The organism is Rubrivirga litoralis, from assembly GCF_031846415.1.
Classification (GTDB): domain Bacteria; phylum Bacteroidota; class Rhodothermia; order Rhodothermales; family Rubricoccaceae; genus Rubrivirga; species Rubrivirga litoralis.
The window spans coordinates 1-56,834 of record NZ_JAVRHT010000020.1; the positions used below are offsets into that span (position 1 = coordinate 1).

The window sequence follows — 56,834 nt, forward strand, 5'->3', positions numbered from 1 at the left end:
GGGACAAACGGGAGCGCCCCGAGTACGAGCCGCCCCGCCCCCGCCCGCCACCCCGCCCGCCGCATGTCCCCTAGCCGCCGCCTCCGCGTCTACTGGGAGCGCTACGCCGCCCCCACCCGGACCGAGCGCGACGCCGGGTTCCGGGCCGTCCTCGACGCGGCGACCGGCCGCGGGCTCCGCGTGGCCGGCCTGTTCGGGGTCGCCGCGCTCGTGGGCGCGGCCGTCGCCGTCGGCGTCACGACGCTCATCGCCGGGGGCGACATGGTCGAGGCGACCGTCGAGGCCACGCTCCAGATCGGGCGCGTGCTGACCGACAAGCTGTTCGTGTTCGCCGCCGCGGCCGTGTTCCTCGCCGTCGCCCGGTTCCGCCCGCGGCTCACCGTCGGGCGGTGGCTCGTGGCGGCCTACGTGCTCGTGGCCGCCGGCTTCCTCACGGCCGACGACGTGGCTCGGGCCGACATCGAGTTTCTGGCCGCCTGGCTCTCGCTGCTCCTCCTGCTGACGGTCGGGACCGTCCCCTTTCAGCCCGTCCAGACGCTGGCCCTGGGCCTCCTCATCACCATCGTCCACACGGGGGCGACGGCCGTGCCGGGGATGGAGGTGTCACTCGACGTGAGCGAGAACGTCCGGCGCATCGCCTACCTCGTCCTCGTGACCTTCCTGTGCACGGTCATGAACGGGGCGCTCTACGCCGGCCGCTACGGACAGTACCGCGTGACCGAGCGGCTGGCCCGGCTCCGCGACCGGCTCGAGCGGCGGAGCCAGCTGCTCGAAACGCGCGGGGCCGAGCTCGAGGCGCAGCAGGCCGAGCTCGAGTCGTCGCTCGGCCGGCTCTCGCGCGCCCAGACGCAGCTCGTGCAGCAGGAGAAGATGGCCTCGCTCGGCCAGCTCACGGCGGGCGTGGCCCACGAGCTGAAAAACCCGCTCAACTTCGTCAACAACTTTGCCCAGCTCTCGGCCGAGCTCCTGGACGACTTCGAGGACGAGCTCCGCGAGGACGACGGGCGCTCCGTCGCCGAGGCGCTCGGCGCCTCGGGCGACCTGCTGGACGACCTCCGCGCGAACGCGGCCAAGATCCGCGAGCACGGGCGCCGAGCCGACGGCATCATCCGGTCCATGCTCGCCCACAGCCGGGCCACGCCCGGCCCCCACCGCCCCGCCCCGCTCAACGGCCTGCTCGAAGAGTACGTGGGGCTCGCCTACCACGGGATGCGGGCCGAGCACACCGGGTTCAACGTCGAGATCGAGAAGAGCCTGGACCCGGCCGTCGGCGACGTCGAGATGGTCCCTGAGGAGATGGGGCGGGTGTTCCTCAACCTGCTCGACAACGCGCTCCAGGCCACGCGCGAGCGGGCCGCCGACGGCGAGCCCGACTACGCCCCCCGGCTCTCCGTCGCCACGCGCCCGCTGCCCCGGGGCGGGGCGGAGGTCCGCGTCTCGGACAACGGGCGGGGCATCCCGGACGACGTGCTCGACCGGATCTTCGAGCCCTTTTTTACGACGAAGCCGACCGGCGAGGGCACCGGCCTGGGCCTCTCGCTGACGTACGAGATCGTCGTCCACGGCCACGGGGGAACGCTCGACGTGGAGACGGCCGAGGGCGAGGGGACCACGTTCGTCGTGTCGCTCCCGGGAGAGGATCCCGCAGCCACGGGCGGGGCGGCAGCGAGCGGGGCGGCAGCGAGCGGGATGGCGTCGGGCGGGATGGCGTCGGGCGGGGCGGCGGGGCGGGGCGGGGAAGCGCAGGACTGAGCCAGAGGCGGGCCGGCGGAGATTGTTCGGCGCGTGTGGAGAGAACGTCACGTTTTTGTGACGGAGCGGACCTAGGTTTGGGGAGCGCGGAGCCCGCTCCGCGTTCCGCTCCGGCATCCACCACTCTCCCTTTATGCGCTTCCCTTACAACGGAGTTCGGCACGGCTTCGTCGTCGCCGCCGCCCTCCTTGCCCTTCCGGCCTCCGCTCAGATCTCGGACGTCCAAGCTGAACCCTCGGCGGACGCCCACCGAGAGGCGGCGGCGCCTGCGCCGGCCTCCCCGTCCCAGACGGACCGCACCGCGCGGCTCGCGGGAGACGGTCCGCTCTCGCGGCTCGACGCGACGCTCCGCAACCTTGTCCGGGGCGGGGCGGCGGCCCGCGGCGGCGACGCCTACGTCCAGGTCGACGTGCTCGCCAAAGGCACGGGCGGAGCCAGCGAGCTGGCGGCCAAGCTGGACGAGCTCGGGCTCGAGCAGACGAGCCGAACGGACTTTGTCGTCTCGGGGCTGCTCCCGGTCCGGTCGATCGAGGCCATGGCTGAGATCCCGTCGCTCCGCTCGGCGATGGCTCCCCACTACCTCGTGCACGGGCCGGACGGCGAGGACACGTACGTGTCGCCGGTCGTGGCGGGCCGCTCGTTCGTCGGCGCCGTGACGGGTCAGGCGAACGAGGCCCTCCGGGCAGACATCGCGCGGGACCAGTTCGGTGTGGCGGGCCGCGGCGTCTGCATCGGCGTGATGTCCGACTCGTACAACTTCCGGAATGGTGCGGCCGCGGGCGTCGCCTCCGGCGACCTCCCCGACGGCATCCGCGTCCTCGACGAGCTCGACACCGGCCGGGAAGGCTCTGACGAGGGCCGGGCTATGATGGAGCTGGCCTACGACGTGGCCCCGGGCGTGGACTTCGCGTTCCACACCGCGTTCAAGGGCTTCGCCAACTTCGCCGGCGGCGTCGTCGACCTGTTCCAGGCGGGGTGCCAGGTGGTGGTCGACGACATCGGGATCTCGACGGACCCCATGTTCCAGGACGGCGCGATCTCGCAGGCCATCGACTACATCGTTTCGCAGGGCGGGGCGTACTTCTCGTCGGCTGGGAACTCCTCGAACGCCTCGTACGAGAGCGACTACCGCGGCACCGGCATCACCGGCCCCGGCGGCGGCTCGTTCCACGACTTCGACCCGAGCTCGGGCGTCGACGCCTTCCAGAACGTCGTGCTCCTGCCGGGCCAGCGCATCCGGTTCGCGTTCCAGTACGACGAGCCGTCGGTGCTCGCCGGCGTTGAGGTCAGCGAGTACCCGTCGCTCTACGGCGGAGCGGAGGGCCAGGCGCCGACGAGCAACTACGACGTCTACATCCTCGACGGGCCGTCGGCCGACGCGGGGATCCTCGCCGTCTCGGACAACGACAACCCGACGTTCGGGGCGCCCTACGAGTTCGTCGACTACACGAACGCGACGGGGGCCGAGCAGACGGTCTACGTCGCGATCGAGCTGGTCGACGGCGCCGAGCGTCGCCTGAAGTACGTCAACTTCGGCGGCACCCGCTCCGTTATCCAGAACGCCGAGTACGCCGGCGCCTCGACCGCGTTCGGGCACTCGAACGCCGAGGGCACCTTCGCGACCGGCGCCGCTCCGTGGTTCAACACGCCGGCGTTCAGCGAGGTCATCCGCGAGAACCCGGAGCTCGTGGGCGGGGCGGCCGTCGAGGCGTTCACGTCGTTCGGCGGCCTCGACATCCGGCTCGACGAGGACGGCAACCGTCTCAGCTCACCCATCGACCGGATGAAGCCGGACGCGGTCGCCTCGGACGGCGACAACAACACGTTCTTCGGCGGCGACATCGTGAGCGACGACGACACGTTCCCGAACTTTTTCGGGACGAGCGCTGCGGCCCCGAACGCCTCGGCCGTCGCCGCGCTCATGCTCGAGGCCACGGGCGGGGCGGCTCCCGCGACGGCCATCTACAGCGCACTCGAGGAGACGGCCGTGGACATCCTCCGCGGCCCCGGCACGTTCAACTTCGGGTCCGCCCCGGGCTTCGACGACCAGAGCGGGTTCGGCTTTATCCGCGCTGACGAGGCGCTCGCCGCGCTCGCCGGTGAGCCCGTGGCGTGCTCGCCGGAGGCGCCCGTGTTCTTCGCCGACTTCGACGCGGACGGCGACGACGCGACGTTCGGCGAGTTCGCGGCGGTCGGCAACGACTCCGACGGCGCGTTCGTGAACCTCACGGGGTGCTCGTTCGCTGCCTTCAATCCGTTCACCGAGCGCGTGACCTACGCGACCTCGGCGGCGGGCGGTGTGGCCGCTGGGGGCGAGTTCGTGCTCGCGACGCAGGAGGGCGACCAGGAGCTGCCGGCGTCGGTGATCCCAGACGGACCGGGCGCGATCGTCCTCGTCGAGGGCACCACGGAGGTCGGCGCGTCGGTCCAGGACGTTCTGGACCGTGTCGTGGCGTCGGTCGTCTACTTCAACGAGGACCAGGTCTTCGGGTCGGCCCGCGGCGGCAACGGCGCGGCGCGGACGTCGACGGACCGGGGCCAGTCGCTGCTCGACGCGCTCGCGGCCGTCCGCAACGAGGCCCCGCTCGCGGCGGGTCCGGTGGACGTGACGCTGGTGGCGTCTCCGAACCCGGTGCGCGGCCGTCTCTCGGTCGGGTTCGGTGCGGCCGAGGCCGGCCCGGTCCGGGCGTCGGTGTACGACGCGCTGGGCCGCGAGGTGGCCGTGTTGGCCGACGGGGCCTTCGAGGCCGGCCGTCACGAGGTGACGCTGGAGGCGGGGTCGTTCCCGTCGGGCGTGTACATCGTGCGGGTGTCGGTGGGCGGCGACGTGCAGACGCAGCAGGTCACGGTGGTGCGGTAGCGTCCGTCTCCACCCAGCCCCCGGGTTCGCTCGGGGCGTGCGCGGCCGGCTCCTTCGGGGGCCGGCCGCGCCGCGTTGGGGCCGCCCCGCCCGTGGCCGCCCCCGTCCAAGCGGCGTCCCGCCCCGCCCTCCACACGGGGGCGGGGCGGGGTGGGTTGGCTCTCCCATGGCTTCGTGCAGGGGCGGGGTGGCGTGCGGAGGGCTCGCGGCCCTTTTCTAACACATGCGACAATTAGTGTTCAGTCAGAGTGTAGGATGTGTTAGGTTTACGTGACGGCGCGGTATAGGTGGAGGTCGGTCCCCTGCTCCGTGCTGCCCACTGTCCACCACCCTCTCTCCTCCGCCCCCATGCGATTCCCTTACCCCCGGTTGCGCTACGGTCTCGTAGCCGCAGCCGCCCTCTTCACCCTCCCTGCCGCGGCTCAAACGTCGCCTCGCACCCCAACCGACGGACTTGAGCCGTCGTCGAGCGGCTATCAAGGCCCCGCCATCGGGAACCAAGCGTTCGGGGCCGCGGGCGCCCGCCAAGCCGGCGTCGTTCGGACGCCCGAGAAGGGCGGCGCGCTTTCCCGGCTCGACGTGACCCTCACCAACCTCGCCGCCGACTACGAGGCCCGCGCTCAAAGCGGCGCGCGCGTCACCAACGACCGCGTCCGCATCAGCGCGCTGGCTCCGGACCCGAGTGCGGCCCGCCAGCTGAAGGCGTCCCTCAACCAGCTCGGCCTCGAGAAGACGGCGGAGACTGACTACGTCGTCTCCGGCCTCCTCCCCGTCAGCGCGCTCGACGAGCTCGCTGCGCTCCCGTCGCTCCGCTCGGCGTTCGCTGACCTCTACGTCCTCCGTGGGCGGGGCGGCGAGGACACGTTCGTGTCCCCGGTCGTCTCGGAGGCCGCGCGCGTCGGGGCCGTCGACGGCGAGGCCAGCCTCGCTCTCCGCGCGGACATCGCGCGCGACCGCTTCGACGTGACGGGCCAGGGCGTCTGCATCGGGATGCTCTCCGACTCGTACAACAGCCTCGGCGGTGCCGCGGGTGGCGTCGCCTCGGGCGACCTCCCCGACGGCATCGACGTGCTCGAGGACCTCGGCGAGGGCGAAGGCTCTGACGAGGGCCGGGCTATGATGGAGCTGGCCTACGACGTAGCCCCGGGCGTGGACTTCGCGTTCCACACCGCGTTCGAGGGGTTCGTCGGGTTCTCTGGCGGGATCGTCCAGCTGTTCCAGAACGGCTGCAACGTGATCGTCGACGACATCGGCTACGCCGGTGACCCGTACTTCCAGGACGGCGTCATCGCCCAGGCCGTCGACTACGTCGCTGAAGAGGGGGCCTCGTACTTCTCGTCGGCTGGCAACTCGGCCGACGCCTCGTACGAGGCGGACTTTGAGGACTCCGGCGTTCCAGGGTTCTTCACGTTCGGGGGCAACCTCCACGACTTCGACCCCGGCCCGGACGTCGACGCCTTCCAGGACGTCCTGATCTTCCCCGGTGAGACCCTCCGGTTCGCGTTCCAGTACGACGAGCCGTCGGTGCTCGCCGGCGTCGAGTTCAGCGAGTTCCCGGACCTCTACGGCGGCGAGGCGGGCCAGGCGCCGACGAGCGACTACGACGTGTTCGTCTTCGACGAGCCCTCGACCGATGGGACCATCCTCGCCATTTCGGCCGACGCCAACTCGACCGCTGGCGCTCCGTTCGAGTTTATCGAATACACCAACACGACGACCAGCATCCAGTTCGTCTACGTCGCCATCCAGAAGTTCGAGGGTGAGGACCGCCGGATGAAGTACGTCAACTTCGGCGGCGACCGGATTCTGATCGAGACGGCCGAGTACGTCGAGCCGGGCACGTCGACCGTGTACGGCCACTCGAACGCAGCCGGGGCCTTTGCGACCGGCGCCGCCGCGTGGTTCAACACGGCCTCCTACAGCGACTTCCTCGACGCGATTGAGTCGTTTACGGGGTCGGCGAGTGTCAACGGCTTCTCGTCATACGGCGGCCTCGCCATCCGGCTCGACGAGGACGGCAACCGGCTAGCCTCGCCCGAGGAGCGGATGAAGCCGGACGCCGTGGCGTCGGACGGCGACAACAACACGTTCTTCGGCGGCGACAGCGGCGTCGACGACGACGACCTCCCGAACTTCTTCGGGACGAGCGCCTCGGCTCCGAACGCCTCGGCCGTCGCCGCGCTCGCCATCGAGGCCGCCGGGAGCGTGTCGCCGGCCGAGCTCTTCGCCGCGCTCGAAGGGACGGCGGACGACATGATCTCCGGTGCCCCCGTCACGACGGTCAACGAAAACGCCACGCCGGGCTTCGACGACCGGACCGGGAACGGGTTCGTCCGCGCCGACTTCGCCATCGCCAGCCTCCTCGGCGTCGAGCCCGTCGCGTGCTCGGCCGAGCTCGCGCTCGCGCTCTCGTTCGACTTCGACGGCGACGGCGACGTCGACGGCGACGACTTCGAGACGGACGGGGCCAATGACCCCGACCAGTTCCTCGGCGACGTGTTCGGCGAGCTCGCCGCGGTCACGAACGCGACGGCCACCGAGTTCGTCGACCTCTCGACGTGCACGTTCGCCGTGTTCAACCCGTTCACGGAGATGGTGACCTACGCGGCCACGCCGGGCGGTGTGATCGGCGCCCGCGAGGAGTTCGTGTTCGCCGGCCAGCGCGGTACGGCGGACCTCCCGTCGGGCACGCTCCCCGACGGCCCCGGCGCGTTCGCGCTCATCGAGGGCGACGTGGCCGTGGGTGCGTCCGTGCAGGACGTGCTTGGATCGGTCGTGGCCTCGGTCGTCTACCTCAACGACGAGACCGTGTTCGGGTCGAAGAGCGGCGGCAACGGCGCGGCGCGGACATCGGGGGACCAGGCGTTCCTCGACGCGCTGGCCCGCGTGCGCGGCGAGGCGCAGGTGGCCTCGGGTCCGGTGGACGTGACGCTGGTGGCGTCTCCGAACCCGGTGCGCGGCCGTCTCTCGGTCGGGTTCGGTGCGGCCGAGGCCGGCCCGGTCCGGGCGTCGGTGTACGACGCGCTGGGGCGTGAGGTGGCCGTGTTGGCCGACGGCGCCTTCGAGGCCGGCCGTCACGAGGTGACGCTGGAGGCGGGGTCGTTCCCGTCGGGCGTGTACATCGTGCGGGTGTCGGTGGGCGGCGACGTGCAGACGCAGCAGGTCACGGTGGTGCGGTAGCGTCCGTCTCCACCCCGCCCCCGGGTTGTCCCGGGGCGTGCGCGGCCGGCTCCTTCGGGGGCCGGCCGCGCCGCGTTGGGGTCGCCCCGCCCGTGGCCGCCCCCGTCCAAGCGGCCGCCCCGCCCCGCCCTCCACACGAGGGCGGGGCGGCTGCGTTAGCCCGCCCCGCCCCGCCCGTGGTGCTGCGCGAGGGCGGGGTGGGAAGGCGTCCTCCGCCCCGCCCGTGGTTCCACCCGGGGCGGGGTGGTGCGGGTGGGGGTGCGGCGCTCGCCTCTGGGCGACCGCCGGTCGCCCCTACTCCTGCGCGCTGAAGCCGAGCGCGACCCCGTTCGTCCACCCGAAGCCGTCCTGGTTCGGGTACTCGCCGCCGCCGGCGGGGCGCGAGAGGTCGGTCACGTCGTACTTCTCGGTCATCTTGCCCGTCGCCTGGTAGACCCGGCGGTTGAGGGCGAGCCATCGGTCGCGGACGGCGTCGGCGAGGTCGGCGCGGCCGTAGCGGCGGGCGCCCTCGGCGCCGAGCCACTGGAGCGGGGGCCATCCGTTGGGGGCGTCCCACTGCTGGCCCGACGCGACGAGCGTGGTCACGAGGCCGCCTGGCCGGAGGAAGTCGCGTTCGATGCGGTCGGCCGTCGCGCGGCCCTGCGCCTCGGTCGCGAGCCCGAAGTAGAGCGGGGCGGCCATCGCCAGCGTCGGCCGGTCCGTCACGCGCTGGCCGGTCCGCCAGCGGACGTCGAAAAAGGCGCCCTCGCTTGGGTCGTAGGCGGCGTCCAGGAGCGCCCGGCAGCGCGCCTCGGCCCGCCCCGCCCACCGCTCGGCCTCGGCGTCGTCGCCCCCGAGCGCGTGGAGCCGGCCGATGGTCTGCTCCTGGTGGTAGAGGAGGCTGTTGAGGTCGACCGGGACGAGGTCGACGGTCTCCAGCGTCCGCAGGTCCGTCGGGTCGCGCATCCAGCGGCTGGAGAAGTCCCACCCGCTCTCGGCCGCCGCCCGGAGGTTCCGGTAGAGGGCGGGGCGGTCGGCCTCGGGGAGCGTCTGGGCCAGCTCGTAGTCCTCGCGGTAGGACTCGGGCCGCGGCTCGGGCCGGTCGTCCCAGTAGCGGTTGAGGACCGCCCCGCCCGCCAGGCGCACGGCGCGGCGGTGCGCCTCGCCCGGCGCGAGGGCCTCGGCGCCGTCCATCCAGAACGCGTGCTCGGCCTCGAGGGCGGGGAGGTAGCGGAGCGCCTCGGCCGAGTCCGTGGCCGCCGCGTAGAGGCCGACCATGGCCGCGAAAAACGGCGGCTGACTCCGGCTGAGGTAGTACGTCCGGTTCCCGTTGGGGACGTGGCCGACGGTCTCGATCTGGTAGGCGAAGTTGTCGAGCACGCTCCGCACGACGTCGAGCCGCCCGCTCTCGACCAGCCCGAGCATGGTGAAGTACGAGTCCCAGTAGTAGACCTCGCGGAAGCGCCCGCCGGGCACGACGTACGGGTTGGGGAGCGGGATGAGCGACGAGACGAGCTCGGGGTCGTCGGCCGGGCGCGTGAGCACGGGCCACAGCGCGCGGACGTGCGCCTCCATCGAGAGCGACGGGTCGGTCTCGTACCCGGCCCCGACCGGCTCGGGGATCTCGAAGTGCCGGTCGACAAACGCGGCCAGGTCGAACGCCGCCCCGCCCGCGCCGTCCGTTTGCGGCCCGCCCCGCTCGGCCTGGTAGCGGGCGGCGATCTCGGCCGGCGGCAGGAGCGGCCGCGCGTCGGCGAACGTCTTGGAGTCGGGGAAGAGGCGGGCCAGCTGGACGTCGTGGAACAGCGGCCCGAGGTCGCGGGCGGGGTGGTACAGCCCGTCGGCCTGGGCGGGCGCGGCCTGGGCGGCGTCCGGCGCGGCGGTCTGGCAGCCGGCGGCGAGGACGACCGCGAGGAGAAGGAGGGCGGGGCGGAGGGGGCGCATCGGGCGGGGCGGGCGTGCGGGGGCGGCCAACCTACCGCCCCGCTCGTCCTGCCCACCCCGCCCGCAGACCGCCCCGCCCGTGAACACGGCGCGGGGCGGGGCGTGCATCGGGCATGGCAACACGAAACGGCACGGCGCGGAAGACGGCAAAGCGGAAGGGGAGCTCGCGAGGCCCGGCCGAGGACCTCTCGTTCCGCGAGCGGCTCGGGGCGCTCTCGAACCTCCCGCCGCTCTTCCGCCTCGTCTGGGCCACGAGCCCCGGGCTCGTCACGGCCAACCTCGCGCTCCGGCTCGTCCGCTCGCTCGTGCCGGTGGCGATGCTCTATGTGGGCAAGCTGGTCGTCGACGAGGTGGTCCGCGTGGCGGCGACGGCGGCGGACCTGGGCGGCCTGTCGGCGTGGGGCGGGGCGCTGGAGGGGCTCGCGTGGCTGCTCGCGGCTGAGCTGGGGCTGGCCGTGCTGAGCGACGTGCTCGGCCGGGCGACGGCGCTCTGCGACTCGCTCCTGGGCGACCTGTTCACGAACGAGACCTCAGTCCGCCTCATGCGCCACGCGGCGGCGCTCGACCTGGCCCACTTCGAAAACGCCGACTTCTACGACCAGCTGGAGCGGGCGCGGCGGCAGACGACGGGGCGGATGGTCCTGCTGAGCCAGGTGTTCGGCCAGGCTGAGAGCCTGATCACGGTCGCCTCGCTGGGCGTCGGGCTGGCGGTGTACCAGCCGTGGCTGCTCGTGCTGCTCGCCGTGGCGCTCGTCCCGGCCTTTCTCGGCGAGGCCCACTTTAACGCCCAATCGTACTCGCTGGCGTACTCGTGGACGCCCGAGCGCCGCGAGCTCGACTACCTCCGCTACGTCGGGGCGTCGGACGACACGGCCAAGGAAGTCAAGGTGTTCGGGCTCAATGACTACCTCGCCGAGCGCTACCGGACGCTCGCCGACCGCTACTACCTCGCCAACCGCTCGCTCGCCGTCCGGCGGGCGGGGTGGGGCGGCCTGCTCTCGGCCGTTGGCACGTTGGGCTACTACGCGGCCTACGCCGTGATCGTGTACCGGACGGCGGCCGGCGCGTTCACGATCGGCGATCTCACGTTCCTGGCTGGCTCGTTCGGGCGGATGCGGTCGCTCCTGGAGGGCCTGCTCGCGTCGTTCTCCGACGTCTCGGGACGGGCGCTCTACCTCGAGGACCTGTTCTCGTTTTTCGAGATCGAGCCCGCCGTCGCCACCCCGCCCAATGCCGTGCCGGTGCCGGACCCGATCGCTGAGGGGTTCGCGTTCGAGGGCGTCGGGTTCCGGTACCCGGGGAGCGAGGTGTGGGCCGTCCGCGATCTCACGTTCACGCTCCGCGCCGGCGAGGCGCTCGCGCTCGTGGGCGAGAACGGGGCGGGCAAGACGACGCTCGTGAAGCTGCTCGCCCGGCTCTACGACCCCGACGAGGGCCGCATCCTGCTCGACGGCCGCGACCTCAGGGACTACGACCTCGACGAGCTCCGGTCCGCCATCGGCGTCATCTTCCAGGACTTCGTGCGCTACCACCTGACGGCGTCCGAGAACATCGCCGTTGGGCGGATCGCGGAGCGGGGCGACCGGCCCCGGATCGAGACGTCGGCCGAGCGGTCGCTCGCGGACGCGGTCATCGAGTCGCTGCCCGAGGGCTACGACCAGACGCTGGGCAAGCGGTTCTCGGCGGGCGTGGACCTCTCGGGCGGCCAGTGGCAGAAGGTGGCGCTCGGCCGGGCCTACATGCGCGACGCCCAGCTCCTCATCCTCGACGAGCCGACGGCGGCGCTCGACGCGCGCGCCGAGTACGAGGTGTTCGAGCGGTTCAAGGACCTGACCGAAGGCAAGACGGCCGTGCTCATCTCGCACCGCTTCTCGACGGTCCGCATGGCCGACCGCATCCTGGTCCTCGACGGCGGCCGCGTCGAGGAGGTGGGCACGCACGAGGAGCTCCTGCGGGCGGGGCGGCGCTACGCGGAGCTGTTCGAGCTCCAGGCTCAGGGGTATCGGTAGGCCGCCCCGCCCAGGGCGGCGGGCGGGGCGGGCGCCGTGCTCGGGTGGGCGGGGCGGCCGTCCGTGCGCCGCGCCCTACGTTGGCGCCACCCCGCCCGTGCGTCTCTACCGCACTGGCTGAGCGGCGGCTGAGGCGGCACGGCACGCGACCATCGCGGCTCGCTCGGACACCCCGCCCGCCCGGCGGCGTTGACAGGCCGCACCCACCCCGCCCCTATGCGTCTCCGCCCCACCCCGCCCCTATGCGTCTCCGCCCCACCCCGCCCCTATGCGTCTCCGCCCCGCCCCGCTCCTCCTGCTCCTCGTGGGCCTCGCCGTCGCCGCGTGCGACTCCAGCGACTCCAACGACTCCAACGACTCCGACGGCGTGGCCGATCTCGGCGACACGGTGTTCGTCTCGTTCGAAGGTCGCCTCGACGACGGGACCATCTTCAACCCCCGGACCCAGGCCTCTTTCCGGCTGGACGACAGCGTGATCCCCGGCTTCCGCGACGGCATCGTAGGGATGCGGGTGGGGGAGAGCCGGACGTTCGTCGTCCCGCCCGAGGAGGGGTACGGCGACCAGCAGCGGGGGCCGATCCCGCCCAACTCCACGCTCACGTTCGAGGTCGAGCTCCTCGGCGTCCGCTAACGCCGCGCTGTGGGCTCCCGCCCCGCCCTTACGCGCCAGGGCGGGGCGGCGGCACGCGGCCGTCGCGGCCGGCGAGGTGGAGCGGGAACGTGGGCTCGCCGTCCCGCGCCTCGCCCTCGTCGTAGCGGTAGAGCCCGAGCTTCCCCGACCGCTCCAGGAAGGCGTAACGGACCTCCCCGGTCTGCTCGATGCCCTCCTCGCGGAGCAGGCCGAGAAACTCGTCGGGCCGCAGGCGCTCCAGACGGACGTTCTCGTCCAGCACGCGGCCGTGCTCGATGAGGAGCCGCGGCCGCCCTTCGAGAAAGTCGTTCACGCGCTGTGAGCGGAGCTGGGCCTGCCCAGCCAGGCTGCTCAGGGTGACGACGACGACGACCACGAGGCACGCGTAGAGGATCGGGACCTGGGGGTAGAACATGACGTCGCCCGTCGCCGAGCCCAGCGCGATGACGACCACGAACTCGAACGGCGAGAGCTGCTGCTGGCCCCGCTTCCCCATAAACCGGAGGAGGAGGACCGTGAACAGGTAGATGACGACGACGCGGAAGACGATCTCGAGGAAGAAGAGCGGGGGTTGCTCTCCGATAAACATCCGGTGCCAGTCGAAGGGGGTCACGGGGTCCACGGCGGGGCGGGGCTAGCGGAGGGCGCGGGCGAGGCCGTGCCAGCTCGCGTCGGGGTAGAGGAGGGCGCGGTACGGCGCGGCGGCCTCGGCGCCGAGATCGGCGTCGAGGCCGCTCAGAATCTCGGACGAGAACGCGGCCGCCTGGTGCCCGCGGTCGGCGTCGGCGTCCGCGCGGTCGGCGCGGACGCGGGCGGCCCAGGCGTCCAGCGCCGTGCGGAACGCGGCGAGGTCGGCGGCCGGCGTCTCGCTCGCGCCCCAGTGCATGCGGAACAGGCGCTCCGGCTCCCACGCCGCGATCCGGTCCAGCGACGCCGGCCACGCCTCCAGGTCCACGTCCGGGGGCGGGGTGACGGGCAGGACGCGCTCCGAGGGCGGGGCGGTCATCCCGACCGTGTCGCCGACGAACGCGGTCGCCGTCGCGCGGTCGAAGTAGGCGACGTGGTGGACGGCGTGGCCCGGCGTGTACGCCACGTCGAGCGCCCGCCCGCCGACCTCGACGGCCTCCCCGCCCGCGAGCGGCCGCAGCGACGCCTCGGGGACGGCCTCGAAGGCACCCCACAGCTCGTCCATCCGGTCGCCGTAGAGCCGCGTCGCGCTCGCGATCAGCTTCTCCGGCCGGGCCAGGTGCCGCGCGCCGACCTCGTGGACCCAGACCGGCACGCCGAGCCGGCGCACGAGCGTGCCCGTCGCCCCGGCGTGGTCGAGGTGGATGTGCGTGAGGAGGAGCGCGCGGACGTCGCCCAGGCCGTGCCCGAGCGCGCCCAGCCCGTCCTCCAGCGCCGGAAGCACGGTCGACGGGCCGGGGTCGACGAGCGCCACCCCGCCCTCGACCGGGACGACGCCGCAGGCGAGGACGCGCTCGGCGCCGAGAAACGGGAGGTCGAGGGCGCGGACATCATTCATGGAGCGGACTCAGATGGTGAACCCCGAGGGCGGGGCGGGAAAACGGGGGCGGGGCGGTCAGCGCCAGAGCGTCGTGAGCGGGCCGCCCCGCCCGCGCACGGGGTCGGCGGCCGGGCGGGGCACGGCGACGCCGGGCGGGGCGGGGCCGTCGTGGTCGGGTCGCCGCGTGGTGAAGGCGTGCTGGCCCTCGGGATAGGCGCCGACGACGCGGAAGTCGGCGCTGGCGTCGAGCCGCTGGTGGACGGTCCCGACGGGGAGCACGACCACGTCGCCGGCCTCCACCGTCACGTCCTGCCCCGCCGCCCCGCCCAGGCGGAGCGCTGCGCGGCCGGCGACGACGGCGAGCGCCTCGTGGGCGTCGGGGTGCTCGTGCGGGTAGGCGAAGACGCCGTCGACCCACGCTCCGCCCCAGCCGTTCTCGTCCAGGCGGCGGACGGCGGCCTCCGCCCCGCCCTCGAATGCGGCGCGGTACAGGAGGACCGGCCACGCGCGGCCGTCGCCGCCCCGCCCCAGCGTCAGCGTCTCGGGCGGACCCAACGGGCGGGGCGGAACGTCGGGCATCGGGCGGGGCGGGAACGGTGGGGTGGGGCGGCGTGGAGCGGCGTTCAGGAGGCGGCCGAGTGCGCGGCCTGAGGCCGTACCCCGTACCCGCCCGGAGGGCGTTCTACACGAACGCGCTGAGGCCGGTGATGGCGCGGCCCGTGATGAGCACGTTCATCTCGCGCGAGCCCTCGTAGCTGTAGACGGCCTCGGCGTCGGCGAACAAGCGGGCCACGTCGTGCTCCAGCAAGATGCCGTTGCCGCCGAGCAGGCCGCGCCCGATCTGCGCCGTCTCGCGCATCTTGTCCACGCACCACACCTTGGCGAGCGACGCCCGCTCGTGGAGCCGCTCGTGCTCCTCGTAGAGCTGGCCGAGCCCGAGGACCGTGGCCTGGATGGCGACCACGTTGCCGAGCATCCGCACGAGCCCCTCCTGGACGAGCTGGAAGCCGGCGATCGGCTTGCCGAACTGGGTCCGCCGCGTGCAGTAGTCGAGCGTCGCCTCGTAGAGCCCCATCGCCATCCCGCACGCCTCCCACGAGACGCCGGCGCGGGCCGTCGCCAGTTGCCCCGCCACGTCCTTGAACGTGCGGACGCCCGGGAGCCGGCTGGCCTCCGGCACCTCGACGTTCTCCAGCCGGATGTCGACGTTCTGAACGGCCCGCTTGGCGATCTTGCCCTCCAGCTTGTCCACGTGGAAGCCGGGCGTCCCCTTCTCGACGAGGAAGCCCTTCACATTCCCATCGGCCGTGTCGCGCGCCCAGATCACGGTGACGTCGGCGAAGGTCGCGTTGCCGGACCACTTTTTGGCGCCGTTCAACGTCCATGTGTCGCCGTCGCGGCTCGCCGTGGTTTCCAAGCCGAGGGCGGCGTCCGACCCGTGCTCAGGCTCGGTCAGCGCCCAACTCCCGATGGCCTCGAACCGCTCCAGCGGGCCGATCCACCGCTCTTTCTGCGCGTCGCTCCCGAACCGCCAGATCGAGTACAGGCAGAGCCCCCAATGCACGCCCAGAAACGTGCCGACGGACGGGTCGACGCGGGGGATCTCCATCGAGACCAGCCCGGTGAGGAAGCCGTCGGTGCAGTACCGCTCGGCCGGGTTCGGCCCGAACGCCTCGTGGAGCGCGTCGCGGAAGCCGGGGACGATCTCGAACGGCATCTCGCCCCGCTCCCAGTAGTCGTTGATGACCGGCGCGACCTCGTCGACCATGAACCGGCGGACGACGCGCCGCGCGCGCTGCTGGTCGTCGGTGAGCTGGCGCTCGAAGAGGCCGTAGAAGTCGGCGTCTGGCGCGGGCGGGGCGTACGGCGGGCGGGCCGCCCCGCCCCGGGCGCCGTCGCCGCCCGAGCGGCCGGGGCCGACGAGCCGGTCGAGGTCCTCGGCCGACATGCCTTCGAGGCGGTCGAGGAGGGCGGCGAGGTCGGTCTTTTCGGCGAGGCGGGCGAGCCGGGCGGGGTCCATCGGGCGGGGCGGGTGGGGGCGGGGTGAACGGCACGGCCGGGGCCGGGTTCATCCGCCGCCCCGCCCGCGCCGGTTTACGCCCACGAAAAAGCGGCCGCCCCGCTCGGGGACGGCCGCTCAGGGTCGAGGGCGGGGCGGGCTCAGGCCTGCGCTCCGGGCTGGCCGAGCACGTCGAGCGGGATCAGCTCGAGGTGGATGCCGTTGTCGCCCGGGTAGCTCCGGGTGTGGGCGACCTCGTTCGTCCAGATCTCGTCGGGGATGCCGTCGGGGAAGGCGCTGCAGAGGAGGTCGTCGGTCACCTGGCGTTCGAGGTGGGTGCAGGCGGTGCACTGGGATTGGGCGTCAATCATGGCGGGGCGGGTGTGGTTCTGGATGTTGCGTGTTGAACCGTCCCGCGGACGGGCGGGTCCGGCGGGGACCAACATTAGAACCAGTCCAGATCCACCCAGGCGCCGATTTTGCCGCCCCGCCCTCAGCTCCAACGGCCCGGGCGGGGCGGCTGGCTGGGCGCTCTCGGCGACCGCCCCGCCCACGCGCACGAGCCGGTCCGCACGGCCGCTAAAACGGTGCGTCGTGCGTGACGGCGACCGCGATCCGCCAACCGTCGCCCCCGTCCGCGGCGGGGACGAGCGTGTACGTTGTCGCAAACAACCAGCGGAGCCGGGTCCGGGGGCGCCCGAGCTGCCAGTCGACGCGGACGACGGCGTGGGCGGGGCCGTCCTCCAGGACCTCGACGCCGTCCGGCTGCACCTTCTGGACGTCCCACGCCCGGTGGAGCGCGAGGAGCGCCTCGACGCTCTCGGCCACGGCCTCGGCCGTACCCAGCACCTCGGCCTGACCGTCGCGGACGAGCAGGCTCGGCGTGAGGTAGCACGCGGCGATGGCGCCGGCGTCGTAGGCCACGAACGCCTCGGCGTACCGCTCGAAAAAAGGAACGACCTCGGTCACGACGCCGCCGCCGCGATCACCTCGATCTCGACGAGCGCGCCGAGCGGGAGCCCGCCGGTCGCGAACGCCGAGCGGGCGGGGCGGTGCTCGCCAAAGGCCTCGGCGTAGACGGCGTTGACGGCGCCGTAGTCGTCCATCGACGCGAGCAGCACCGTCGTCTTGACGACGTCGCCGAGGTCGAGCCCGGCCGCGTCGAGGACCGCGCGGATGTTGGCGAACACCTGCCGCGTCTGGGCCGCCGCGTCGTCGCCGACGAGCGTGTCCGTGGCGGGGTCGAGGGCCACCTGGCCGGAGCAGAACACGAGGCCGCCCGTGCGGACGGCGTGGCTGTACGGGCCGACGGCGGCGGGCGCGCCGGGGGCGGTGAGGACATCCATGAGCAGCAGGGGGCGGGGTGGGGGAGGGCGCAGGATACCCGCCGGGGCGCCGCCTCAACCACCCCGCCCTCGCGTCGAGGCGTGCGGCGGGTCCGCCCTTTGGGTCCGCCCCGCCCGTGGGGTCCGCTTGCGCCGGACACGACGAGTCGTGTCCCTACGGGCGCCCGTCGTTGGGAGAGGCGGCCGCGGGTGGGGCGGCGTCCGTCGTCGGCCGCCCCGCCCTCGCGTGGTCCGACGGGCGGGGTGGTCCGCCCCACTCGCGCGGCTACTTACACCTCGATCCCTCCCCGCCTCACCCGCCGTGGAGCTCCGAGATCCGGTCGCGCTCGATGGCCCGCGCCGCCGTCTCGCCGCAGGCGCGGACCGTGTGGATGAGGCCCTCGAAGCGCGGGTCCGTCGCCGTGCCCAGCGTCCACCGCTGGTAGATCTGCTGCGCGATCACGGCCAGCTTGACGAACCCGTAGGCCGTGTAGAAGACGGCGTGCTCGACCTCGCGGCCCGTCCGCGCCTCGTACGCCTCGACGAGCTCGGCGCGCGTCGGGTTGCCGGGCCACCACGTCGGGCTGAGCGCCATGGCCTTGAGGGCGGGGCGGTCGGTCGCCTCGACCCAGTAGCCCAGCGTCGAGCCCAGGTCCATGAGCGGGTCGCCGACCGTCGCGAGCTCCCAGTCGAGCACGGCGCGGACGTCGGCGAGGTCGCCGGGGTCGAGGACGAGGTTGTCGTACTTAAAGTCGTTGTGGACGAGCGTCGCGTCGGACTCGGGCGGCTGGTGCGCCTGCATCCAGGCGAACGCCCGCTCGAGCTCGGGGACGACGTCGGTCGCCGCCGCCGTGTAGCGCCGCTCCCACCCCGCCACCTGGCGCCCGACGTAGCCCTCGGGTCGCCCCAGGTCGGCGAGCCCGACGGCCTCCACGTCGACGGCGTGGAGCCGCGCGAACGTCTCGACGAAGGCGCCGGCCACGCGGCGCATGGCGTCGGCGTCGGGCCGCGCCTCGGGCGGGGCGGTCGTCCGCAGGACCACGCCCGGCACGTGCTCCATGACGTAGAACGGCGCCCCCAGCACGTCGCCGGTCGGCTCGTAGGCCAGCGGCTCGGGGACCGGGACGTGCCCGTCGAGCGCCGTCAGCAGCCCGTACTCGCGCCCCATGTCGTGGCCGCCGCGGACGTGCGCCCCGTGCGGCGGCCGCCGCAGGACGACCTCGCGGTGGCCCAGGTCGAGGAGGTACGTCAGGTTCGAGAACCCGCTGGGGTACTGGTGCACGACCGGCCGCTCTGTCACGCCCAGCGCGTCGCCCAGCCAGGCGGAGAGGGCGTCGAGGTCGAGCTCGTCGCCGGGGCGGACGTCGCGGGGGCGGTCGAGGGCGGGCATGGGCGGGGCGGCGCTAGGCGATGGGGTGGCGGCGGAGCCAGTCGAGCACGAGCCGCGTGGTCTCGGCCGGAGCCTCGGCCGGCGGCGTGTGGCCGACGTCCGCGAGCTCGACGAACGTGGCGTCCGGGATCCGCTCGGCGTCGGCGCGGCCCTGGTGCGGCGGGTGCGGCCGGTCGTGCTCGCCGGTGACGACGAGCGTGGGCGCCGTGATCCGCCCGAGCTGTCCGGCTACGTCGTCGCGGCCGAAGATGCCCCGCCCCGCCCGGAACACGCCGGCGCGCGAGTTCGACCGGATCCGCCGCTCCTGCTCGGTGCGGTCGGCGGCGCGGGCGGGGTCCGCGAGGTAGGTCGGGCCGTAGAGGATGGGGAGCACGCGGCCCAGGACGGCCCCGTAGCCCAGCGCGCGGAGCGCCCACAGGAGGGCGTCGTACTGGCGGCGCGCCGCCCCGCCCTCGGCCCCCGCGGCGGTCCCGATCTGGACGAGGCTGGCGACCCGGCGCGGCGCCCGCAGCGCGAGCCGGTACCCGACGTAGCCGCCCATCGAGTGCCCGACCCAGTGGAACCGCTCCAGCCCGAGCCGGTCGGCCAGGGCGAGCGCGTCGGCCGCGAGGCCCCACGGGTCGTAGCCGCCGGCCGTCACCTCGCTCCGCCCTTGGCCGCGCCAGTCCAGCCGGACCGCCCGGTAGCCGGCCTCGGCGAGCGCCTCGGCCTGCCGGTCCCACAGCGCCGACGTCATGAGGTAGCCGTGGCCGAGCACGACGGGCTCGCCGTCGCCGCCGGAGTCGGCGTAGAAGGCCTCGGCGCCGTTGAGGGAGAGCGTGGGCACGGCGGGCGGGGTGGGCGGGGCGGTCCGCAGACTAGGCCACGGTCGGCCGCCGCGCCACCGCCCCGCCCGCGAGTGGGGCGGTGGGGGATGCGGTGAGGCCGTCCGAGAGCCGGGCCTCGTCGAACCCGTCGCCACCGAACCGGGGCGCGGCGTCGGCCGCCACCGATGGCGAGGCGTCGCGCCCCGCCCACGAGCCCTGCCGCGAGGGCGGGGTGGCGCCGGGCGGGGCGGCGCGCCTTCGCCTGCTACACGTCCACGCCGACGCGCGCTTTTGCGGGCGGGGCGGCGTCGGGGTACCGCCTCATCTCCTCGCGGGCCACGACCGTCTTGTGCACCTCGTCCGGGCCGTCGTAGATGCGCGCGCCCCGCTCGTGGCGGTACCAGAACGCGAGCGGCGTGTCGTCCAGGACGCCCAGCCCGCCGTGGACCTGGATGGCCCGGTCGAGGACGCGCTGGAGCGTGTTGGCGACCGTGAACTTGATGGCGCTGATCTTGCCGCGTGCCGCCTTCGCCCCGTCGCGCTCGATGGCCTCGGCGGCGTCGAGGACCAGGAGCCGCGCGGCGTCGGTCTCGGCCCGACTCTCGGCGATCATGAACTGGACGGCCTGCTTGGTCGCGAGCGGCGTGCCCGGGGCGATCTCGCGCGCGGCGGCGTAGCGGCACAGGAGGCTCAGCGCCCGCTCGCACACGCCGACCCACCGCATGCAGTGGTGGATGCGGCCCGGCCCCAGCCGCTCCTGCGCGAGCTGGAACCCGCCGCCGCGCGGCCCGAGCAGGTTGGCCTCGGGCACGCGGACGCCGTGGAACCGGATCTCCGAGTGCGAGAACCACCCCTCGGCCTCGTCGCCCATAACCGGCAGCTTGCGGACGTGCTCCAGGCCGTCGGCGTCGGTCGGCACCAGGATCATCGACGCCCGGGCGTACTTGTTGTCGGCGTCGGGGTCGGTCACGACCATGGCCACGGCCCAGGCGGCGCCGTCGAATCCGGTCGTAAACCACTTGTGGCCGTCGATGGTCCACTCGCCGCCCTCCAGCCGCGCCGTCGAGCTCATCACGGTCGGGTTCGAGCCGGCGTGCTCGGGCTCGGTCATCGCGAAGCACGAGCGGACGTCGCCGTCGAGGAGCGGCTGCAGAAACTCCGCCTTCTGCGCGTCGGTCGCGTGTCCGAGCAGGAGCTCCATGTTGCCAATGTCTGGCGCCTGCCCGTTCGTGGCGACGTGGCCGAGCGGGCTCCACCCGAGCGCCTCGGACACGCGGCCGAACGCGGGGAGCGACAGCCCCGCCCCGCCCTCGCTGGCGGAGAGCGCGAGGTTCCACAGGCCGGCCGCGCGGGCGTCGGCGCGGACGTCGGCGAGGCCGGCCCACAGCGTGGCGTAGTCGCTAGCCTGGAGGTGCGCCTCGAGCGGCACGCACCGCTCCGCGACGAACGCGCGGACGCGGCCGAGGAGGGCGTCGAGGTCGGAGGCGGGCGGGGCGGCGGTCATGGCGGGGCGGGGTGGGGGAAGGCGTATGCGTCACCCCAGCCCGGGTTCTGACACGGCCCGAGTCCGCCCCGCCCCGCGCTCAAGTGCCGCCCCGCCCCGCCCGATACCGGCGGGAGCCGAGCCCCACGTATGCCGACGACCCCGACCCCCCTCCACTTCCGCATCCAGCGCGCGCTCCTCGTCCTGGTCGGCGCGGCCGGGCTGGGCGTCAACGTCGGGCTGTACGGCGACGAGTCCGGGTGGTCCCAGGTCGTCGTCACCGTGCTCTACGGCGCCCCGCTCATCGCGGCCCTCGTCGTGACCTGGAGCGCTCGGGTGCGGGCGTGGACGCGCGAGATCGTCCTCGCGACGGCGTACCTGGTCTCCTTTGGCGACATCACCAACATGATGGTGAATGGGGGACCGGAGCGGATGGTGTGGCTCGTCCTCCTCCTCACGGGGACGCCGACCGTTGTCGGCGTCTTTGCGCGCCGGTGGTGGGAGGTGGCGCTCTACGGCGCGTCCAGCGTCGCGCTCCTCGGGGTGGGGTGGGCGGCCGGTCTGATGTCGGGCCGGGAGGCGATCCTCCTCGTCGTCGCCGGAACGATCGCCGCGACGGCGCTCTCGCTCGCGACGGCGGCCCGGGTCTGGGCGGAGGCCGCGCTCCGGGGCTCGAACGAGGACCTGGCGCGGGCGCGGGCCGAGGCCGAGGCCGAGCGCGAGCGCGCCGAGGCGGCGGCCCGGACCAAGAGCGAGTTTCTGGCCTCGATGAGCCACGAGATCCGCACGCCCATGAACGGCGTCGTCGGGATGTCGGACCTCCTCGCCGACACGGCGCTCGACACCGAGCAGGCCGAGTACGTGCGGACGATTCGCACGAGCGCCGACGCGCTCCTCGCGCTCGTCAACGACGTCCTGGACCTCTCGAAGATCGAGGCCGACGGGGTCGAGATCGAGGCCGTCCCGTTCGATCCCGCGGCCCTCGCCCGCGACGCCACCGACATCGTCCGCGTCCAGGCCGCCGCGCGCGGGCTCGCGCTCGCCGTCGAGGTCGGCCACGGCGTGCCCGCGGCGGCCCTGGGCGACCCCACGCGGGTCCGGCAGGTGCTCCTCAACCTGCTCTCGAACGCCGTCAAGTTCACGCACGAGGGCGCCGTGACCGTGCGCGTGTCGCCCGGGTTGGGCGGGGCGGGGCTCCGGTTCGAGGTCGAGGACACGGGCGTCGGCGTGGCCCCGGGCGCGCTCGATGGCCTGTTCGACCCGTTCACGCAGGCCGACGCCTCGACGACGCGGAAGTACGGGGGCACCGGGCTCGGGCTCGCCATCAGCCGGCGGCTCGTCGAGATGATGGGCGGGGAGATGGAGGCCCAGAGCGCGCCCGGCGTCGGCTCGACGTTCGCGTTCACGGTCGCCGCCCCGCCCTCGGCCGAGCCTGCGCCCGCCGAGTCGGCCCCCGCCCCGCCCGCTGGCGTCGAGCGGCGGGGGCTCCGCGTGCTCGTCGCCGAGGACAACGTGGTCAACCAGAAGGTCGTCGTGCGGACGCTCGACCGGCTCGGCGTCGGGGCCGACGTGGCCGCCGACGGAGCCGAGGCGCTCGCCGCGCTCCACCGGGCGGCCGGGGCGGGGCGGCCGTACGACGCGGTCCTCATGGACGTCCAGATGCCGACGATGGACGGCCACGAGGCCACGCGCCGGCTCCGCGCCGAGCTGCCGCCGGGCGCCCAGCCCTGGGTCGTCGCGCTGACGGCGAACGCCATGGAGGGCGACCGCGAAGCGTGCCTCGCCGCCGGTGCCGACGCCTACCTCTCGAAGCCGGTCCGCCGCGAGGCGCTCGCGGACGCCCTCGACGCGGCCGCGGCCGACCGCCCCGCCCCAGCGCTCGCCGCCTGAAACGGCCGCCTCCCCGCCCGCACGATCGAATCCGGGGGCGGGGTGGCGGCCCCTACATCCCCGGCGTGCCGACGAGCTGGCCGCCGTCGATGCGGAACCGCGAGCCCGTCACGAACCGGCTGGCGTCGGACGCGAGGTAGAGCGCGAGCGGGGCGATCTCCTCGGCGTCCGCGATCCGGCGCAGGGGCACGAGCTGGAGCGTCTGCTGGGCCGCCCGCTCGTCCTCCCACAGGACCGACGAGAACTGCGTCTTGACGAACCCGGGCACGACGGCGTTCACGCGGATCTGGTCGCGGGCCAGCTCGGCGCCGAGCACCTCGGTAAGCATGAGCACGGCGGCCTTCGAGACGCAGTAGACGCCCATGCCGGGCAGCGCCCGCTCGCCGGCCACGCTCGACATGTTGATGACCGAGCCGCCGCCCCGCTCGGTCATCGACGGCACGCAGGCGCGGATCGTGCGGAAGTAGCCCTTCACGTTGACGTCGTAGGTCTTGTCCCACTGCGACATCTCGCTCGTGAGAATCGGCCCGTAGTGCGGGTTCGTCGCCGCGTTGTTGACGAGCACGTCGACGCCGCCGTACTCGCTCGTGACGCGGTCGACGAGCGCGGCCACGCCCTCGTCGCTCCCCGTGTGCGCGGCGACCGCGAGCGCCTCCCCGCCCTCGGCGCGGATGGCCTCGGCGACGGCGTCGAGGTCGGCCTGCGTGCGGCTGGCGAGGGCGACCGACGCGCCGGCGGCGGCGAACGCCTCGGCGATCGCGCGGCCGATGCCGCGGCTGGCGCCGGTGACGAGGGCGATCTTGCCGTCGAGGCGGAGCGAGTGGGCGTCGGATGGGGCGGGGCGGTCGGGCATGGCCGGGGCGGGGTGGGGGAGGAGAGCGCCTGCTCTGGGCGGGGCGGGCGAACCTACCGCCTCGCCTTTTGGGTCCGCCCCGCCCGCGGTTCGGCGTCGGGGCGGGAGCGCGCTAGCGGGCGGTGAGGGAGTCGTAGAGGGCCGTCGAGGCGCGGTAGAGGCTGTCGATGAGGGCGGGGTCGCCGGCGTCGAGGCGGCCGAAAAGGAGGCTGTCGCGGACGGCCCGCTCGCGCTCCAGGCGGACGCCGGCGCCGATGAGGCTGGGCACGAGCACGCCGCGGACGTCGGCGGCCCTGGCCGCCCGGACGTCGGCGTAGGCCGCCACGGGGAGCCGGGCGGCGACGGTCTCGACCTGCGCCCGCGTCCCGTCGACCAGGAGCCCGACGACGACGGGCGCGTCGCCGGCCGCGGCCCGCTCGGCGGCCCGTGCGTCGGCGTGGTTGCTGACGAGCGACGCGGCCATCATCTGGAGCTCACGCGAGGCCCGGAACGCCTCCAGACCGACCGTGTCGAGCGGGGCGGCCATCCACTCCAGCCGCCCGGGTACGGACAGCCCGGCTCGCATGCCGGTGAGCTGGCCGCGGAACGTGGCGACCGCCTCGGCCAGACTCTCGCGGCCTTCTCCCATCGCGGACCCGGAGACGTTGCGGACTTTGAAGTAGAACCCGACGAGCCGAGCACGATCTGACGGCGGCCCGGGCAACGCCGCCTCAAGGGCGCTCACCGAGACCGGCTCCGCCAGGTACAGGCCGGCCGTGCCCTCCGCGTCCTCCGGCCAGTCCAGGCGGTCGAGCGGCTGGAGGAACGCCCGCCCCTCCTCGGGCGGGGCGGCCTCGGGCGGGGCGGCGGGTGCGTCCTCGACCGGCGCCGGCGGCGCGCACGCGGCGACCGCCCCGCCCGCGACGAGCACGGCGGCGAGCGGCCACCACAGGCGGCGGGCGGGCGGTGCGGGAGCGGCGGGCATGGGCGGGGCGGGCACGGTGGCGAGCGAACCTACCGCCCCGCCCTACGCCTGCGCCTCGACCGCGTGGACCGTGCTCGGGTCCGGCGGCCCGACCTCGGTCCCGCGCCCCAGGTCCTCGTCGAACGTCTTGCGCAGCGGGAGGTCGGGCACGAGGAGCGTCAGGAGCCACCCCGCCCCCACGAACCCGAGCGCGAGCGTGTAGACGTGGCGCGTGGCGAGCGCGTACGCCTGGCGGACCGGCTCCGGCGGCAGCGCGCCCTCGGCCGCGGTCGCGGGCACGCCGCCCTCGACGGGCGGGGCGGCGGCGGCCGAGCCCAGCGCGGTCGTGAGCGTGAGCGCGAGGACGGCGCCCAGCGCGGCCGTCCCCACGGCCCCGCCGATCTGGCGGAAAAACTGCGTCGCGCTCGTCGCCTGCCCCAGCTTCCGCACGTCGACCGCGTTCTGGACGGCGAGCGGGAAGAGCGGGAGCGTCGGCCCGACGCCCAGCCCGCACACGACCATGAGCACGAGGATGGTCGAAAACGAGGTGTCGACCGTGAGCCGGCTCAGCCCGAACACGCCGACGACGAACACGAGCCCGCCGCCCACCATGAACCGCTTGTAGCGCCCGACGCGCGAGACGATCTGCCCGCTGACCGTGGCCCCGAACACGACGCCGAGCGAGAGCGGGATGAGCGCCACGCCCGCCGCCGTCGCGCTCGTCCCCAGGACGTTGACGAGGTAGAGCGGGAGGAACACGACGAGCCCGAGAAAGGCGCCCCCGTAGAAGAACAGGGCGGCGACCGACGCCGAGAACACGCGCTGGCGGAACAGGCCGAGGTCGAGGAGCGGGTCCGACGTCCGCGCCGAGCGCACGGCGAACCCGGCCAAGAGCGCTGCACCGCCCGCGAGCAGCCCCAGCGTGACCGGCCCGGCCCACGGGTAGGCCTGCTTGTCGAGCTGGAGCGCGAGAACGAACGGGACCAGCCCGCCGACGAGGAGCGCGGCGCCGAGGTAGTCGATCCGCCCGCCCCCGACGGGGTCGAACCGCGGCATCCGGCGGAGCACGAACCACAGCGCGAGGGCTCCGAACGGGAGGTTGACGTAGAACACCCAGCGCCACCCCGCCACGCCCGGAATGATGCCGTCGGCGTGGTCGGTGAGGAAGCCGCCGAGGAGCGGCCCGAGCACGCTCGCGATCCCGAACGCCGCGCCCACGAACCCCTGGTACTTGCCGCGCTCGGCCGGCGGGAACAGGTCGGCGATGACGATGAAGGCCATCGCGAAGAGGCCCGCCCCGCCCACGCCCTGGAGCGCGCGGAACACGATGAGCTGCGTCATCCCGTCGCCCAGGACCGGCAGCGGCCCGAACTCGCCGGCCAGCCCGCACAGCGCGGACCCGACGAGGAACAGGCCGATGGCCCAGATCTCGACCGTCCGCCGGCTCGCGATGTCGGCCAGCTTCCCGTAGATCGGGACCATCGCCGTGGACGCCAGCAGGTAGGCCGTCGCCACCCAGGCGTAGCGCGTGACGCCGTCGAGGTCCTCGACGATGCGCGGGAGCGCCGTCGCCACGATCGTCTGGTCGAGGGCGCCGAGGAACAGCGCGAGCAGGACGGCGAACAGCGTGACCAGGCGGTCGCGCTGGGACAGGTCGGCAGCGGGCATCGGGCGGGCGGGGCGGCAGCAGGGGCAGCCTTTCTAACGTCTCAGGTGGCGGGGTGTCCGGCCGCGCCGAAACCTCACGCCCGCCCGCCCCGCTCGGCGTCTTCCCGCCGGGCGGGGCGGCGTCCAGCTCGCTCGGCCCGCCACCCCGCCCGGTGGCTCCCGATCCGTGGCCGCCCCGCCCGCGCCGAGGGCAGGCAGGCGTGCCCCAATGCGGACACCATGCATGATGTCCCCACGAACCGTGGCCGCCGCGCTCCTGCGGGCGGGGAGGCCGTCTTCCGCTTCCCGCCGTCACCCCCGCACGTCCAGCAGCCGCCGGCGCACGGACGGGACCCGCCACCCCGCCCGCAGCACGGCGTCGCGGACGGCGGCGAGCGGGGCGGGCAGCGTCACGAGCCGCCCCAGGCGTACGGCCTGGCGGACCGTCGCCTCGACGTGCGGGCGGCGCTCGGCCTCGTAGGCGTCGAGCGTCCCGAGGGCCGCCCCGCCTTGCGCGACGGCGGCGGCGAGCGGGGCGAGCGCCCAGGCGTCGCGCAGGCCGGCGCCCAGCCCTTGCCCCAGGAACGGCGGCATCTGGTGCGCCGCGTCGCCGGCCAGCACGACCCGCCCCGCCCGCCACCGCTCGGCGACGAGATTGTGGAACGTGTACACCGCTGCCCGCTCCACCTCGGCGGCGTCCGGGTCGACGTGCGGCGCGAGGAGCGCGCGGACGGACGCCGGCCGGCACATGATGTCGGCGTCCTCGCCTGGGCGGAGCCGAAACTCCCACCGTCGGCGCGGGTCGGGGAACGGGACGTAGGTCGAGGGCCGGGCGGGGTCGGCGATCTGGAGCAGCCGGCGGGGCAGCCGCTCGCGGGCGGGACGGTCGACGAGCGCGTCGACGACCAGCCACGCCTGTTCGAACCCGCCGCCCGCGAGCGCGACGCCGGCCGCCTCGCGGACCCGGCTGCTCGCCCCGTCGCACCCGACGACGAGCGCGGCTTCGACGGCGAACGCCCCGCCCGGTCCGACGCCGCTCACCGTGATCGACTCGCCGGTCTGCGGTCCGCCGGTCTGCGGTCCGCCCCGCTCGCGGATGGACTCGACGGCGTGGCCCAGGCGGACGTCCACCGTCGGCAGCGCGGCGAGGCGGCGGCGGAGCGCGCGCTCGACGTCGGGCTGGTACATCAGGACGCCCGCGGGGAAGCCGGGCGGGGCGGCCTGGGCGGGGCGGCCGCGCAGGAGCAAACGGCCGCGCCGGTCGACCAGGTCGAACCCGTCGAGCGGTCGGCCCAGCCCGGCCGTCTCGACGCCGGCGGCGGCGAGAACGCGGAGGGCCTCGCCGTCCAGGTGCGCCGCGCGCGGCGTGCTGTGCGGAGCGGCGTCCCGCTCCAGCACCACGACGCGGACGCCAGCGGCGCCGAGGAGCGCGGCGAGCACGCCGCCCACGGGTCCCAAGCCGACGACGACGACGGGCAGCGGAGCGGCAAGCAAGGCGGAGGGCGGGGCGGAGCGAGCGACGCCGTCTGACCCGCCCCGCCCGCCGAGGTGCCCGGGCGGGGCGGCCCTCGGGCGGCGGCGTCTGAAACACCGCCCCGCGCAGCCGATTCAACCCAGCTCCCTCCTCTCCCCACCCCGCCCCTCATGGCCGACCAGTCCATCAAGAAAATCGATTCCTCCGCCTCGCCCCAGGGCGAGCTCGGGCAGACCTACCTCGTCAGCGGCACGTCCGTCGCCATGCGGCTCTGGAAGGAGTCGGCCGGCGAGGCCGGTGAGGATCACACGCGGCCGTACGAGACGGTCGGGTACGTGATCGAGGGCCGCGTCGAGGTCCACGTCGGCGACGACGTCGTCACGTGCGGAAAGGGCGACAGCTACCTCGTACCCGAGGGCACCGTCCGCCACTACAAGGTGCTCGACGACCTCACGGCTGTCGAGGCGACCTCCCCGCCCGCTCGCGTCAACGACCGCGACGACGGCTAGGGCCGGCGGCAAACTCTTTGCGAGCCGGGTGCAACACGCGCCCAGCTCGTTTCGTTGGGTGCACTTTACTCGGCAAAGTCAGCCCGCCCCGCTCCCATGCTTACCTCCCCGCCCCGCCGTCTCGCCCTCGCCGTCGCGCTCGGCGGCTGGTGCGCCGCCCTCGTCGGCGTCCGCATCGGCCTCACAGGGTCCGGTTTCGGCCTGTTTCTCGGGTGGAACCTGTTCCTCGCCGCCGTCCCGCTCGCCGCCTCCACGTGGCTCGTCCGGCTCGACCGCCGGGGCGCGGGCGGGGCGGCGCTCGTTGCTGTCGGGGCCGTGTGGCTCCTGTTCTTCCCCAACGCTCCGTACATCCTGACCGACCTCGTCCACCTGCGGGGCCGCCCGCCGGTCCCGTTCTGGTACGACCTCGCGGTCTTGCTCTCGGCGGCCGGCGTGGGGCTCCTGGCCGGCTACGTGTCGCTGGCCGACGTGCAGGGCGTGGTCGCGCGGCGCTGGGGCGGGGCGGCCGGGTGGGCGTCGGCCGTGGGCGCCCTGTTCCTCGGCGCGTTCGGGGTCTACCTCGGCCGCGTGCTCCGGTGGAACTCGTGGGACCTCCTGACCACCCCGCTCGGGCTCGCGCGCGACGTGCTCGGCCCGGTCCTCGCGCCCCGCGCGCACCTCTCGGCCGTCGTCGTGACACTCGTGTTCGGCGGCATGCTGACGGCGGGCTACGTGGCGCTCCGCGCGCTCGCCGCCCCGCCCGCGCGCTAGCGGCGTGCTCTACGCGCTCTCGATCTGGACGCTCGCAGCGCTCGCCGTCCTGCTCACCGTGGTCCTCGTCACGGTCGGGAGCGGGGTGGTGCTGGCCGGAGCCGCCCGCCGCTGGGTCCGCGTGGCCGAGCAGGAGTCGCCGCCGCTGACGGGTGGGCGGGCCGTCGCCGACGCGGTCGGCACGTTCATCGTAGTCCTGGGCCTGCTCTGCTGGGCCGCGGTCGGGGCCGCGTACGCCGGCCTGTCGGTGCCGCCCGTGCGCCGGTGGATGCTGAGCGGCCCTCCGCCGCTCGACCAACTCGGCGGCGGCCCGTTCGCGTTCTGGTCCCTCCTCCTGCTCGGCGTGGGCGGGGCGGTGTGCCTCGCCGCCGGCCTGTGGACGAAGGCGGACGCGTGGGACCCGGCGGACCCCTATGGGCCGGACTGACGTTTCTCCGCCCCGCCCGCTGTATGGTGTCCGTTCTCACGGCAGCACGCTACCGCTCCAAACATCCACCTCAGTCATGGCTCACGTAACCATTTCGGAAGACTCTCTCCGCCAGATGCTGCGTCAAGCCGTCGCGGACGCCCTCGACGACCGTCGTGATCTTCTCCGCGACGTGATGGCGGAGGTGCTGGAAGACGTCGCGCTGGCCGAAGCGATCCGAAGCGGCCTAGAGACCGACCGCGTAGAGCGAGACGACGTGTTCGCCGCTCTGGACGGAGCCTCGTGACGACAGCCTTCCGCACGAGCTTCCTCCGAGACCTCAAGAAGCTGAAGGACCAGCGAGTCCGGGGGCAGGTCCGTGCGGTGATCGAGTCCGTGGAGTCGGCCGCTTCCCGTAGCGACGCGACCGCGCCTGCACGCCCGCCCCGCCCCGCCCGCTACTCGATGGCGTCGACCGTCTCGACGGTCACGTCGCCGAACGGGGCGAGCTGCTCCTCGACGGCCGCCCGGTCGCCCACGACGACGATTGCGAGGTCGTCGCTGCGGAGGAGGTCGCGGGCCGTCCGCTGGACGTCATCGGGCGTGACGGCGTAGACGCGCTGGACGTAGCCTTCGAGGTAGTCGCGGTCGAGCCCGTGGAGGTCCAGGAAGGCCAGGAACGAGGCGATCCCGCCGGGCGACGAGTTCTGCAGCACGAACGTCCCGGCCAGGTAATTCTGGATCCCCTCCAGCTCGTCGGCCGAGGGCGGGGTGGTGGCGAGGCTGTCGATCTCGTACAGGATCTCGCGGATGGCCGGGCCGGTCGACTCGGTCACGACCGCCGCGCTCTCGGCCCAGTAGCCGTCGCGGAAGCGGACCGAGACCGACGAGCCCGGGCTGTAGGTGTAGCCCTTGTCCTCGCGGATGTTGCGCGTGATCCGGCTCCCGAAGCTCCCGCCGAGCAGCGCGTCCGTCACCTGGAGCGCCACGTAGTCGTCGGCGTCGGCCGAGGGGTCGATGGTCGGGAGCCCGACGTAGACGTTCGACTGGGCGGCCCCGGGCTGGTCGACGAGGACGACGCGCCGCCCCGCCCGCGCCTCGGGCGGCGTCGGATCGGCCGGCGCCACGTCGGCGGCCCAGTCCCCGAACGCCTGGCGGACGGCGGCCTCGGTGTCGCCCTCGTCGAACTGGCCGACGACGTAGAGGTGCGTCCGCGCCGGGCCGACGTGGGCTTGGTAGAAGGCGCGGACCGCGTCGGCGTCGGCGGCCTCGAGGTCGGCGGCGACGGGGAGGACGACGGAGGCGTAGGGGTGGTCGCCGTAGAGCGTCTTGCGGAACGCGGCGAGCGCGACCGTCCCCGGCTGCGAGCGGCCGACGGCGGCGGCGCGGAGCCGGTCGCGGCGGATGCGCTCGAAGGCGTCGTCGGGCAGGGCGGGGCGGCGGAGCACGTCGGCCGTCAGGCGCACGAACTCGGGCACGAACTCGGCGAGCACGCGGCCGCCGATCGTGGTCTGGTCGAGCCCGGCGCCGGCCGAGACCGCCCCGCCCATGGCGGCGGCGGCTTCAGCGACCTCCTCGGCCGAGAGCGTCTCGGTCCCCTCGGTCAGCAGGTCGGCCGTGAGGTCGGCCAGGCTGTTCTGTCCCGGCCCCTCGTCCACGTTCCCCACGCGGACGACGGCGAGCACGTTGGCCTTCGGGATCGCGCCGTAGGGGACGAGCGTGACGCCGAGCCCGTTGTCGAGCGTGAACGTCCGCCCCTCGGGGAGGTCGAACGGGCGGGGCGGCCCGGGCGCGGGCGGGGTGGCGGGGAAGCTGGCTGCGCCTTCCCCTGCGGAGGTCTGGGCGCTCGCGGTCGGTGCGAGAGCGGCGAGCAGGAGCAGGGCGAGGGCGGGGAGGAGGCGGGTCATGAGGGCGTCGGCGTCGCGGCGTTGCAGGCAACGCCGGTGCGGGGCGGGGCGGCGGGACGAGGCAGCGGGGCGGGGCGGTGTCAGGTCCCTGCGCCGGCGGCATCGAGCTCGATCACGGTCCGGTTCTCGTCGCGGAGCACGCGCTGGGCGGTCCGCCGGATGAGCCCCGGCGTGACGGCCTCGAAGCGGTCGAGGACCGTGTTGATGCGGTCGGGGTCGTCGTCGAAGAGCGCGAACGAAGCGAGGAGGTCGGCGCGGCCGAGCCCGAACGTGCCGCCGAGCGTGTCGTAGAACTCGGACCGGAGCTCGACCTTGGCGCGGGCCAGCTCCTCGGGCGTGACGCCCTCGCGGGCCACGCGGTCGAGCTCGCGGTCGATGAGCGCCAGGACCGAGTCGGCCGGCGTCGACGCGTCGTGGACGAGCCAGGCCGACCACAGCGTCGGGCCGTTGTAGTTGAACAGGTTGCCGAGCGGCCAGTTGATGCCGCCGTCGACGCTCGCCGTCACGCCGGCCTCGCTTACGAGCGCTTGGTGGAGGCGGGAGTCCTCGCCGCCGAGGAGGATCTCGTTGAGGAGCCCCATCGCGTAGTACGCCTCGGAGTTGCGGGGCGGCATGTGGTACCCGAAGGCGAGCGCCGGCCGCTGCGCGAGCGAGTCGACCTTCGTCGCGCGCTTCTCGGCCTCTTGCGGGGGCTCCGAAATGTCGGGGATGGGCGGCACGTCGGCGCGCGGGATGCCGCCGAAGTAGCGCTCGACCCACGCCTCCGTTTGCCCCACGTCGATGTCGCCCACGACCACGACGACGGCGTTGTTCGGGGCGTAGTAGGTGTCGAAAAACTGCTGGACGTCGTCGAGCGTGGCCGCTTCGAGGTCGCTCAGCTCACCGTAGAAGTTGTGGGCGTTGTACCAGTTCTCGTTGGCCGTCTGGGGCAGGTCCAGCCACGGGAACCCGCCGTACGGCTGGTTGATGACGTTGACGCGGACCTCGTTGGAGACCACCCCCTGCTGGTTGGTCAGGTTCTCCTGCGTCACGTCGAGCCCGCGCATCCGGTCGGCCTCGGCCCACAGCATCGTCTCGACCGTGTTCGAGGGGACGATCACGAAGTAGTTCGTAAAGTCGAATCGGGTCGACCCGTTGAGGACGCCGCCGTTGCGTTGGACGAGGCCGATAAACTCGTTCTTGCCCAGGTGCTCGGACCCCTGGAACATCATGTGCTCGAACAGGTGCGCAAACCCGGTCCGGTCGCGGGGCTCGATGCGGAACCCGATGTTGTAGTACACCGCGACAATCGCCGTCGGCGCCGAGCGGTCGACGGAGAGGACGACCTTCAGCCCGTTGTCGAGCGTGTCGTAGACGACGGGGACCTCGAAGTCCGTGTCCGCGGGCTCGCCCATCTCCTCCTCGGTCAGCGGCTCGAACGCCGGCTCGGTCGACGGCGGCGGCTCGGGCGCCTCCAGGACGGTGACGCCGGACGAGCAGCCGGCGGCGAGGACGAGGACGGTGGCGAGGAACAGGGCGCGCATGGCGGGGCGGGGTGGGGGCTCTCGGGCGGGGCCAACTTCGCCCACCGGAGGGGGTTGGGCAACGGCCCCGCGCGCGGGACGGTCTCCGCCCCGCTCAGGCGCCCCGCCCCAACGCAGACCGCCCCGCCCTCGGCGGAGAGGGCGGGGCGGGGCGGGGCGGGGCGGGGAGGTGCCGAGCGGATTTGAACCGCTGTGACAGGTTTTGCAGACCTGCGCCTAACCCCTCGGCCACGGCACCAGAGACCCGAAGCTACGACCGCCCCGCCCGGGCGGGATAGACCAGCCACGAAGACCGCGGGCCTGCCAGGACTCGAACCTGGAACCCTCGACTTAGAAGGTCGACGCTCTATCCTGTTGAGCTACAGGCCCACACGCCCCGCTAGGGCGGGGCGGTGTCGGGGCGGCCGGACTTGAACCGACGACCTCTGCGTCCCAAACGCAGCGCTCTACCGGACTGAGCTACGCCCCGAGGCGGCCGCCGCGGCGGCCACGCCCGAAGATACGCGGCGTCCTACCTTGCCGCCGCCCCGCTTCCGCGACGCCGACCGCCCCGCCCGTGCCCGCTCCGCCGCCCCGCCCCGACGCCGCCCGCGACGTGGCCCTCCCGCTCCGCATCGTCTGGGCGGCCGTCCTGGGCGGGGCGGCCGCGGCCCTGGGCACGATGGGGTGGCTCGCGCTCGCTCGGACGGTGCCCGCCCCGCTCGCCGACCGGGCCGAGGGCGCGTTCTACGTCGTCGCTCTGATCGGCGTCGTGGGGACCGCCGGCGCCTTCGCGCTCGTGCACCGGATGGAGCGGCGGCTGGGGCGGGCGGGGTCGGCCGCCGAGGCCGAGCGGACCGTTCGGCTCCACACAGTCGCCGCCCTCGCCGCCGCCGAGGTGCCGGCCCTCGCCGGCGCGCTCGCGGCGTTTCTCACCGGCGACCTCCTCGCCCTCGCGTTCGGGGCGCCACTGTTCGCCTTCGCCGCCTTCCTCTGGCCCAGCGACGACCGCGTGGGCGCGTGGCTCGGCGCCCGCCACCGCTAGCCGCCCCGCCCGTGCGCGCAAAAAAAAGGCGGCCCCGCCGAGCAGGGCCGCCTGGGGGCGGGGTGGCGCCGGAGGCTCTAAGCGGCCTGGGCCGCCTTGAGCTCGTCCTGGACGTTGCCCGCCTCGACCATCTTCGAGCGGAACTCGAACTGGCCGTTCTGCTTCTTCGAGGACACGATGATCTTCGCCATCTGCTTGGCCTCCTGGGCACCGCGGTTGGTCCGCTGGTTCTTCGAGACTTTCTTCGCCATGAGTCTGGGGGTCTGGTGGGGCGGGGCGGTCTAACGGACGGCCGCCGTCCCTATTTGATCTCGCGGTGCAGCGTGTGCTTCCGGAGGACCGGGTTGTACTTTTTGAGCTCGAGCCGGCCGGTCGTGTTCCGGCGGTTCTTCATCGTCGAGTAGCGCGACGAGCCCGGAGCCTCGGTGCACTCGAGCGTGACTTGGTGGCGGACGTCTTTGCCCTTGGCCATCGTCTCGGGGGTCTAGGGTGAGCGGGGGACGTTCTAAACGAGGGACGTTCCCTTGGCGCGCGCTTCGCGGAGCACGGCCGAGATCCCCTTCTTGTTGATCGTCTTGATCGTCTGCGCCGACACGCGGAGCGTGATCCAGCGGTCCTCCTCGGGCACGTAGAACCGCTTCTTCTGGAGGTTCACGTTGAACCGCCGCCGCACCTTGTTGTTGGCGTGGGAGACGTGGTTGCCGAACATCGGCTTCTTGCCGGTGATCTGGTCGGTTCGTGCCATCGGATCGGGGCCGAGCGGGGAGGGAGCAAAACGACGCCCCGCCGCTGGACAGCGCGCGGAGCGGAGTCGGGGAAGGTACGGGCCGCCCCGCCCGCGGCCAAACGCCAGGGCGCCCAAGCGTGTGAGTCTGGGGCGAAGACGAGGGGAAGGGCTGATCCGTGGCGGCGGATTCGTTCCGCCCGCGATCCCGCGAGCAGCGGGCGGGGCGGTCTCGAACAGCGCCACCCCGCCCGGCGACGGGCGCAGAAACGCAGTTCGCCGCGCCCGACGCGGGCGGGGTAGACACCGGCCGCACGGCCGCCCCGCCCATGCACCACGGGGCGGGGCGGGCGATTGCGTCACCTGCCACCTCCAGAGCAACATGCAGGTAGGGACAGGGTACTCGGTACGAGGTGCGTGAGCGCCGAGGTCAGATCGGACCGTACCTCGTACCCGGTACCCCGTACCCACCCGGAGGGCGCTCTAAAACAGCCCGAACCGGAGCTGCACCGCGTGCGCCCGCCGCCGCCGCTGCCCCATCAGGCGTCCGTCCTCGACCCCGTAGGTCGCGTAGGCCAGGCGCGCAAAGCGCGTCACGAGCGCCGCCCCGCCCGACGCCATCCCCTGGCTGAGCCCCGCTTGCACCTCGACGAGCCCGCCCAGCGTCGCCCGCGCCCCGCCGCGGAGGCCCGCCCGGACCGACTGGTCGTACTCGGCCGTCGACGCCGAGGTGTAGTCGAGGGCGAGCGCCGCCCCGCTCACGCCCGGCCCCTCGGGGAGCCGGAACGCCGCGCCGACGCGGAGGGCCGCCCCGCCCGCGCGCTCGGCGAAGCGGGCCTGGAGCGCCGCGATCTCGGCCGCGTCGTCCGGGTCGTCGGCCGAGCCGGAGACGGCGAACGACCGCTCGTAGCCGTAGGCGATCGCCCGGCCGAGGCCCGACACCTCGGCGCCCAGGTCGAGGCCGCGGACGCCCACGTCGCGCGCGAGCACGCCCAGCCCGACGCGGAGGCCGTCGCCCCGGAGCACGTACAGCTTTTCCGAGTCCGGGTGGAACGCGTCGAGCGCCTCGCCCTTGGCCGTCAGCCGCCGCTGGACATAGGTCGCCGACGCCCCGACGCTTACCGGGACCCCGAACGGCGTCAGGTCGGCCCCGACGACCGCCGGGACCAGCACGTCGGCCTGGCTGTAGAGGTCGACGTAGGGGACGCCCGCCCCGCCCCCCAGCACCTGCCCGCGCGTCACGGCGTGGCCGTAGAGCCCGACGCCGAACGCGACGCCGCCTACGCGAGCGCGGACCGACGGCGCCAGGACCGCCACGTCGAGCGTCTTCTGCGCGCCGCCCACGCGGAGCGCCTCGGCGTAGAGGGCTTCGAGCCGCTCGGGGTCCTCGTCCCGCATCCGCTCCAGTCCCTCGTCGAGGGCCGGGCCGAGGTCGCGGTCGTAGAAGTCGTACGTCTCGCGGAGGTTGCCGCCGGCCCCGGCCGTCACGCCGGCGACGCTCAGCGCGAGCCGGCGCGTGCCCGCGATGTGGGCGGGGTTGGCCAGGAACGGCGAGTCGAACGTGGGTAGCGCGGCCACCGCCCCGCCCGCCGCCAGCCGCGGGAGGTCGGGGAGGCCGACGGCGTCGTCCTGCGAGAGCGCCCCGAAGGGCTGGGCGGCGACGGAGCCGGCCGCCAGAGCGAGAGTGAGCGCGAGGAGCGGGCGGAGCCGCAGGGCGGGCAGCGTGGGCATGAGCGGGGGGACGAGCGTAGGCGGGGCGGGGCGGGGTGCGTCTCGGGCGGGGCGGCCTACGATTCGTCGCAGTAGTCGCCGACCGCGCGCTCGACCTCGTCGTAGGCGTCGAGGGCGATGTCCGCGACGTCGCTGCCGGCCGCGTCCTCGCCCAAGAGGAAGGCGCGGGCGTCGAGCGAGAGGAGCGCCTGGCCGAACCCGGCGGCGGCCTCGCGGGCGCTCGCCTCCAGGGCCGCCTCGTCGTCGGCGCAGACGCCCACGGACCCGTCGGCCAGGCGGTACCACGTGGCGGTCCGGTCGGCGGCCTCGGCCAGGCGCGTGTAGCTCGACACGAGCTGCGTGAGCCCGTTGACGGCTAGGGCCTGGCGGACCTGCGTCTCGCTCAGGTCCCGCGCGCGGAGGTCGCGGAGCGCTCCGTCGCGGTCGTACACGAGGGCGCCGCCGGCCACGCTCTGGCACACGTCGAAGCCCCGGATCGCGGACGGGACGACCGAGCGGAGGGCCTCGTCGGCCTCGCGGATGCGGGCGTCCTCGGCCTTGAGCTTGGCGTACCCCCCGACGTCCGCCAGGCCGAACGGCACCGCCGCCGGGTCCGACGCGTGCTCGCACGCCCCGTTCGGAGTGGCCTGTGCGCGGCGGGCGCCCCCGGCCTCGGTGCTCCCCGCTTGCTCGGTCATAAACCGGGCGATCCGGTCGATGTCCAGGACGCCGACGCCGCCCTGGTCGAGGAGCGTGGTCGCCAGCTCGACGCGCACCTCGGCGTTTTCGGGCTCCCGTTCGAGGGCGCCGCGGAGGAGGAGGGCCGCCGCCTCGTAGTTCCCCTTGCCCCGCTCGACGACGGCGTCGTTGAGGGCCGTCTCGACATTCGTGAAGGCGGCGCCGCCGGTCTCGTCGCACGCAGCGAGCGGGAGGAGGACGAGGGCAGCGAGGATTGTTCGGAGGCGGGGCATCGGAGAGGGGCGGGGTGGGGCCGAGGGGCATCGGCGGAGCGTGCGTGGGCACAAATCACCCCGCCCCACGTCCGCCCCGCGTAACGGGATCGCCGGTCATACCGCCCCGCCCGCGGACCAGAGGCGGCGCATGCGCGCCCAGAGCCGTGGCGTCGCAGGGCGCGGGCGGGGCGGCCCGGCGAACGGCCTGAAAAAGAGACACGTCCGTCTCCGATCCTCCCCACCCCGCCCCGCCGGTCCGGGGACCCGAGTCGCACCCGTGCGCTCGGTGCGTGTGGAGCGTCGTCGGGCGTGGGGCGTCGGGGCCGCCGTAGACGGGGCGGGGCGGGGCGGGCACGGCTCGGAGCGGGAGCACGGCCTATCTTTTGCCCCACGCCCGCGTCCGGTGTTTTCCCCGCACGTCCCGCTCATGGCGTTCCTCCTCTCGGCTCCCCATCGCCTCGCGCTCATCGGCGTGCTCGCGCTCGTTTTGGGCGCGGCCGGGGGCCGGCAAGAGTCGACCGACGACGTCCTCGAGCAGGTCAAGGCTGGGCTCGAGCAGGCCGACCCGGGCGCCGTGCTGGGCCGCGCCGATGCCCGCGTCGAGGTGGTCCTCTTCGGGCGGGGCGGGACCGTCCGCCGAACGCAGGCGGTCCACGTGCTCCGCGACTTTTTCCGCCGGTACCCACCGGACCGCGTGGCGATCGCTGAGCGGTCGTCGAGCGAGGACGGGCTCACGGCCATCTGGCGCTACTGGACGGCCGAGGACGGCCAGCCGCTCAACGTCCGGGCCGTTCACCGCGAGGGCGAGGGGGGCTGGAGGCTGGTCTCGCTCCGCGTCGAGCGGCGCTCGGCCCTCCGCGGCGGCCGCTGACGCCCGCCGGGGGGCGTGCTAGCTTCGCCCGGCCCGCTGCCCCTGCCCGTGACGCTCCCGCGCTCCCTGACCCGGCGCGGCGCCGTGCTCCTCGGCGGCGCCCTCGTGCTCCTCGCCCTGCTCGCCGCGACGCAGGCGTGGGCGGGCTGGCGCGCGTCGCGCGTGGGGCCGGGCGACGCGCGGCGGGTCCAGGTGCGGACGGTCGAGGAGGTCCGCGCGGCGCTCGCGGCCGACCTGGAGACGATGCGGGAGCGGGCTGAGGCGGTGGGGCGGCTGCCGGCCGTCCGAGAAGCCCTCGCACGGTCCGACACGGCCGCCGCCGGGCTCCCGCCGCCCCGCCCCGACCCGCCCGCGGCCGTGCTCGCGGCGGCCTTCGAGTCGCTCGCCGCCGAGACGGACGGCGGACGGCTGTCGGTCGAGGTCGTCGACCGGGACGGGGCGCTGCTGGCGTGGGAGGGGCCGTCGTTCCCGCGCGCCTCGGGGCCGCCGCCGGACTCGCTCCGCACGCGGGCCGTCGAGGACGAGGCCGAGCGGCGGGCGATCGCACTGTGGTTGCCGGTCCGCGCGGACGGCGACGTACTCGGGGCCGTCCGCGTCGTCCGGCTGGCGCAGGTCTCGGTCCCGGTCCGCAACCGCTTTCTCCAGGACTACGACCTGGCCGACGAGTGGCGGCCGGGCATCGAGCGGCCGTTCACGGTCCGCATCACGTCGCGCGTGCCGGCGCGGGCGGCGGCGCTCCGGGGGCCGGACGGGGCCGTGCTGGGGCAGGTGTCCGTGTCGGAGCCGTCGGTCGCGGCGCTGCGGGCGGGCCTCCACCGGTCGGCCGACGACGTGTCGGCCGCGTGGGCCGCGCTGCTCCTCGTGTGGGCGATGGGCGGGTTGGGCGGCCTCGTCCGCGCCGCGCTCCGCCGGGCGGGGCGGGGCGGCGGCTGGGGCCGGGCGGCGGCCGCGCTCACCGCGTTCGTGGGCGGTCTCGCGGCCACGCGCTACGGGCTCCTCGCCCTCGACGTGCCGGTCCGGTGGCTCGACCGCGCGCGGCGGCCGGCGGCCCTGTTCGACCCCGCGCTGCTTGCGTCCGACGTGGGGTGGGGCGCGCTCCGGTCGCCGGGCGACCTCGCGCTGTCCGCCCTGTTCGCGCTCACGGCCGCCTCGGCCGTCTTCGTCGTGGCCCTCCGGTTTGGGGCATCGCGCCCGTCGCCGGGGCGGGGCGGGGCGGCGGCCCTCTCGCTCGCGGCCGTGGCGGCGGCCGCCGCCGGGGCCGTCGCCGTCGGGGCCGTGTGGGTCCGGCAGGCCGTGCTCGACGCGACGATCGGGTACGCCGACCGCGCGACGCCGCTCCTGGACGGGCCGGCGGTCGTGGTGCTCGCCGGCCTCGTGGCGGCGCTGGCGGCGCTCGGGCTCGCGGTCGCGGCGGCCGTCCTCCTCGCGCGGTGGGCGGGGCGCGGGCGGGGCGGGGCCGTGGCGGCGGCCGTGGCCCTCGTCGCGGCGGGCGGGGCGGCCGCCTTCGTCTCCGCCCCGCCCCTGCCGTCGCTGGCGCTCGTGGGGCTCGGCCTCGGGTTCGCGCTCGCGCTCGGGGGGCAGCCGGAGCGGTGGACGCAGCCGGTCTCGTTCCGCGGCGTGCTCCTGGGCGCGCTCGTGCTGGCGCCGGTGGTGTACGGGTTTATGCGCGGGCCGCTCCACGAGCGGTCCGAGGACCTCCTCTCGGACGCGGCCTACGCGTTCTCGAACGCCCGCGACGAGCGCGTGTCGCTGGCCGTCGAGCAGGTGCTCGGCGACGCCCGCGCCGACGACGCGCTGGGGCCGGCGCTCCTGGAGGCCGTCGCCGAGGCCGACTCGGCCCGGACCGCCGGGCGCGCGCCGGCCGACTCGACGCGCGAGCGGCTCGACGTGCTCGCGGCCGGGCTCGTGACGAGCTCGCTCCTGGGCTCGCTCGCCGACGTGGCGACCGAACTCCGGCTCGTGGGGCCGGCCGGCGACACGCTGGGGAGCTACGTCGAGGGCGGCGCCGCCCCGCCCGCCGGACGCGGCGACCCGCTCGCGTTCGAGGCCATGCGCGAGGAGTACCTGGCCCGCGACGAGGGCGGCTCGTTCCGGCGGCGGCTGCCGGTGAGCGAGCGCCGCGGGCTCAGCCGGTCGGCGGCGATCGCCCCGCTCCTCACGGCCGACGACGAGGCCGTGGCGTGGATCTACCTCCGGGCCACGCCCCGCTCGGCCCGGTTCGCGACCGAGACCCCGTTCCCCCGCGTGCTCGCCCCGACGGGCCTGTTCGGGCTCGACGACGAAGCTCTGAGCTACGCTGAGTACGACGACGGCGTCCTCGTGCGCAACCGCGGCGAGGCCCCGCTCCGCCTGGACTCGACGGTCTTCCGCGTGCTCAGCGACCGGGCGCGCGGCTACGGCCGCACCGAGGCGCTCGGCGGGCGCGCCGTGCGGGCCTACTACCAGCGCTTGGGCGACGACGCCGAAGACGTCGTCGCCGTCCGCGCGCCGGCCGAGGACGGGCTCGACGTGCTGTTCGTGCTCCTCCGCCTGAGCCTCTCGGGCCTGGCGCTGGGCGGGGTGGTGTTCGTCGTCGGGCTGTGGCTGCGGTGGCAGGCCGGGCTCGTGCCGGCCCCGCGCACGCGGTTTCGCGACAAGGTCCTCAACCGCTTCCTCGTGGTCGGCCTCGCGAGCGTGGCGCTGACGGGCGTCGTGGGGCGGCAGGTGATCGTCGAGCAGAACCGGCAGTCGGTCCGCGACGCGCTCCGCCAGCGGCTGAACCGGGCCGAGGCCGCCCTCGCCTCGGCCGACGTCGAGGCCGGCGGGCTCGACGCCGTCGCCGCTGCGCTGGGCGTCGACGTCCACTTCTACGTGGGGCCGCAGCTGCGGGCGTCGAGCCGGCGCCAGCTCGTCCGCCAGCGCCTCATCGAGCCGCGCCTGCCGGGCGACGTCTACCGCGCCCTCTTCCTCGAAGGTGAGCCGTACGCGTTCGGGGCCGACCGGATCGGCACGTTCACCTACACGACGGGCTACAAGGTGCTCCCCGATTCGGCGGGGCGGGCGGCCGGCGCGATCGCGGTCCCCACGATCTCGGAGCAGGCGGCGATTGAGTCGGGTCAGGCGCGCATGGTGGCCTACCTGTTCGGCGGCCTCCTCGCCCTCCTCGCAGCCATTCTCGTCGTCGCCGCTGTCCTCGCCGGCCAGCTGACGCGCCCGTTCGCGCGGCTCCGCGAGGGGCTCCTCGCCGTCGGCGCGGGTGGGGCGGACCGGGCCGAGCTGGAGCCGATCCCGGTCGAGACGCGCGACGAGGTGGGCGAGCTGGTCGAGGCGTTCAACGGCATGCAGGCGGCGCTCGCCGAGAGCCGCCGGAAGCTGGCCGAGCAGGAGCGGGAGGTGGCCTGGAGCACGATGGCGCGCCAGGTGGCCCACGAGATCAAGAACCCGCTCATGCCCATGAAGCTCTCCGTCCAGTACCTCCAGCGGACGTTCCGGCCGCCCGGCGAGGAGGCGCCGCCCGACGACGTCCGCTTCGCGGGCCAGTTCGAGCGGACGACGGACATGCTCATCGACCAGATCGAGACGCTGAGCCGCATCGCGTCCGACTTCTCGACGTTCGCCCAGATGCCGGCCCGCGCGCCGGAGCCGCTCGACCTGGGCGGGGTGGCGCAGGAGGCGGCCGACCTGTTCGAGGGGCCGCTCGCCGAGAGCGGCCGGGCCGAGCTAGCCCTCGACCTGCCGGCCGCCCCGCTCACGGTCGTGGCTGACCGCGACGAGCTGCGCCGCGTGCTCGTGAACCTGCTCACGAACGCGCTCCAGGCGATCCCCGACCGCCCCGCCCCCGGCCGCATCCGGCTGGCCGCCGAGGCCGTCGACGCGGCGTGGGCCGAGGTCCGCGTGGCCGACGACGGGACGGGCATCGCGGAGGAGGCGCGGGACAACGTGTTCCAGCCCAGCTTCTCGACCAAGACGAGCGGGATGGGCCTGGGCCTGGCGATCTCGAAGCGGGCCGTCGAGGCCGTCGGCGGGTCGATCGCGTTCGAGACGGCCGAGGGCGAGGGGACCACGTTCACGGTCCGCCTCCCGCGCGTGGCGGGGGGCGATGGACTTGCCGCCCCGCCCGCGGAGGATCCGGGTGGGGTGGAACTGTGAGGCGGCCCGCCGGGGCGTCCTCGGGCGGGGCGGTCGGCGTCTGTGGCGCGCCGAGGGCGGGGCGGCGCGCGACCATCCCGCCCCCGCACCAGAGCGGCGTGCCCCCTCGTGCGGACACCACGCGTGGTCTCCCTGCGTCCCGGGGCCACGTCCCGCAGCGGGGCTCCTCGGGCGGGGTGGCAGTCTCGCGGCCACCGCGACGCCAGCGGAGGCCGCCCCGCCCGGACCGGACACGGCAAGCCGTGTCTCTACGAACGAGGGCGGGGTGGGGTGCACGCCCTTTTGCCGTAGGATGCTCTTCGGTGTCGCCGTAGCCTCGGCTTCTACCCGCCCCGCCCCTTCCATGAGCCGATTTGCGTTCGTCGCCGCGCTCGCCTGCCTCGGCGCGCTCTCGGCCTGCGACGGGGACGGCGTCGGGCGCTACCCCGCCCCGCTCGATTTGCCCAGTGCGTCCGTCGTGGAGCTGCGGACCACGGCGCCCGTCCCCGGCCGCTACAACGTGGAGGCGACCGTCGTCAAGATCACGCGGTGCTACTGCCCGCCGGACGTGTTCTGCGCGCCGTGCCTGTTCGCCGACGGCGTGGTCGTGTCGGAGACCGGGGCGCCGTTCCCCGAGAGCGACGCCGACAGCCTGGACGCTGCCGGCTACCTCCACGTCGCGGCCGAAGACCCCGAGCAGTTCGAGCGGGGCGGCCGGTACCTGCTCTCCGTCTCGGTCGAGTCGCGTTCTGAGGGCGTGGACGGCAGCGCTCCTCCCATCGTGTGGACCGACCTCCTTGGCTACGGACGGGCCGAGTAGCGGGGGCGCAGTGTCTCACCCCGCTCGGTTGGGGCGGGCGGGGCGGCTTAGCACGAGCGGGGCGGCGACCGATAGGGAGGGGAGCTACTGTGCTCTCCAGTCGGCCCTTTGGGTCCGCCCGCCGTGCGCCTCCCCGCCCTGGTTGTCCTGCTCCTGTCCGTTTCCGCGTGCGAGGGCGGGGCGGAGCGCGTCGGCGATGTCCACCCGGATTCGGTCTACGCCTTCGAGTCGGGCCAATTCGAGCCCGACAGCCTCCCCGGCATCGAGCGCCTGGACGCGGCCGCCGCGCAGGGCGACCCGGACGCGCAGTTCAAGGTGGCCTTCTTCCGCCACCACATGACGGGCGACTACGAGGCGGCCGTTCCCGTTTTCGAGCGGCTCGCCGCCAGCGGCCACCCGGACGCAACGGCGATGCTCGCGACGGTCTACATGTACGGGAACGGCGTCGAGGTCGACCACGACGAGGCCGCGCGATGGCTGGAGCGGGCCGCCACGCTGGGCCACGAACGTGCCGCCCGCGACCTCGCGGCGTACCGCGCCCGGCAGCGGTAGGCGCCACCCCGCCCTCGCACTAGGCCAAGGCGCTCTCCCATGCGGACACCATGCATGGTGTCCCTACGCCTCGGGGCGGGACTCCTCGGGCGGGGCGGTAGCGTCCTGCGGCTACCGGCAGGGACCGCCCCGCCCGCACCGGCACACGGGCGGGGTGGAGGGCTCGTCGCGCGTCACCCCTCGCCCGCTACTCCCACTCGATCGTCGCCGGCGGCTTGCTCGACACGTCGTACGCCACGCGGTTGATGCCGCGGACCTCGTTGATGATCCGGTTCGACGCCCGCCCCAGGACCTCGTACGGGAGCCGCGCCCAGTCGGCCGTCATGCCGTCGGTCGAGGTCACGGCGCGGAGGCACGCGGCCTGCTCGTAGGTGCGGAAGTCGCCCATGACGCCGACCGACTGGACCGGGAGCAACACGGCGAACGCCTGCCACACGTCGTCGTAGGTGCCCGAGCGTTCGAGCTCCTCGAGCCAGATCCGGTCCGCCTGGCGCAGCAGCTCGCACGCCTCGCGCGTGACCGGGCCGAGCACGCGGACGGCGAGGCCGGGGCCGGGGAACGGGTGCCGCCGGATGATCGCGTCGGGCACGCCGAGCGCGCGGCCCACGTCGCGGACCTCGTCCTTGAACAGCTCGCGGAACGGCTCGATCAGGTCGAACCCGAGCTTCTCGGGCAGCCCGCCCACGTTGTGGTGCGTCTTGATGGTCGCCGACGGCCCCTTAAAGCTGACCGACTCGATCACGTCTGGGTAGAGCGTGCCCTGCGCAAGAAAGCGCGGCTTGTGACCCAGCCGCTCGGTGATCGCCTCGGTCTCGGCCTCGAACACCTCGATGAAGGTCCGCCCGATGATCCGGCGCTTTTCCTCCGGGTCCTCGACGCCCGCGAGCCGGTCCAGGAACAGGTCGCTCGCGTCGACCGCGCGGAGGTCGATGTCGAACCCGTCGCGGAACGTCGTCTGCACCTGCTCGAACTCGCCCGACCGCAGCAGCCCGTTGTCGACGAACACGCACGTCAGCTGGTCGCCGATGGCGCGGTGCAAGAGGGCCGCCGCGACCGACGAGTCGACCCCGCCCGAGAGGCCGAGGACGACGTGGTCGTCGCCGACGGTCTCGCGAATCTCAGCGGTCTTCTCGTCGATAAACGAGCCCATCGTCCAGTCGCCCTTCAGCCCGCAGATCTCGGTCACGAAGTTGCCCAGCATGGCCGCCCCGTGCTCCGAGTGGACGACCTCGGGGTGAAACTGGACGCCCCAGATCGGCCCGTGCTCCGAGTCGGCCTCGGCGGCGACGGCGGCGATCGGCGCGTTGTCGGTCGCCGCGATCGAGCGGAAGCCGGCCGGCAGGCGCGTCAGGTGGTCGCCGTGGCTCATCCACACGACGGAGCCCTCGGGGACGCCCCGGAACAGGGCGTCCTCCTCGTGGGCAACGATCGGCGCGCGCCCGAACTCGCGGTGGTCGCTCGCCTCCACCCCGCCCCCGAGGGCGTGCGCGAGCGCCTGGAGCCCGTAGCAGATGCCGAGGACGGGGACCGCCCCGCCCCCGGGCGTCTCCAGCGACAGCAGGGCGGGGTCGACCTGCGGCGAGCCCTCGTCGTAGACCGAGAGCGGCCCGCCCGACAGGATGAGCCCGCTGGGCCGCATCGCCGCCACCTCGTCCGCCGAGACGGTGCACGGGTGGATCTCGCAGTAGACGCCGGCCTCGCGGACGCGCCGCGCGATCAGCTGCGTCGTCTGGCTCCCGAAGTCGAGGACGACGACCGTTTCGTGGTGAGTCATGAGGGATGGGAGAGGGATACGGGATGGGGAGGGATGGGCAGACGGGGCGGGGCGGCCTCAGAGGGCGGGGCGGTCCGCCGATCCCTCCATGCCTCTATCCCTCCGTCCCTCAGTCCGCCCCGATCATCTCCTTGTACTCGTCCACCGACAGCAGGCCGTCCACGTCCGACGCCTGGGCGGGGCGGAGCTTGACCATCCACCCCGCCCCGTACGGGTCCGTGTTGACGGACTCGGGGGCGTCGTCGAGGTCGGGGTTCACGGACTCGACCGTGCCGGCGATCGGCGCGAACAGCTCGCTCACCGTCTTGACCGCCTCGACGGTCCCGAACGGCCCCTCGGCCTCGACCTCGGTGCCCTCGGCCTCCATCTCGACGAACACGATGTCGCCCAGCTCGCTCTGCGCGTAGTCCGTGATCCCGACGGTCACCAGCCCGTCGTCTTCGAGGCGGACCCACTCGTGGTCCTTGGTGTAGCGGCAGTCGTCGGGGAAGGTCATGAGGGATGCGGGATGGGGAGGGATGGAGGGACGAGCAGAGGTGGACGGGGACGGCCGGGGCGGGGCGGCGGTCTGCCCATCCCTCCATGCCCGATCCCTCTATCCCTCTTTGACCAGCTCGAACCGCTCGAGGAACTTCGTGTCGAAGTCGCCCGCGAGGAAGCGCGGGTCCTGGAGCAGCTGCTGGTGGAAGGGGACCGTCGTGTGGAGGCCCTCGATGATGAACTCGTCGAGCGCCCGGAGCATCTTGCGGATCGCCCGCTCGCGCGTGTCCTCGCGGACGATGAGCTTGGCGATGAGCGAGTCGTAGGTGGGCGGGACCGTGTAGCCGGCGAACACGTGCGTGTCGCACCGAACGCCCCGCCCCTTCGGGCTGTGGAAGGCGGTGATTGTGCCCGGCGAGGGCGAGAAGTTGCGGAACGGGTCCTCGGCGTTGATCCGGCACTCGATGGAGTGGCCGCGCGGGGCGCGGTCGCCGCTCGTAATCGTCTCGCCCGAGGCCACGCGGATCTGCCACTCGATCAGGTCCGTGTCGGTCACTTCCTCCGTCACCGGATGCTCGACCTGGATCCGCGTGTTCATCTCCATAAAGTAGAAGTCGCGGTTCTTGTCGAGCAGGAACTCGACCGTGCCTGCCCCGCGGTAGTTGACCGCGAGCGCGCCGTCGATCGCGGCCCGGCCCATCCGCTCGCGGAGGTCGGCGTCGACGACGGGGCTGGGCGACTCTTCGAGGAGCTTCTGGTGGCGGCGCTGGATCGAGCACTCGCGCTCGCCAAAGTGGACGACCGTGCCCTGGCCGTCGCCGACGAGTTGGATCTCGACGTGGCGCGGCTCCTCGACGAACTTCTCGATGTAGAGCCGGCCGTCGCCGAAGGCGTTGGCGGCCTCGGTCCCGGCGGCCACGAACAGCTTCTCGAACTCGGCCTCATTGCTGGCCATGCGCATGCCGCGGCCGCCGCCGCCGGCCGACGCCTTGATCATGACCGGGAAGCCGGCCTCGCGCGCCGTCGCGAGCCCCTCGGCCACGTCGGCGACCGCCCCGCCCGAGCCGGGCACGACGGGGACGCCGGCCTCGCGCATGGTCTCCTTGGCGACCGACTTGTCGCCCATCTTCGAGATCGTCTCGGGGCGCGGGCCGATAAAGGTGAGGTCGTGGTCGTCGCAGACGCGGGCGAACTCGGCGTTCTCGGCCAGGAACCCGTAGCCCGGGTGGACGGCGTCGGCGCCCGTGACCTCGGCCGCCGCGATGATCGACGGGATGTGGAGGTAGCTCTTAGCGCTCGGCGGCGGCCCGATGCACACGGCCTCGTCGGCGAACTTGACGGGCAGCGAGTCGCGGTCGATCGTCGAGTAGACGGCGACCGTCTTGATCCCCATCTCGCGGCACGTCCGGATGATGCGGAGCGCGATCTCGCCGCGGTTGGCGATCAGGACTTTTTTAATCATGGAGCGTGTTGCGTGTTGCGTGTCCAGTGTTTGCATGTAAACACGCAAGGCTGAACACGTAACAGGGCTCTACTTTTCGATCACGAACAGGGGCTGGTCGAACTCAACCGGCTCCGCGTTCTCGACGAGGAGCCGGGTGACGGTCCCGGCCTCCTCGGCCTGGATCTCGTTCATGAGCTTCATCGCCTCGATGATGCACAGCGTCTGGCCGACCTCGACGCGGTCGCCGACGGCCACGAACGGGTCGGCCTCGGGCGAGGGCGCGGCGTAAAACGTGCCGACGATGGGCGCGAGGACCAGCGACTCGTTCGCGCCCGAGCCGGGCTCGGCGGCCGCCCCGCCCTCGTCCGGCGCGGGCGGGGCGGGCGACACGGCGGCGGGCGCAGTGCTGGGCGGGGCGGCGGCGGCCGGCGGCGCCGTCATCACGACGGGCGGGGCGGTCGACGCCGGCGCCGGCCGCTGCGTGGCGCGGACGGTCAGCTTGAACCCCTCCTCTTCGACCTTCACCTCGGCCAGGCCGCTCTCGGCGACGATCTCGAGGAGGCGCTGAATCTTGTCGAGGTCCATGTCCATGTGCCAGAGCGGGCGGGGCGGAGAGGCGCGGAATCTACGGCGCGGGGCGGCGGAGCGGTACCGGGCCGCCCCGCCCGTTCAGTCCGACGGGCGCTAGGCGGCCGTCACGCGGGTTTGGTAGGAGCCCGTCTCCGGGTCCACGCGGACGATGTCGCCCTCGTTGATGAAGAGCGGCACCTGGACCGTCGCCCCGCTCTCGAGCGTGGCCGGCTTGGTGGCGCCGGTCGCCGTGTCGCCCTTGAGGCCGGGGTCGGTCTGCGAGACCGCGAGCTCGACCATGCGCGGGAGCTCGACGTTGAGCGGCTCGTCGGAGCCGGCGTCGAAGAGGACGTCGATCATGCCGCCCTCCTTGATAAACTCCTTGCCCGTCACGAGGTCGCTGCGGAGCGTCCGCTGCTCGTACGTCTCGGTGTTCATAAAGTGGAGGCCCAGGTCGTCCTCGTAGAGGTACTGCATCTGGCGGCGTTCGACGCGGACGTCCTCGACCTTCTCGCCGGCCCGGAACGTGGTGTCGACGATCTTCCCGTTGCGGACGTTCTTGAGCTTCCCGCGCACGAACGCCCCGCCCTTGCCGGGCTTGACGTGCATGAACTCAACGATCTGCCAGAGGTCGTTCTTCCAGTTGAGGACGAGGCCGTTGCGGAAGTCTTGCGTGGAGGCCATGCGGTCGGGGCGGGGTGGCGTGGGCGGAAAAGCTACTCCGCCGCCGCCCCGCCCGCGGCGAATCGCGCGTGGAGCCGGGCGGCCCCGGTGGACCTAACGGGCGGGGCGGCGCTCCTCCCGCACCCAGACGCGGACGCTCGCCGGCCCGAACGCCTGCGCGCCGACGCCGCCGGCCGGCGCGAGCCCGTCCAGGTCCACCGCCCCGCCCTCGGCGTCGGTGGGCGGAGCCAGAGGGCCGGCACGGGCGGGGCGGGGGTGTGCGGGCGGGGCGGCCGCAGACTAACGCCCGGCCCCGCCCGTGCGCGTCGGCCCGAGGTCGGGGACTCGGTACGGGGCGCTCGGTACAGAGGGCGGGGCGGGCGACCGTCCAGGGCCGCCCCGCCGTTGCGTGCAACGGCGCTACAGGGTCCCGCCAGGGCGGAGCGGTCGGGGGCGACGCGACCGCCCCGCCCCCGCGCCGTGCGGGCGGGGCGGGCACCTTCCCGTACCCCGTACCCCGTACCCCGTACCGGCCTTAAAACAGGACGCGCGTGCGGATCGTCCCCTCAACCTCGCGGAGCGCGCCGAGCGCCTCGTCCGACGTCCGGCCGTCGAGGTCGGTCACGACGTAGCCCAGGTCGCCGCGCGTCTGGAGAAACTGGGCCTCGACGTTCGCTCCGACGTCGGAGAACACGCCGTTGACGGCCGCGATCACGCCCGGCACGTTCCGGTGCATGTGCAAGATGCGGTGGGCGCCCGGGTGCGGCGGGAGCGCCACCTCGGGCACGTTCACCGACGTCTCCGTGCTCCCGTTGTCGCTGTAGCGGACGAGCTTGCCGGCCACCTCGGCGCCGATGTTCTCCTGGGCCTCGACCGTCGAGCCGCCAACGTGCGGCGTCAAGAGCGCCCGGTCGATCCCCTGGAGCGGCGACGTGAACGGGTCGTCGTTCGAGGCCGGCTCGGTTGGGTACACGTCGACGGCGGCGCCGGCGAGGTGGCCGCGCCCGAGCGCCGCGGCGAGCGCGCTGAGGTCGACGACCGACCCGCGCGAGGCGTTGAGGAGCACGGCGTCGGGCTTCATGCGCGCGATCTCGGCCGCCCCGACGAGCCCCCGCGTTTGCGACGTGTCCGGCACGTGGAGCGTGACGACGTCGGCCTGGTCCAGCAGGGCGCCCAGACTGGGGGCGGGGTGGGCGTTCCCGAGCGGGAGCGTGGCGGCCGTGTCGTAGAACACGACGCGCATCCCGAGCCCCTCGGCCAGCACCGAGAGCTGCTTGCCGATGTTGCCGTAGCCCACGATTCCCAGCGTCTTGCCGCGGATCTCGCGGCTCGTCCCCACGCTCTTGGCCCACTCGCCGCGGTGCGCCCGCGCGTTCTTCTCGGGCACGCCGCGGAGCAGCAGGATGGCCTCCGCGAGCACCAACTCGGCGACGGACCGCGTGTTCGAGAACGGGGCGTTGAACACGGCCACGCCGCGCCGGCTCGCCGCCTCCAGGTCAATCTGGTTGGTCCCGATGCAGAACGCGCCCACGGCGACCAGCTTCTCGGCCGCCCTGAACACGTCGGCCGTCAGCTGCGTCCGCGAGCGGATGCCCAGAAAGTGCACGTCGCGGACGAGGTCGAGGAGCGCGTCGCCGGTCGCCGCCCCGCCCTCGCGCTCGACGCGCGTGTAGCCGGCCTCCCGGAAGGCCCGGACGGCGGTGTCGTGAACGCCCTCCAGGAGCAGGACCTTGATCTTGTCTTTGTCGAGCGACGTGGCGGCCATCGGGCGGGGCGGTCGTGGGGCGGGGCGCGCCGGTCGAACCGGCCGCGCGGCGCGCTGATCCGGGCGGCTCGGGCGGGGCGGCCCCGGAAACGTGCGGCGGCGGTTAACGGCCGCCGGGCAGGCTCCGATACCTGCGTCCCGTTCCCCCGCCGCCCCGGACCGTGCCCACCGCCCCGCCCGCCCCGCCCGCCACCGAGGCCATGACGCCGTCGGCCCTCCGCGCGCACCGGCTGATGATCCTGCTGGCGGCCGTGGCGGCCATCACGTTGTGGGTGATGGACCGGCTCGGGGGGCGTGTCTACGACGACCCTCTCGCCTACCGGCTGGTGATCTCCGGTGCGGCCGCTACCGTGCTCGTGCTGACGTACGTGAGCGACGGGGTCCGGCAGCGGCTCCGGGGCATCACGCTGACGATCGCCTACGCGGCCGCCCTGTTTTTCGGGTGGGCGGCGGTACGGAACGGGCTCGACACGAACTGGACGTCGACGCACCTCTTGGCCACCGCCCTGACCGGGCTCGTGATCGCCCAACTCGCGCGGACCGAGCGCGAGCTGTTCGGCTCGCTCGCGGCCCTCGCCTTGACCCTCTTCATCCCAGCGGCGTGGACCGCCCCGCCCGTCGGGGAGCTCGCGCTCCCGCTCGCGTCGCTCGCGACGACCGTCGCGTTCTTCCTGACCGCGCTCGGGATCGTCAGCGTGGCGCGGCTCCGAGACCTCCAGGCGCTCCGTGAGAGCCAGGACGCGCTGTCAGCGTCGTACGGCCGGCTCGTCGCTGCGACCGAGGAGGCCGAGAGCCGGCGCCGCCTGCTCCAGACCGTCGTCGACGCCATCCCCGACGCCATCTTCGCTGTCGACCGCGACGGCCGCTTTATCGCTGCCAACGCGACGGGCGCCGAGCAGACCTCGGCCGGGAGCGTCGAGGGCCTCTTCGGGAAGACGGCCCACGACGTATTGCCGCCCGACATCGCCAAGACCATGCACGAGGAGCGGCTCCCGATCTTCGAAACGGGGGAGGCCATCGTCGGCGTGGAACACGCGGTCACCGCCCGCGACGGCCGCGAGCTGTCCGTACTCACGACGCGGGTCCCGCTCCGCGACGGGGGCGGGGCGGTCGTCGGCGTGGTCGGCGTCACGCGCGACGTGACCGACGAGCGCCGCGCGCAGGCCGCCGTCGAGGACCAGAAGCGGCTGCTCCAGGCGACCATCGACGCGCTCCCGCTCTCGGTCTTCGTGCACGACGAGGAGGGGCGCCTGGTCCTCGCCAACGCCCGCCCCGCCCAGATCTATTCGGGGGCTACGGTCGAGGACATCCTCGGGAAACGACCGGCGGATCTGCTCCCCGCGCCGATCGCCCGCGAGGTCGGGCGGCGGCTACGGGACATCCTCGACCGCAACGAGGCCGGTTGCCCGTTCGAGCACTCGCTCGTCGACCGGGCCGGCCGCGCGCGCACGGTCGAGGCCGTGCACGTCCCGCTCCGCGACGCCGCGGGCGGGGCGGTCGGCGCGATCGCCGTGGTGCGCGACGTGACGGAGGCGAAGGCGGCGCGGACCGCGCTCCTCGAAGCGAAAGAGGCGGCCGAGGCGTCGACGCAGGCGAAGAGCGAGTTCCTGGCCAACATGAGCCACGAGATCCGCACGCCCATGAACGGCGTGATCGGGATGACGTCGCTCCTCCTCGACACCGACCTCGACGACGAGCAGCGCGGGTTCGTCGAGACCGTGCGCACGAGCGGCGACGCGCTCCTCACGCTCATCAACGACATCCTCGACTTCTCCAAGATCGAGGCCGGGCACCTCGACCTCGAAGAGACCCCCTTCGACGTGCGGCAGGCCGTCGAGGACGCGCTCGACCTCGTCGCGCAGCCGGCGGCCGAGAAGGGCGTCGAGCTCGCCTACGTCGTCGAGGACGGCGTGCCCGGCGCCGTCGTGGGCGACGCGAGCCGGGTCCGCCAGGTGCTCGTCAACCTGCTCTCGAACGCGGTCAAGTTCACGCACGAGGGGAGCGTCTGCGTCCGCGTCTCGGCCGCCCCGCCCGACGTCGAGGCCGGCGGGCGGACCGCGCTCCGCGTGGCCGTCGAGGACACGGGCATCGGGATCGAGGCCGACAAGCTGGACCACGTGTTCGGGAGCTTCACGCAGGCCGACGCCTCGACGACGCGGCGGTTCGGGGGGACCGGGCTGGGGCTGGCCATCTCGAAGCGGCTCGTCGAACTCATGGGCGGCGAGATCTGGGCCGAGTCGGAGCCCGACGTCGGCTCGACGTTCGCGTTCACGGTCGAGGCGACCGTGGCCCCGTCGGAGCGCCGGGTGTTCCTGAGGCCCGAGCAGCCGGCGCTGGCCGGCCGCCGCGTGCTCGTCGTCGACGACCACGCGGTCAACCGCGAGATCGTGGTGCGGCTGGCGGCCCGGTGGGGGATGCGGGCCGACGCCGTCGCGTCGGGGGCCGAGGCCGTCGCCGCCGTGGCCGACGCCGCGGACGCCGCGAGCGGGGCGGACCCGTACGACCTCGTCGTGCTCGACATGCAGATGCCGGACCTCGACGGGCTCGGCGTCGCCGCGGCGCTCCGGGCCGGCCCCGCCCCGCCCCCGCTCATGGTCCTGCTCACGTCGGTAGCCCGTGACGCCGCGCTCCGCGAGCGGGCCGAGGCCGCCGGCGTCCACGCAGTCCTCTACAAGCCGACCAAGCCGGCCCTCCTCTACGACGTCCTGGTCGGCGCGTTCGCCGGCCCCGGGCGGGCCGCCCCGCCCCCGGCGCCGGCGGCCGAGCGGGGCGGGGCGGGGGGCGCCGTCGCGGTCCTGCTGGCCGAGGACAACGTGGTCAACCAGAAGGTGGCCCTCCGCATCCTCGAGCGGCTGGGGCACGGGGCCGACGTGGCGGCGAACGGGGCCGAGGCCGTGGCCGCGGTGCAGGCTCGGGCGGCGCGGGGGCGCCCGTACGACCTCGTGCTGATGGACGTGCAGATGCCGGAGCTCGACGGGCTCGACGCGACGCGGCAGATCCGGTCGGCCGACGTGGCGCAGCCCCGCGTCGTCGCGCTCACGGCCAACGCGATGCGGGGCGACCGGGAGCGGTGCCTGGCGGCCGGGGCCGACGACTACCTCACGAAGCCGGTCAAGCTCGACGACCTCCGGGCCGTGCTCGCGGACGTGGCCGCCGCCGGGGGCGGGGCGGTCGCGGCGTAGGGGACAATGGCGAAGGGGCGCGGGGCAGGGCCGCCGCCCCGCCCGTGGCCGCCGCCCCGCCCACGCCGAGGGCGGGGCGGGCACCGTGGGGCGGGGTGGCGCGCGCTCCCAGGGCGACCGCCGCTCGCCCCTACTCGACCACCTGGAGGCGCGCGAACGCCAGCTTCAGCTTTTTCTGGCCGACCGAGTTAAAAAACACCGTCGCCGCGGCGCGCTCGCCGGCGCCCTCGACGGCCAGCACCTTCCCGTTCCCGAACGAGCGGTGGTGCACACGGACGCCCGGCACGATCGCCGACTCGCCCTCGTCGTAGACGACCTCGCGCTCGCCGGACGCGACCCGCTTGGTCTTCCGCTTGGGGCCGCTGTCCGGCCGCAGCGAGCGCTTCCAGTAGTCCGGCGACATGTCGCCGTAGCCGCCCGTGCCGCCGGCCGACGGCTCGAACCGCCCCGCCCGCGCCTCGAACCGGCCGCCGGACTCCGTGCGCAGCAGGTCGTCGCCGTCGAGCTCGTCGAGGAACCGGCTGCGGACGCTCGACTGCTGGTCGCCGTAGCGGTACCGGCTCCGGGCGTAGCTGAGGTAGAGGGCCTCCTCGGCGCGCGTCACGCCGACGTAGAGGAGCCGCCGCTCCTCCTCCAGCTCCGTCGGGTCCTGGGCCGCCTTGGCGAGCGGGAACAGGCCCTCCTCCAGCCCGGTCACGAACACGACCTTGAACTCGAGCCCCTTCGAGGCGTGGAGCGTCATGAGCGTGACGCGGTTGTCGTCGTCGCCCAGGCGGTCCACGTCGGCCACGAGGCTCACCTCTTGCAAGAACTCGCTCAGCGTACGCGGCTCGCCGGACGGGTCGCCGCCGGCGAACTCGGCAACGGCGTTGAGCAGCTCATGGATGTTCTCCAACCGGGCCAGCGCCTCGGGCGTGTTCTGGTCGCGGTACGACTGGAGCAGCCCGGTCTCCTGGATGAGCTCGCGGGCGAGCTCGTCGGCCGGCGCCGTCTGCGCCTTCGAGGCGAACCGCGAGACCAAAAACCCGAACCCCTCGACGGCCTTCGCCGCGCGCGCCGAGAGCCCCGCCCCGCCCGGGTCCTGGACCGCCTGCCACAGCCCGACCCGGTGCTCGGTCGCGTAGGCGCGGAGCTGGTCGACCGTCTTGCCGCCGATCCCGCGCGTCGGCGTGTTGACGACGCGGAGCAGCGACGCCTCGTCGGACGGGTTGACGGCGAGGCGGAGGTAGGCGAGCGCGTCCTTGATCTCCTTGCGCTGGTAGAAGCTCACGCCGCCGACGAGCCGGTACGGGATCCCGCCCCGCCGGAGCGCCTCCTCGATCGAGCGCGACTGGGCGTTCGTCCGGTAGAGCACGGCCACGTCGGACCACCCGATGCCGGACCGCGAGCGGAGGTCGCGGATCGTCCGCTCCACCTTCTGCGCCTCGTCGCGCTCCGACAGCGCCTCCATGAGGATGACGGGGTCGCCCTCGGAGTTGTCGGTCCAGAGCGTCTTGTCGAGCTGCTTCGTGTTGCCGCTGATGACGGCGTCGGCCAGGCGCACGATCCGCTGCGTGCTCCGGTAGTTCTGCTCCAGGCGGATCGTCTTGGCCTCGGGGTAGTCCTTCTGGAACGAGAGGATGTTCTGGATGTCGGCCCCGCGGAAGGCGTAGATGCTCTGGGCGTCGTCGCCGACCACACAGATGTTGCGGTGCTCGGCGGCCAGGAGCTTGGCGAGCACGTACTGCGTCCGGTTCGTGTCCTGGTACTCGTCGATGTGGAGGTAGCGCCACCGCCGCTGGTACTCTTTGAGGACATCCGGGTGCTGCTCGAAGAGGCGGATGGGCCACCCGAGCAGGTCGTCGAAGTCCATCGCGTTGGCCTGCCGGAGCGCCGCGTTGTAGGGCGCGTAGAGCCGTGCTGCGGCCTCGGTGAACGGGTCGCCCGCGAGGCGCGCGTACTCGTCCGGCCCCACCTGGGCGTTCTTGGCGCCCGAGATCGCGCTCCGCACCGACCGCGGCGTGACGCGCTTGGGGTCGACCCCGTAGCGCGTCATGAGCTCCTTGAGGAGCCGCTCGGTGTCGTCGGAGTCGTAGATCGTGAAGTTGCGCGAGAACCCGATCTTGTCGGCCTCGCGGCGGAGCACGCGGCTAAAGACGCTGTGGAACGTGCCCATCCACATGCCCTTGGCCTCGTCGCCCACGAGGTCGGTCACGCGGGCGCGCATCTCGCGGGCGGCCTTGTTGGTGAAGGTGAGGGCGAGGATCTGGCTCGGCCACGCCTTTTTGGCCGCGATGAGGACGGCCACCCGGTGCGTGAGCGTCCGCGTCTTGCCCGAGCCCGGCCCGGCGATGATCATGACCGGCCCCTCGGTCGTGCCGGCCGCCTCCTGCTGGGCCGGGTTGAGGCCGCCCAGGAGCGCCTCGACGGCGCCGTCGTCGGCGGAGGCCGTGGGCGGGGCGGGGCGGTCGGGGCCGCCGTCGGGCGGGGGGCGGAGGGCGAACGTCTTCATCGGAGCGGAGCAGTTTGGGTCTCGCCCGAACCTACGCGAGCGCGGCCGCGCCGGACGGCCCGCGCCGGGCGGGGCGGCGTGAATCCTGACGCCCACCCCGCCCTCGGCCGGCGGGATGCGTGCGGCGGGATGCGTGCGACCCTTCGGCCGCCCCGCCCCAGAAATACTCGTGTCGTGCCCGGGGCGGGCGGGGCGGTCAGGGATGTCAGCGAGGCCCACGTGAGGCGGCGGCGGTTCCCCTCCTGGCCACCACGCAGCGTCGGCGCAGCGAAGAGGGGCCAGGACCCAAAGGGCGGGGTGGTTGTCGGGCGGGGCGGTTCGACATGGACCCGCCCCGCCCGTGGCCGCCCCGCCCGCGGAGTCCGTTTGCAGAGGGCGCGTCTGGGGCCGTCCCTGGGAGGCGCGTAGGGCGAACGGGCAGGAGCCGGGTCCGGCGGATCTGTGACGCGGGGGCGGGGTGGAACAGGCTCCCCTCTCCAACCCACCTCTGCTATGGCCACCCGCTCCCTCGACCGCACCGACTGGAACGACTACTTCGACACCTTCTCCAAAGACCGGATCGAGGGCGGCGACGTCGGCAAGGCGCACGTCCGCGTCCTCTCCGAAGAGAACGGCGACCAGGTGCTCGCCGACTGGCTCCCGCTCCACGGCCTCACCTACGACCCCAAGGACGACCTGTTCGAGGTCGCGATGGAGGGCATGGACCACCTGGTCAACAACCCGACCGAGATCCACGTCAAGGACGACGGCGACCTCCCGAGCTTCGAGGTGGTCCGCAAGGACGGCGACCGCGAGGTCATCGAGCTGAAGAAGTAGCGCCCGCCCGGCTCTGCATGCCCGCGCCCGCCCCGCCCGCTCCTGGGCGCGGCGGGCGTTCTCTGAAACGCCCGTGAGGGCGCGGGCGGGGCGGATCTGCCCCGCCCCGCCCCCGTTCGAT

General features: G+C 74.0%; 47 protein-coding genes and 3 tRNA genes. 17 read left to right on the forward strand and 33 right to left on the reverse strand.

Annotated elements, in window-relative coordinates; translation table 11 throughout:
• Positions 1 to 63: 63 nt before the first annotated feature.
• From RM540_RS09545 to RM540_RS09555, 3 genes are all read left to right on the forward strand, one after another.
• Positions 64 to 1,752, forward strand: a complete 1,689-nt coding sequence (locus tag RM540_RS09545) for a sensor histidine kinase (RefSeq protein ID WP_311663491.1) — start codon at positions 64 to 66, stop codon at positions 1,750 to 1,752.
• A gap of 133 nt (positions 1,753 to 1,885) precedes the next feature.
• Positions 1,886 to 4,612: a T9SS type A sorting domain-containing protein gene (locus RM540_RS09550; protein ID WP_311663493.1), complete on the forward strand. Its 2,727-nt coding sequence runs from the start codon at positions 1,886 to 1,888 to the stop codon at positions 4,610 to 4,612.
• A 579-nt stretch (positions 4,613 to 5,191) separates the two neighbouring features.
• Positions 5,192 to 7,792, forward strand: coding sequence for a T9SS type A sorting domain-containing protein (locus RM540_RS09555; protein WP_311663496.1), 2,601 nt, complete (start codon positions 5,192 to 5,194; stop codon positions 7,790 to 7,792).
• Positions 7,793 to 8,086: 294 nt separating this feature from the next.
• Here the strand turns inward: RM540_RS09555 and treA are convergent, their stop codons facing one another.
• Entirely contained in the window at positions 8,087 to 9,823 is a 1,737-nt protein-coding gene (gene treA, locus RM540_RS09560) for an alpha,alpha-trehalase TreA (protein WP_311663498.1), read from the reverse strand.
• A gap of 5 nt (positions 9,824 to 9,828) precedes the next feature.
• Here treA and RM540_RS09565 point away from each other — a divergent pair, with 5 nt between their 5' ends.
• On the forward strand, positions 9,829 to 11,724 hold the full coding sequence (locus RM540_RS09565; RefSeq protein WP_311663501.1) for an ABC transporter ATP-binding protein: 1,896 nt from the start codon (positions 9,829 to 9,831) through the stop codon (positions 11,722 to 11,724).
• 268 nt (positions 11,725 to 11,992) lie between these two features.
• Positions 11,993 to 12,355, forward strand: coding sequence for an FKBP-type peptidyl-prolyl cis-trans isomerase (locus tag RM540_RS09570; protein ID WP_311663503.1), 363 nt, complete (start codon positions 11,993 to 11,995; stop codon positions 12,353 to 12,355).
• Between the two features lie 28 nt (positions 12,356 to 12,383).
• On the opposite strand, the gene RM540_RS09575 is transcribed toward RM540_RS09570, so the two are convergent.
• The 11 genes from RM540_RS09575 to RM540_RS09625 form a co-directional block, all read right to left on the reverse strand.
• Positions 12,384 to 12,968: a DUF421 domain-containing protein gene (locus tag RM540_RS09575; protein WP_311663504.1), complete on the reverse strand. Its 585-nt coding sequence runs from the start codon at positions 12,966 to 12,968 to the stop codon at positions 12,384 to 12,386.
• A gap of 21 nt (positions 12,969 to 12,989) precedes the next feature.
• Complete coding sequence (locus tag RM540_RS09580; protein ID WP_311663506.1) at positions 12,990 to 13,880, reverse strand: MBL fold metallo-hydrolase; 891 nt, start codon at positions 13,878 to 13,880, stop codon at positions 12,990 to 12,992.
• A 57-nt stretch (positions 13,881 to 13,937) separates the two neighbouring features.
• Positions 13,938 to 14,441: a cupin domain-containing protein gene (locus RM540_RS09585; RefSeq protein ID WP_311663508.1), complete on the reverse strand. Its 504-nt coding sequence runs from the start codon at positions 14,439 to 14,441 to the stop codon at positions 13,938 to 13,940.
• A 103-nt stretch (positions 14,442 to 14,544) separates the two neighbouring features.
• Positions 14,545 to 15,882, reverse strand: coding sequence for an acyl-CoA dehydrogenase family protein (locus tag RM540_RS09590; protein WP_311663510.1), 1,338 nt, complete (start codon positions 15,880 to 15,882; stop codon positions 14,545 to 14,547).
• Between the two features lie 140 nt (positions 15,883 to 16,022).
• Positions 16,023 to 16,232, reverse strand: coding sequence for a hypothetical protein (locus tag RM540_RS09595; protein ID WP_311663512.1), 210 nt, complete (start codon positions 16,230 to 16,232; stop codon positions 16,023 to 16,025).
• A gap of 208 nt (positions 16,233 to 16,440) precedes the next feature.
• Positions 16,441 to 16,830, reverse strand: coding sequence for a DUF6841 family protein (locus RM540_RS09600; RefSeq protein ID WP_311663514.1), 390 nt, complete (start codon positions 16,828 to 16,830; stop codon positions 16,441 to 16,443).
• Positions 16,827 to 17,207 (reverse strand): Rid family detoxifying hydrolase, encoded by a 381-nt coding sequence (locus tag RM540_RS09605; protein ID WP_311663516.1) that lies wholly within the window; start codon positions 17,205 to 17,207, stop codon positions 16,827 to 16,829. Before RM540_RS09605 ends, RM540_RS09600 begins: the two co-directional genes overlap by 4 nt.
• Before the next feature lie 292 nt (positions 17,208 to 17,499).
• Positions 17,500 to 18,576 (reverse strand): phosphotransferase family protein, encoded by a 1,077-nt coding sequence (locus tag RM540_RS09610; RefSeq protein ID WP_311663518.1) that lies wholly within the window; start codon positions 18,574 to 18,576, stop codon positions 17,500 to 17,502.
• Between the two features lie 13 nt (positions 18,577 to 18,589).
• Complete coding sequence (locus RM540_RS09615) at positions 18,590 to 19,402, reverse strand: alpha/beta fold hydrolase (protein WP_311663520.1); 813 nt, start codon at positions 19,400 to 19,402, stop codon at positions 18,590 to 18,592.
• A gap of 31 nt (positions 19,403 to 19,433) precedes the next feature.
• Positions 19,434 to 19,565, reverse strand: a complete 132-nt coding sequence (locus tag RM540_RS09620) for a hypothetical protein (RefSeq protein WP_311663522.1) — start codon at positions 19,563 to 19,565, stop codon at positions 19,434 to 19,436.
• Between the two features lie 82 nt (positions 19,566 to 19,647).
• Complete coding sequence (locus RM540_RS09625; RefSeq protein ID WP_311663524.1) at positions 19,648 to 20,886, reverse strand: acyl-CoA dehydrogenase family protein; 1,239 nt, start codon at positions 20,884 to 20,886, stop codon at positions 19,648 to 19,650.
• A gap of 129 nt (positions 20,887 to 21,015) precedes the next feature.
• On the opposite strand from RM540_RS09625, the gene RM540_RS09630 reads away from it, so the two are divergent.
• The gene (locus tag RM540_RS09630; RefSeq protein ID WP_311663526.1) at positions 21,016 to 22,755 is read left to right on the forward strand and encodes an ATP-binding protein; all 1,740 of its coding nucleotides are present in this window, start codon (positions 21,016 to 21,018) and stop codon (positions 22,753 to 22,755) included.
• Positions 22,756 to 22,807: 52 nt separating this feature from the next.
• On the opposite strand, the gene RM540_RS09635 is transcribed toward RM540_RS09630, so the two are convergent.
• The 4 genes from RM540_RS09635 to RM540_RS09650 form a co-directional block, all read right to left on the reverse strand.
• Positions 22,808 to 23,608: an SDR family NAD(P)-dependent oxidoreductase gene (locus tag RM540_RS09635; RefSeq protein ID WP_311663528.1), complete on the reverse strand. Its 801-nt coding sequence runs from the start codon at positions 23,606 to 23,608 to the stop codon at positions 22,808 to 22,810.
• Positions 23,609 to 23,720: 112 nt separating this feature from the next.
• Positions 23,721 to 24,572: a hypothetical protein gene (locus RM540_RS09640; protein WP_311663530.1), complete on the reverse strand. Its 852-nt coding sequence runs from the start codon at positions 24,570 to 24,572 to the stop codon at positions 23,721 to 23,723.
• A 42-nt stretch (positions 24,573 to 24,614) separates the two neighbouring features.
• Positions 24,615 to 26,219 (reverse strand): MDR family MFS transporter, encoded by a 1,605-nt coding sequence (locus RM540_RS09645; protein ID WP_311663532.1) that lies wholly within the window; start codon positions 26,217 to 26,219, stop codon positions 24,615 to 24,617.
• Positions 26,220 to 26,510: 291 nt separating this feature from the next.
• Entirely contained in the window at positions 26,511 to 27,692 is a 1,182-nt protein-coding gene (locus tag RM540_RS09650; RefSeq protein ID WP_311663534.1) for a bifunctional 3-(3-hydroxy-phenyl)propionate/3-hydroxycinnamic acid hydroxylase, read from the reverse strand.
• 150 nt (positions 27,693 to 27,842) lie between these two features.
• Between RM540_RS09650 and RM540_RS09655 the strand changes: the two genes are divergently transcribed.
• From RM540_RS09655 to RM540_RS09670, 4 genes are all read left to right on the forward strand, one after another.
• Entirely contained in the window at positions 27,843 to 28,181 is a 339-nt protein-coding gene (locus tag RM540_RS09655; RefSeq protein ID WP_311663536.1) for a cupin domain-containing protein, read from the forward strand.
• 96 nt (positions 28,182 to 28,277) lie between these two features.
• Positions 28,278 to 28,931, forward strand: coding sequence for a DUF1361 domain-containing protein (locus tag RM540_RS09660; RefSeq protein WP_311663538.1), 654 nt, complete (start codon positions 28,278 to 28,280; stop codon positions 28,929 to 28,931).
• 4 nt (positions 28,932 to 28,935) lie between these two features.
• Positions 28,936 to 29,358, forward strand: a complete 423-nt coding sequence (locus RM540_RS09665; RefSeq protein WP_311663540.1) for a hypothetical protein — start codon at positions 28,936 to 28,938, stop codon at positions 29,356 to 29,358.
• 76 nt (positions 29,359 to 29,434) lie between these two features.
• A complete protein-coding gene (locus RM540_RS09670) occupies positions 29,435 to 29,644 on the forward strand; it encodes a hypothetical protein (protein ID WP_311663542.1) in 210 nt (69 codons plus the stop codon).
• A 151-nt stretch (positions 29,645 to 29,795) separates the two neighbouring features.
• On the opposite strand, the gene RM540_RS09675 is transcribed toward RM540_RS09670, so the two are convergent.
• The 5 genes from RM540_RS09675 to RM540_RS09695 form a co-directional block, all read right to left on the reverse strand.
• Positions 29,796 to 31,244, reverse strand: coding sequence for a M16 family metallopeptidase (locus RM540_RS09675; protein WP_311663544.1), 1,449 nt, complete (start codon positions 31,242 to 31,244; stop codon positions 29,796 to 29,798).
• A gap of 80 nt (positions 31,245 to 31,324) precedes the next feature.
• Complete coding sequence (locus RM540_RS09680; RefSeq protein ID WP_311663546.1) at positions 31,325 to 32,767, reverse strand: M16 family metallopeptidase; 1,443 nt, start codon at positions 32,765 to 32,767, stop codon at positions 31,325 to 31,327.
• A 167-nt stretch (positions 32,768 to 32,934) separates the two neighbouring features.
• Positions 32,935 to 33,005 (reverse strand) — tRNA-Cys (locus RM540_RS09685).
• A 57-nt stretch (positions 33,006 to 33,062) separates the two neighbouring features.
• Positions 33,063 to 33,136, reverse strand: a tRNA-Arg gene (locus RM540_RS09690).
• Between the two features lie 26 nt (positions 33,137 to 33,162).
• A tRNA-Pro gene (locus RM540_RS09695) sits at positions 33,163 to 33,236 on the reverse strand.
• Between the two features lie 87 nt (positions 33,237 to 33,323).
• On the opposite strand from RM540_RS09695, the gene RM540_RS09700 reads away from it, so the two are divergent.
• Positions 33,324 to 33,791 carry a hypothetical protein gene (locus RM540_RS09700; protein ID WP_311663548.1) on the forward strand — a complete coding sequence of 156 codons (468 nt, stop codon included), beginning with the start codon at positions 33,324 to 33,326 and terminating at the stop codon, positions 33,789 to 33,791.
• 77 nt (positions 33,792 to 33,868) lie between these two features.
• Here RM540_RS09700 and RM540_RS09705 read toward each other — a convergent pair whose 3' ends face one another.
• The 5 genes from RM540_RS09705 to RM540_RS09725 form a co-directional block, all read right to left on the reverse strand.
• A complete protein-coding gene (locus RM540_RS09705; RefSeq protein ID WP_311663550.1) occupies positions 33,869 to 34,042 on the reverse strand; it encodes a hypothetical protein in 174 nt (57 codons plus the stop codon).
• A 50-nt stretch (positions 34,043 to 34,092) separates the two neighbouring features.
• Positions 34,093 to 34,263, reverse strand: a complete 171-nt coding sequence (gene rpmG, locus RM540_RS09710; RefSeq protein WP_311663552.1) for a 50S ribosomal protein L33 — start codon at positions 34,261 to 34,263, stop codon at positions 34,093 to 34,095.
• Between the two features lie 33 nt (positions 34,264 to 34,296).
• Positions 34,297 to 34,536, reverse strand: coding sequence for a 50S ribosomal protein L28 (gene rpmB, locus RM540_RS09715; protein ID WP_311663554.1), 240 nt, complete (start codon positions 34,534 to 34,536; stop codon positions 34,297 to 34,299).
• Positions 34,537 to 34,998: 462 nt separating this feature from the next.
• Positions 34,999 to 36,246 carry a hypothetical protein gene (locus RM540_RS09720; protein ID WP_311663556.1) on the reverse strand — a complete coding sequence of 416 codons (1,248 nt, stop codon included), beginning with the start codon at positions 36,244 to 36,246 and terminating at the stop codon, positions 34,999 to 35,001.
• A 56-nt stretch (positions 36,247 to 36,302) separates the two neighbouring features.
• Positions 36,303 to 37,196 (reverse strand): tetratricopeptide repeat protein, encoded by an 894-nt coding sequence (locus RM540_RS09725; protein WP_311663557.1) that lies wholly within the window; start codon positions 37,194 to 37,196, stop codon positions 36,303 to 36,305.
• A gap of 409 nt (positions 37,197 to 37,605) precedes the next feature.
• Here RM540_RS09725 and RM540_RS09730 point away from each other — a divergent pair, with 409 nt between their 5' ends.
• The 4 genes from RM540_RS09730 (at position 37,606) to RM540_RS09745 (ending at position 43,528) form a co-directional block, all read left to right on the forward strand.
• A complete protein-coding gene (locus tag RM540_RS09730; protein ID WP_311663559.1) occupies positions 37,606 to 38,049 on the forward strand; it encodes a DUF4783 domain-containing protein in 444 nt (147 codons plus the stop codon).
• A gap of 48 nt (positions 38,050 to 38,097) precedes the next feature.
• Positions 38,098 to 42,177 (forward strand): ATP-binding protein, encoded by a 4,080-nt coding sequence (locus tag RM540_RS09735; protein ID WP_311663561.1) that lies wholly within the window; start codon positions 38,098 to 38,100, stop codon positions 42,175 to 42,177.
• Between the two features lie 343 nt (positions 42,178 to 42,520).
• Positions 42,521 to 42,976, forward strand: coding sequence for a hypothetical protein (locus tag RM540_RS09740; RefSeq protein ID WP_311663563.1), 456 nt, complete (start codon positions 42,521 to 42,523; stop codon positions 42,974 to 42,976).
• A 123-nt stretch (positions 42,977 to 43,099) separates the two neighbouring features.
• Positions 43,100 to 43,528, forward strand: coding sequence for a tetratricopeptide repeat protein (locus RM540_RS09745; RefSeq protein ID WP_311663565.1), 429 nt, complete (start codon positions 43,100 to 43,102; stop codon positions 43,526 to 43,528).
• A gap of 187 nt (positions 43,529 to 43,715) precedes the next feature.
• Here the strand turns inward: RM540_RS09745 and guaA are convergent, their stop codons facing one another.
• The 6 genes from guaA to serA all read right to left on the reverse strand — a co-directional run bounded on the left by guaA (position 43,716) and on the right by serA (position 50,224).
• On the reverse strand, positions 43,716 to 45,302 hold the full coding sequence (guaA, locus tag RM540_RS09750; protein ID WP_311663567.1) for a glutamine-hydrolyzing GMP synthase: 1,587 nt from the start codon (positions 45,300 to 45,302) through the stop codon (positions 43,716 to 43,718).
• A gap of 109 nt (positions 45,303 to 45,411) precedes the next feature.
• Entirely contained in the window at positions 45,412 to 45,798 is a 387-nt protein-coding gene (gene gcvH, locus RM540_RS09755) for a glycine cleavage system protein GcvH (protein ID WP_311663570.1), read from the reverse strand.
• Between the two features lie 99 nt (positions 45,799 to 45,897).
• A complete protein-coding gene (accC, locus tag RM540_RS09760) occupies positions 45,898 to 47,244 on the reverse strand; it encodes an acetyl-CoA carboxylase biotin carboxylase subunit (protein WP_311663572.1) in 1,347 nt (448 codons plus the stop codon).
• Between the two features lie 69 nt (positions 47,245 to 47,313).
• A complete protein-coding gene (accB, locus tag RM540_RS09765; protein ID WP_349256316.1) occupies positions 47,314 to 47,811 on the reverse strand; it encodes an acetyl-CoA carboxylase biotin carboxyl carrier protein in 498 nt (165 codons plus the stop codon).
• A 99-nt stretch (positions 47,812 to 47,910) separates the two neighbouring features.
• Positions 47,911 to 48,480 (reverse strand): elongation factor P, encoded by a 570-nt coding sequence (gene efp, locus RM540_RS09770; RefSeq protein WP_311663576.1) that lies wholly within the window; start codon positions 48,478 to 48,480, stop codon positions 47,911 to 47,913.
• 514 nt (positions 48,481 to 48,994) lie between these two features.
• Positions 48,995 to 50,224, reverse strand: coding sequence for a phosphoglycerate dehydrogenase (gene serA, locus RM540_RS09775; RefSeq protein ID WP_311663578.1), 1,230 nt, complete (start codon positions 50,222 to 50,224; stop codon positions 48,995 to 48,997).
• A 161-nt stretch (positions 50,225 to 50,385) separates the two neighbouring features.
• Between serA and RM540_RS09780 the strand changes: the two genes are divergently transcribed.
• A complete protein-coding gene (locus tag RM540_RS09780) occupies positions 50,386 to 53,406 on the forward strand; it encodes a response regulator (protein ID WP_311663580.1) in 3,021 nt (1,006 codons plus the stop codon).
• A 130-nt stretch (positions 53,407 to 53,536) separates the two neighbouring features.
• Here RM540_RS09780 and RM540_RS09785 read toward each other — a convergent pair whose 3' ends face one another.
• Complete coding sequence (locus tag RM540_RS09785) at positions 53,537 to 55,897, reverse strand: ATP-dependent helicase (protein ID WP_311663582.1); 2,361 nt, start codon at positions 55,895 to 55,897, stop codon at positions 53,537 to 53,539.
• Between the two features lie 492 nt (positions 55,898 to 56,389).
• Between RM540_RS09785 and RM540_RS09790 the strand changes: the two genes are divergently transcribed.
• Positions 56,390 to 56,713, forward strand: coding sequence for a DUF5335 family protein (locus tag RM540_RS09790; protein WP_311663584.1), 324 nt, complete (start codon positions 56,390 to 56,392; stop codon positions 56,711 to 56,713).
• Positions 56,714 to 56,834: the final 121 nt, after the last annotated feature.

What these genes read in the sequence shown, in the direction of transcription:
- serA (WP_311663578.1), bottom strand. Translation starts at nt 50,224, where the DNA reads ATGGCCGCCACGTCGCTCGACAAAGACAAGATCAAGGTCCTGCTCCTG.
- RM540_RS09595 (WP_311663512.1), bottom strand. Translation starts at nt 16,232, where the DNA reads ATGATTGACGCCCAATCCCAGTGCACCGCCTGCACCCACCTCGAACGC.
- treA (WP_311663498.1), bottom strand. Translation starts at nt 9,823, where the DNA reads ATGCACGCCCCGCCCCGCGCCGTGTTCACGGGCGGGGCGGTCTGCGGG.
- rpmG (WP_311663552.1), bottom strand. Translation starts at nt 34,263, where the DNA reads ATGGCCAAGGGCAAAGACGTCCGCCACCAAGTCACGCTCGAGTGCACC.
- accC (WP_311663572.1), bottom strand. Translation starts at nt 47,244, where the DNA reads ATGATTAAAAAAGTCCTGATCGCCAACCGCGGCGAGATCGCGCTCCGC.
- RM540_RS09655 (WP_311663536.1), top strand. Translation starts at nt 27,843, where the DNA reads ATGGCCGACCAGTCCATCAAGAAAATCGATTCCTCCGCCTCGCCCCAG.
- RM540_RS09680 (WP_311663546.1), bottom strand. Translation starts at nt 32,767, where the DNA reads ATGCGCGCCCTGTTCCTCGCCACCGTCCTCGTCCTCGCCGCCGGCTGC.
- RM540_RS09570 (WP_311663503.1), top strand. Translation starts at nt 11,993, where the DNA reads ATGCGTCTCCGCCCCGCCCCGCTCCTCCTGCTCCTCGTGGGCCTCGCC.
- RM540_RS09550 (WP_311663493.1), top strand. Translation starts at nt 1,886, where the DNA reads ATGCGCTTCCCTTACAACGGAGTTCGGCACGGCTTCGTCGTCGCCGCC.
- RM540_RS09725 (WP_311663557.1), bottom strand. Translation starts at nt 37,196, where the DNA reads ATGCCCCGCCTCCGAACAATCCTCGCTGCCCTCGTCCTCCTCCCGCTC.
- efp (WP_311663576.1), bottom strand. Translation starts at nt 48,480, where the DNA reads ATGGCCTCCACGCAAGACTTCCGCAACGGCCTCGTCCTCAACTGGAAG.
- RM540_RS09790 (WP_311663584.1), top strand. Translation starts at nt 56,390, where the DNA reads ATGGCCACCCGCTCCCTCGACCGCACCGACTGGAACGACTACTTCGAC.
- RM540_RS09605 (WP_311663516.1), bottom strand. Translation starts at nt 17,207, where the DNA reads ATGGATGTCCTCACCGCCCCCGGCGCGCCCGCCGCCGTCGGCCCGTAC.
- RM540_RS09630 (WP_311663526.1), top strand. Translation starts at nt 21,016, where the DNA reads ATGCCGACGACCCCGACCCCCCTCCACTTCCGCATCCAGCGCGCGCTC.
- RM540_RS09720 (WP_311663556.1), bottom strand. Translation starts at nt 36,246, where the DNA reads ATGCCCACGCTGCCCGCCCTGCGGCTCCGCCCGCTCCTCGCGCTCACT.
- accB (WP_349256316.1), bottom strand. Translation starts at nt 47,811, where the DNA reads ATGGACCTCGACAAGATTCAGCGCCTCCTCGAGATCGTCGCCGAGAGC.
- RM540_RS09730 (WP_311663559.1), top strand. Translation starts at nt 37,606, where the DNA reads ATGGCGTTCCTCCTCTCGGCTCCCCATCGCCTCGCGCTCATCGGCGTG.
- RM540_RS09635 (WP_311663528.1), bottom strand. Translation starts at nt 23,608, where the DNA reads ATGCCCGACCGCCCCGCCCCATCCGACGCCCACTCGCTCCGCCTCGAC.
- rpmB (WP_311663554.1), bottom strand. Translation starts at nt 34,536, where the DNA reads ATGGCACGAACCGACCAGATCACCGGCAAGAAGCCGATGTTCGGCAAC.
- RM540_RS09625 (WP_311663524.1), bottom strand. Translation starts at nt 20,886, where the DNA reads ATGACCGCCGCCCCGCCCGCCTCCGACCTCGACGCCCTCCTCGGCCGC.
- guaA (WP_311663567.1), bottom strand. Translation starts at nt 45,302, where the DNA reads ATGACTCACCACGAAACGGTCGTCGTCCTCGACTTCGGGAGCCAGACG.
- gcvH (WP_311663570.1), bottom strand. Translation starts at nt 45,798, where the DNA reads ATGACCTTCCCCGACGACTGCCGCTACACCAAGGACCACGAGTGGGTC.
- RM540_RS09785 (WP_311663582.1), bottom strand. Translation starts at nt 55,897, where the DNA reads ATGAAGACGTTCGCCCTCCGCCCCCCGCCCGACGGCGGCCCCGACCGC.
- RM540_RS09705 (WP_311663550.1), bottom strand. Translation starts at nt 34,042, where the DNA reads ATGGCGAAGAAAGTCTCGAAGAACCAGCGGACCAACCGCGGTGCCCAG.
- RM540_RS09645 (WP_311663532.1), bottom strand. Translation starts at nt 26,219, where the DNA reads ATGCCCGCTGCCGACCTGTCCCAGCGCGACCGCCTGGTCACGCTGTTC.
- RM540_RS09670 (WP_311663542.1), top strand. Translation starts at nt 29,435, where the DNA reads ATGGCTCACGTAACCATTTCGGAAGACTCTCTCCGCCAGATGCTGCGT.
- RM540_RS09545 (WP_311663491.1), top strand. Translation starts at nt 64, where the DNA reads ATGTCCCCTAGCCGCCGCCTCCGCGTCTACTGGGAGCGCTACGCCGCC.
- RM540_RS09585 (WP_311663508.1), bottom strand. Translation starts at nt 14,441, where the DNA reads ATGCCCGACGTTCCGCCCCGCCCGTTGGGTCCGCCCGAGACGCTGACG.
- RM540_RS09660 (WP_311663538.1), top strand. Translation starts at nt 28,278, where the DNA reads ATGCTTACCTCCCCGCCCCGCCGTCTCGCCCTCGCCGTCGCGCTCGGC.
- RM540_RS09740 (WP_311663563.1), top strand. Translation starts at nt 42,521, where the DNA reads ATGAGCCGATTTGCGTTCGTCGCCGCGCTCGCCTGCCTCGGCGCGCTC.
- RM540_RS09590 (WP_311663510.1), bottom strand. Translation starts at nt 15,882, where the DNA reads ATGGACCCCGCCCGGCTCGCCCGCCTCGCCGAAAAGACCGACCTCGCC.
- RM540_RS09675 (WP_311663544.1), bottom strand. Translation starts at nt 31,244, where the DNA reads ATGACCCGCCTCCTCCCCGCCCTCGCCCTGCTCCTGCTCGCCGCTCTC.
- RM540_RS09610 (WP_311663518.1), bottom strand. Translation starts at nt 18,576, where the DNA reads ATGCCCGCCCTCGACCGCCCCCGCGACGTCCGCCCCGGCGACGAGCTC.
- RM540_RS09565 (WP_311663501.1), top strand. Translation starts at nt 9,829, where the DNA reads ATGGCAACACGAAACGGCACGGCGCGGAAGACGGCAAAGCGGAAGGGG.
- RM540_RS09640 (WP_311663530.1), bottom strand. Translation starts at nt 24,572, where the DNA reads ATGCCCGCCGCTCCCGCACCGCCCGCCCGCCGCCTGTGGTGGCCGCTC.
- RM540_RS09580 (WP_311663506.1), bottom strand. Translation starts at nt 13,880, where the DNA reads ATGAATGATGTCCGCGCCCTCGACCTCCCGTTTCTCGGCGCCGAGCGC.